We start from the raw sequence: 57,671 nt of genomic DNA, 5'->3' as shown, positions 1-57,671 counted from the left end.
TTACAAGAAAGGATCAACTTTGAGGGATATTTACAAGGAGATAATAGAATATATCCTGTTTACTCTCAAAATAAAATAACTCCAATAGGTGACACTCCAATGGTAACATGGGAAAAACAATTTCTTCCACAGATCAACTCTCTAATGCATAATCTTGGATATAAAGGTAAAGGTACTTATACCAATGGTAAATTGACAGTTGGAGATATTGATCCGTGGAATGTTGGTTATAACCAAAGTGGAGAATTAAGATTCTTTGATGCAGATGTTTACAAAGTCGGAGGAAGGATCATATTTAGAAATAAATAATAAGTCCTCTTCTAATATTTGAAATGTAATAGGATTTTCTGGATTTTTTATATATTCCTTTAAACAATCCAATGATATAAAAGTTAGATATAGATTTCTATGTTCGCCATAAGCATCAACAACAAGGGCTGCTACTATATTGGAAGTTTTTTTATGACAACAATAGCACATCCAGCGTACTTTAGAAACCTCTATTTCTTTTTGTTTGCAATAATATTCAAACAATTCTTTGGCATCATTAGGTAAACAAACTGGAACTTTAGTTAGTAATCGTACCCATCTCATAACACATAAGATTTAAAGTTTATAATTACAAATATAGAAGTAAATGAAGTTAATTCCAAAGTTACAAAATGGAAATACCTTCCAAAGAGATAACACCAGAGTATCTACACCTCCTAAACCTCTACTTAAAAAGAAAGAAGTAAGAGAAATTCCTCAAAGAGCTACTATATCATCTAAACCACAACAAAGTGAATACTTTGATAAGCAAGCTAGGATAAATGCCATTAAAAGAGAAGCATATGAGAACATGGAAAAAGGTAAGTATAATAACTTTTGGACACAACCGTATACTAATTTTAGTGGTAAAGATGCTTATGCATTAGCAAGTAACTTAATAAAGGAAAGTGCTTATGCTGGTGCAGGAGAAGCTTTAGGAACGTTACTTGCTGGATTAAAGTTATTTAAAAGAACTCCTAAGAAGTATAACATTGCAGAATCTGTTAAGTTAGATCCTAATACTACAGTAGGTGCTCAGAATATTGCTTTAATGGAAGCACAGAATAGTTATACTAGTACTATGTTTCCAGGTGGTAGAATGCATCCAGATATGGTAAATAGAGCTAAAGCGTTAGGATGGAATAATCCTAAAATGCCAAGAGAAGGTAAAACAGGATTAGTCAACAAGAACAACTTTAATGATTTCTTTGGAGGAAGATTTAGTAATTCTAAGAAAAGAGATATGTTTAAGAGAAAGGTAGTTGGAACTACTGATTCTAAAGGTAATGTAATGATCTCTAGAACAGATCCAACTAGTGGAATAACATTATCTCCACAAGATGTTAAAGATACTGCTTGGCATGAATTTTTACATAGAATTCAATTTAAGAATAAATGGACTTTAGATAAGAAAGTAAAAGGAGGATATTATAAAGCAGATACTAATAATAAAGTAGCTGAAATGTTAGAACCTTATCTTGGAGATGGTTGGGCAGGTTCTGCAGATGAAGTTTGGGCAGATACACATACCTTTAGAATGAAGAAAGGTATAGGAGCTAGAGACCTAACAGATTCAGAAGCTACTGAAGCTATGATGGAATTAATGCCACATTGGAATCCTACTAAGTTTACTCCTAAAGCATTTATAGATATACCTAAAGCTATAAAGGCACTTCCAAGTGTCTTAGGAGCAACATTAATGATTCCAAGAAATGAAAATTAAATATTCATCAATTATTCCGTTCAAAGGTTTCTTATGTATTAATTTATACGGAACTTTGTACGTGAGAAAAGAAGCTAAAGAGAGATGGGAATCTGATCGGTTCCAAAGAGAAGAAACTATCAATCATGAACTTATACATGAAGCTCAGGCAAGAGACTTTTGTAAAGTACTCTGGATAGGATATACAATTTTCTACCTTGTATATTTTATCTTATGGCTAGTAGAATTATTACGTCCACCCTATAATTCTGCATATAAAGACATTTGCTTTGAGCGAGAAGCCAACCAAATGAATTTAGATTATCTTGCAACTAGAACCAAGTTTGCCTGCTTTACAGAGCAATATTGGAAAAACAAAAAGGACTGATCCGTTTCTGGGTCAGTCCTTTTTTGTTATTATCCCCGCAGATAATTACACTAACTTCTAGCCATTGCAGAGAGTTTTAAAAAGAAACTCCCTCTTGAAAGTAAGAAGGAGTATATTTGTTATTTCTGAGGGAATAGATATTTAGCTACGATCACAAAGAGACCAATAACATTTATTGTTGTAGTTGTTATAAGTGCAATTATAACCTCTTTATCTAGAGAAAAATTGTTGTATTTATTACCCAATGCAACAATAATCAGTATGACAATAGTTAAATAGACGCATTCCAAATAAAATATCTTATCAACATATTTTTTACGCTGCTCTCGATCCTGTTTTTTACTCGATAACTCTTCCTCTTTAAGCCTTATTTCTAACCGTTTTAAGTTGAGCTTCTCTGCTTTTATTTGACGTTCAATATCATCCTCATTAATTGTCTCTTCATCTGTACGGTCATTAGCTAAATCATCTAGTTCTTCATTCATTGTTCGTTAGCTTTTCTTGCACGAAGGTTTTCTACTATTTTAAGATAATAAGTCTTGGTATACAAGTCTGGAATTGTAGCATTAGCTCCTTTTCTATAACATAAAGACCACGGAGTTCCTTCTCTATGCAATAAATCAACTAGTTGTTGATCAGTATAGCCTGTATATCTTTTCCATACCATATCTGCTACAGCCTTAACAGAATTATCTGTCAACTCTGGTGTTTCATCTCCAATAGAGGCTTTTCCAGTAATATCTCCTTTATAATATTTAAATTGCTCTTGTACAGTAGTTATAACAGGTCCTTTATCCCATGCTTCTACTCTATCTACTGTTGGATCAAGTATTGATTTATCATATAAAGCTAAGTAAAAGCCATATGTAATATATACACGCTTCATTAATCCCCATTGCCTTAATGGTTTATTATCTCTTTTTGCTAAATCAACAAAGTAATTTGCAAGTGCTATTGCTTCTGATTTCATAACCATTCTAATTAACTTTAACAAAGTTACTAATAATCTATTTAATAGACAATATCTAACTAAATAGTTTCTATTATATCCATGTAATATTGTCTTCTCCCCACACTTCTTTACTTTCAGCTTTCTCTTCTTCTGTTAATTCCTTATTGATTATTATAAAATTAGGATTATCCTCTGGCTTCAATTTAGGTAATGGAGGTAATTTTGCTCTTTCTTCTTCTGTTAGAGGTTTTTCATTTCTTGGTATCTTGGACATATTATTTTTTGTTTAAATTATTAATTCCCACTCCTACACCACCAACTGCTGGTAATATTTTTAGTGCATTCTTCACTGCATCTAATTTATTAGTTAAAGCATCTTCACTAAAGTGTCTTGTTATAAGTGGATCTTGTAACATCATATCAATTTGTTCTGGAGTTAAATCTTTAAATCCTATATTCTTAACACCTCTCCAACCCCATACATCAGCTGCAAGTTCTTCTCCTGATCTAGTCCAATCTTTAGATTTGCTAAGCAAACCTCTTAAATGTTGACCTATAGGATGCTTTGGATTAAGCGCAGGATATCCTCCTTTAAAAGGAATTACATCTGGACTTATTCTTAATAACTGGTATAATTTATGTGCTGATTCATGGAATGAATTAAATCTAATAAGTTCACTACTATAATTAGGTTTCGTAAATCTGTTACTTAGTAATACTATATTTCCATTACTCAATAATCCTCCTACATCTGGTTCTGAATTAATCTTTTGTAACATATTATTAATTTCATCTATGTTAGTAATTGGTTTATTAGAGTAATTAGCCAATATATTTGCATTATCTTTACCATATCCAACTAACAATTCTAATTTATTATTTACCTGGTTGTCTATAGTAGTTTGAGAATGCTCTCTAGGTTTCAAACCTAATCTATCAATCCTAGCTTGAATATCTGGGTTAATTTTTACTCTAGATTTCTGTGCAGTTGGATCTACACGTGTTACTTTATCTCCTAAATATACTTGATCATATACATCATCCATTGCCTTAGTAAAAGCTGCTGTATTTTCAGCTGTAGTACTTGATCCAGTTATATCTATTTTGGAATAATTACCAAACCTCTTTTTAGGTATTACTTTACTAACACCTTTTCCAATTTTACCAACATAAGGTAATAATTCTAATCCAGCTTGTATACCTGCACCTTTCCAATCATTATTATATGCAGCAATTCCAGCATCAGCGGTTCCTAATACGAATCCAGCTTCTGGACGAGCTACTGATAATCCTAATTTAGCCCAATCTAAATAAGTATTACCCATATTATAAAAGAAATCTACTGCATTCTGTATTTTCTTATCTCTATTATATGTATCTTGTAACTCTTTGCTAGGTGCTTGTGATAAATATGTTCTATTATTAGGTAATGGCTCTTCTACTTTCAACTTAGGTGTAAGTTTAGATGCCATTCTAGTATTATCTCTTTGTACGATGTTCCCACCTTGGAACCTCTTTACTTTCCTATATTTACTATTTTTGTCAATTAATTGCATATTATCTATATTTGCAATTATGTATTACTTAAATCTTATATGTTTATGGATTTCCTAATTAAAGTTCACCACGCAGAGGATACTACAACGTCAGACAATATGCTTGATTTTTGGAAGAAGCATTCAAATAAATCTCTTCCTAAAGTTTGCCCTTGTTGTAAAGAGCCCCTACTTGATCCTGTAGGTGCTCATGTTATAGATAGAGCAGGCATAATGTATATTACTCCTATGCGCAGAGAATGTAATAGTGCACACAAACCAGAAGAATTTAGTGTTACCAAAGAAGATTTAGTTTCTCTACAACTACATTCTTAATAATAAAGAAAGGAATGCTTGTTAATATTTGCCATTGCAGTTCTTTTTCATCTGTTTTGGCAAATATACAAGTATCATCTTTCTCTACCCAGAATTGGTATATAATTTCATCTTCCTTTTGGAATTTACTCATCGGTATCATTTCTCCAAATTCTTCTAATCCTCCTACTATACCTATTACATTATTTATAATGGTCTTTTTCCAGTTTTCTTCCATATTATTTCATTTTATATGGTTTTACATACATTTCGTTAAATTCTTCCATATTTTCTGCTATTAATTCATCTAAATTTAATGGTATATTAGCTTCTTGTAATACTTTAAGAAGCATAGGATCAATTTCAGACAACTTTATCATATTATTTCATTATTGGATATAAGTTAGATAGTCTATTTACTACTATACCTAAGCGAGGTAAATCATTTAAGCTATCTTTTATTAAGTAAATAGTAATTCCAACTAATATGTATATTATTAACATGTACATTATTATTTGTGCTTTCTTTTTAATCTTATTCATTATCAAAATATTGCAAATTATCTCTTAATAATTTAGAACCTTTTGTTGGATCAAATGGAATTTTAGTTCTTATTTCCAAACTCTTTTCTCTAGCAGGCATACTACCAATTAATCTTTGCCACCAGTCGAAGTTATAAGAATCCCAACCATATATTTGCTTGTCCTTATCATCCCATTGCATTCCATAGTATCTTAATGCTCCTAATCCAGTATAGTTGCCTCCGTCTGCCCCTTTTTCCTTTTTAATAGATAAGTCTTCATGTGCTTGTTTTGGCACATTAGGATGATCTAGTAAATCTTTAGAAAATGCATATGATTTTTTTAGATCTTCCTGATCAACTAATCCTTCATGTTTTTCTTGTAGCTTTTTATAAAGTTCTGGGGACATTCTAGCTAATTTACCTAGATTAAGAGTATCAGCTAATGCTTGCATTCTTAAATCCATTCCTTTAGTAGTAGTTACAAATTCAGCATCTTTTAAATTATCATCTTTACCATTAGGACGTCTAATATTGGTACTTTTTATTAAGTCTTGTGGTAAGTAATGATATCTAGCATAAAATGCTTCTTCTGCAGGAGTGCCTGAGAGACTTTTAGGCCTTGGTTTATGAGCTCCCTCTAAATTTAAATAATCTACTATTGCAGTTGCTTCATTTCCAGAAGGGTTATGTCTATTATATAGCAAATTTCTTCTGTACTCTGGAGCATTTTCTGTTGTACATAAACCTAATGCACATAAAGCCCCAAAGAAAGGTGAATCCATCATTCTACCTTTAAAGAATTGCCAACCTGTCAGATTAGTTCCATAATTGCCATTAGTCATTGCTTTCTTAACAGGCTTCCCATCCTTAAATCTCTGAATCTTCCCACCTACTTCATATTTCTTTACTTCATTAAGTACTTTATTATACTTACTTATATAATTAGGATCAGTAGCGTATCCTTGCTTTATTATATAAGGCATAAATTCTTGTTCAGACATACTAAATGCTTTACCATACCTCTTGTTAGTAAGTAAATTAATATACTGGTTTGCCCAATCTTCATAGTTCTTGTAATCTTTAAATGAATCTTTAATGTTTATCATTTTACCATTTATGTATTCCTTAGTACTTCTTGTTGTACCCTTACCTTTAATACCTGATAAATTGAATTTACCTGATTCACTTTTTCCCCAACCAGATTCTAGTGCTGCTTGTGCTACTAGGTGATCTGTCCATTTAGTATCTATTCCTCTATTCTTTAAAGTATCTGATATAATAGGTCTTAGTCCATTTGTAAAGAATTTTCATCGTTATAAAGTAATTCCAATTCCTTGATTATTAAAGAATATATTTATAGTTCGATTACCTTTCTTCTCAATAGGCTTGTCCATTTTTACTGTAACTGGTACTGTTTTTTTGTAATATTCTTTACTTGTTGATTTAATGTCATACGGCCAACTTTGAAGATCAAGTTGTGTACATGGAAAACGATGTTTGCAGTTTTTCCCACTACAAACAAAATATTCGATAGTCCCCGTGTAAGTAAACCATTCTTTATTTCTTGTTTTTCTCTTTATCTCTTTTTTACTATATGGTTGATATGTAATAGCAACCTTCATCAGGTATTTTGAAGGATGAACATTATCCTTAAATATTACAAAGTCTTGCCAAGTTCCTGTTATTTTATAATAGTAGGAATTTTTCCACTCTCCCCAATATCCGTTAATGTAAGTTGTATATTGAAATTCTAGTGATTGCGAGTATGATTTTTCTGATATACCCCAAAAACTAATGCTTAATAATATAATAAATAATATCTTTCTCATATCAATACTTAATGATAAGACGTTAGAATTTCTTGATCAAAAAAACTTAAACTAAATTAGTAACAATGTTTTATTCTATGATATATCTGTCTAATTTGGATACAATTATAACAGTTGCACTCTCTTGTTTGTATTTGGTGGAACCGTAATGAGTAAACGTTCCGCTAAATTTAAATTCATTTGCGATTACCTCGTCTGGATGTTTAAGTGCGTACTCCTTTATATCACCAACATTCTGTGTTCTAATAAACCCAAATCCACTTTTAACAAGTTGTTCACTTAGTTTTTGGTTATTCCTGATTACATCATTACATTTTTTGATTACTTCTTTTCCTGTTAATGATTTAACATGTTCTCGTGTCGTTATTTGTGGAGCTTTATAGTAATCAATCTCCTTGGAAAGGGCTTCCTGTTCCGTCATGTAAGACTTTTGTTTAATAAACTCTTGTTCTGCAAGTTTCATCTCGTTGTTTATAGATGAAGAACAAGCTACTATAAGGAGAATTATACATGTAGTAAATGCTATTTTCATAATACGTTGTTTTTAATAGTTTCAATTCTAATAATCAAATAAATGCCTATATTCGCAACTTGTTGTGGTACATACTTCGTTAGCAAGAATGTACATTACCACGAATTATACTAAAGCGTCATTATTCATAACCACTTGGTTTTATGTACTTCCTAATCCCAAGAAGTCTATTAATGATTGAAAGCATAGGGATTACCAAAATGGTATGCTTCCTGCAAGTTACCCTCTCTTCACCAAACTTATTACGATTCCAAGGATCAGAATACACAACCACGTGTAGTGTCCGTCAACAAGTGTTATAATTGTCAATGGTAAACTAATAACTATTGATAATGCAAACACGGCTCCACTTGGGATAAATAACATGATAATGCCAGCCACAATAACGGCAGGCCAAACAATAGAATCCATATACTAGATCAATAAGTACCCAAGATAACATCAACGTAAGGACTGTAACCTCCATTGTCTATACTCACCTCTAAAACATCAATATCACAGAATTTCATGGATGCTTCAATCTTTCTTAAATGTTCCATTAATGAAGCACCATATATTGCAACGGATTCAATATTACCCGCTGGATCAGGACAAAACATGTACTTGTTATAGAAATTCCCATTGAGATACATGTCAAGTTGCACCGTTCCATTGCCAAAGTCATTGATCCTTTCTATTTGGCAATTACTAAATAGGGGATGCGATAGGAGATTATTGTAGATATTGTTTATCACTCGTAGGCTTTTTTCATTAAAACTGTTGTACATAAGGTCATATTTTACACCCCTAATCCCCCAAGAGGTATTAATACATAATAAAGAAAGCGTGGGAATTGTTAGAATTATCTGTTTTAGAGGTTCTGGTAAACCCTTGCTTCAAGATAAAACGACACCCCACGCTAAACCAGTATATATAACAGAATAGTATATATGGCAAGCATGAGCGTTTGTACCGTCTATCCCTAAAGCAATTGAAATGTACCAGATTTCTAAAACGGGATAAAGCCTAAACGCTTTCTATTTAACTATGTTCGTCATGGCGATCTCTCGCTACAACTCTACAAATGTAAATATAAATAACGTTCCGTACAAACACTCGGTGGGGTGTCTTGTCACAAATTTAGAGTAATCAATTGAATTAAAAGAATTAATTTCTAATGGTTTTACTCTATAAACCATTTATAGGTGTTATCACCATGTAACGCTCTATCTATTCCCTCCGTTAATTGCGTGGAGTTTAACGATCTATCTAGGAAGTTATCTATGTAACTACTTTTATTGGCACCAGTAAGCATGTTATAGAATTTCCACAAGTTGATCTCGTTCTCTCCATGCTCCCTTTTAAAGTTATCATCATGGTAATACGCCTTGGCAATAATATTTACCTGTGAATCCGTTAATTCCATGTTAGGGAGTAACTTCTTCTCTTTTGCTGGTAAGCACTGATACAACCTGCTTTTCCCCAAGAATTGAGCGAATTGATGTTCCGTGAGGTAAGAACTAGTGAAGCTCTTCATCAACCGTAAATGCTTTTCAGCATCGTACTGTTGAAATAACTTCATAACCTCTCTAAACAGGTCATGCTGGCTCGTGGCTCTAAGGTCTGTTTTAAAACCGTCAGTAAATGTACACAAGTTGCAACATACTTTATTCTGGAAGCCAATAGCGACACTAAACCTTTCTGCCACTTTCTTTGAATAAAGGTTCTCCCTGTTATAAGCTCTCACTCCTGTAATACATAAATTCACCCTGTTACCGTCTATCGTTTCATAAATGGTAGGTATTTCAAAAGCAAACGCCATTCTCTCGTAGTAGATCGTCTTGTCACTTTCTAGTAATTGAGCTACTGGTTTATGTATCGCTTCTGGTATCCTTCCCTTTATAACGTGACTTACCATTATATCTGGTTCATCTATGCTTTCCCCTCTAAACAGTTCACTCGCCACCTTGTGTACCGTTTCTATAAACGAGGGATGAGATATTGTCATCTCGTTATCCTTGCTGAACACTGGCACGATGCAATCACTTTTTAAACGGATCATGTCAATGGGTTCAGTGTTAGCTTCAATAAAATGTTTTCTCCTTTTGTCCTTTCTAACAGGTTCATTCACTACTTCATAAGGTGTAGGTTCTTCTTGCTTGATATTATTACTGCCAAGTAAAACTGGCAATAACCCTTCATTTTGACTTGGAATTAATGTTGACGTGTTCATAATCTAATCTATTTAACGGTGGTGGAAATATTTGAAATTTCAGTTTATATATACAATCCATAAATTTCCCACCAACCTTGGTTTCTAAAATTCATTATCACTTTTACTTGTTTTATTTGTTCCCTAGCTTCAAGCCAATAAAAAAATTAAACTGGAAATATACTTTTACACCATATATAATAATGGTGAAAATTACCTCCCTTACAAGCTATATATACCAATACAGCCAAAAATTCACCAATCTTGATTTTTAAAGCTTATCATTACTTCTTGTTATTCCTTTTCCTCTTTAACTTGGAATAAACTAAGAAATTCAACTGGCAACACACTTCTATACCGTATACATATAGTGGTGAGAATTATTTCCCCTCTTGGTCGTATATACCAATACTGGGAATTATTCACCAACTTCAATTTTTAAAGTTTACCGTTATCTGAATAACTGTAATAGTCATCCTCGCAATACAAGATGTAATCCAGTAAATCTATATCCACATATGAAAGTGCGATCTTCAACTGTTCCACCAGTTCATCATCCAGTTTAGCGGGTTCAAGATCACCAGAAGGTTGGTTTATACAAATGATCACTCCTTTACAATTAGAAAGTATAGCCAGTTGCAATATAAACCTTACATCCGTAATGTTGTAAGATAACGCACCTTCACTCACGGTAGATACTCCCAGTACCCTGTTACTACCATTTAATAGAATAATTCTTGTAGAGATATGATGCTCTATTGTATCTTTAAACGGGGATACCAGTAACTCGTAAGCGTCCCTTGCGGATTCAACCTTGTACTTTTTAGTTGGTTTTCTCCTGTACACCAGTTCTACCACTGGTAATTTCACTTGCTCGTTCATGATCTATTTACACTTTAATCACGTTGTCGTTTTCATGATTCAGGTTCACGTTAGCTTGTTGGGTTTGGCAAGGGAAGAGAAACTTCGTGTTCCTATATTACCTGCTTGGAAAGCCTGAATGACTTCCCCCGCTTTAATATCGAAACCTCGTTTCCCTCCCCGTGCGCTCGCTGTCCCTGTATCTTTTTAACTACTCTTCCACTAGAGCGAACTTCTTAACGAGTAATTTTGCCCTTTGACCACGGTAAACGGCTGGTGTTTCAACCTGACCGCATAACACGATCTTCTTGTCTTTAAGCGTGGTGATAAGGGCGTCTAGCATCATGTTCCTTGCAAAAGAATAGATGAATTGTAACTTTTTACCGTACTTCTTTTCAACGATAGGATCGCATGGAATATCGTTAGGCGTGACATCTCCCGCTTGGCTAGTTCGCACGAGTTGAGTGTATTTAATCTCCCTCACCTCTTCCTCTCCCAAGGCGCATACAACTTGTAACTGCTGCGGGTTCTCCCCCTTAAAGTCAATGACGGTCATTTCATCGCCTACTTTCATTGGGGGTGGTATTACTGCCACCTGATTTTTAAAATGTTCTAGCAAGGCTGGATTGATCTCGATAGAACTGGAAGGTCTTGTTTCCTCCCTGTTTTGAATGTAAGTTTTTAAGTCCATAATTGAATTGATTTTTAATTAATTAAATTGGTTTTTATCTGGCTTGGGGTAGGGGTATTACGAGGTTACACTACTCTTGTATAGAACACACCTGTATATATTGCCAACCTAAAATTAAAGGGGAGGGGGTGTTAAATAAAGGGAGGTGTACTTGTGATATTCTGGTTGGTGAGTTTTTAACGGATCGGGTATATAACAGTAAATACCTCGTGAATTTTCACCCAATAACTTTTAATGACATATCGTGATATTGATTAAATTTACGGCATTAACCGTAAGATTAAAAGCGATGGAACTTGACGATGAAAGAATGAAATACGTGAAAGAGTTTTGTTACAAGTATTATTCATACGAAGGTATGGTGTTAGGAGAGTTCACGTTTTATGAATCATTACTGCCAGATAAATTTGCATCATGGTATGATGATATTGTCAAGAGTTTACCAAAGCATTTCAACGAGAAAGAGTATTCTGAATTTAGAACGTTACAAGAATATATCACGTATTTTGATCTGGACAAAAATGCTTTCTGGGTATTCTTGGTTTTCATGTATCAAGCGATTGAAAGTTCCGTTACCAAAGAATGGGTTACAGTAGACGAGGAAGTGGAACGTATTTATAGATTCGTGGAAGAAAACTGGGAAAAATTGCAAGTTCAAATTTCCACGACAGATAACAAAAAGTTACCCGTTATAAAAGATAAGGAGGTTTTACATTGGATATTCGTGTTGCGAGATTCAAATCGAACCCGTGAATCCCAGCATGATTGGATTCCTATTCTTGAAAGGACTGACAATAAAATTACCACGAGGAAAAAAAGTTATATCATGGTAAAGACTATTGCAAACGAGTTCGTTGCGAATAGTAAAATAACAAAAGACAATCCCCCGAAAGGCGCATACACGAATAAAGAACGAGTATTTTACTTGTGTATCTTGTATCTTTGCGGTTATTTGGTTGGTGATTTAACGAAAAGATACGATCACAAGAATACCGCTCCTATCAACCAACTATTACGTGATTTTAAAGACACTGACGTGCATTTAAAGAATCTTGAAATGGTATTTGCCTTCAACAAGGAAAAGTAGAGTTTTTGCCGAGCAAATAATGCCATGTTGTCATGAATGTAAATATATGTAAACAAAACATGACATTCAAGAATATTCGTGTCATTCTGGCAGGAATTAATATCTTGCTTGTAAGCCTGCAAACAGAATTCATAACAATGTAACGTATTGAATATAAGTAATTTATTACAAAACAAATGGTTGCTCGGTAATAAATCATTCTTTCAAGTTTTCCCCTTTCATTATAGAATAATGGTATGCCAAAACCAATTTTGTTTTTCAATTTTCTCTAGTTTCTGCCATTATACCGAATAACCCCATTAAAAAAAATGTAACATCATCTTGCTGATTATCAGGGTAGGGTAAGTAATATATATCATTATATTACCTCACTTTTTGGCATGCCATCGCACGATACTTGTTGAAAACTAAGCATCAACGTTGATATTAAATTTTTAATAATAAAAGATGATGACAAAAAATAAAAGAAGCATGGATGCAAAAAAGGTGTCCACCACTCGGGGAGAGGGTAGAGATACCAGAAGTGAAGTAAACCCAGTTAATAACAATTCAAATTTAAATAAAATGGAAACAGAAAAGAGTATTAGTATGGCAAATAATGAATCTCAAGTGAACAACACCGTGGACAATACCACCCAGAAAAGTATGGAGAATTTGAAAAAAGATTTGAAAAAAGCAGAACGGAATTTAGATTCTTTGATAAAAAAGAAATTTCCCTTGGTAGTTATCGAGGCGCAAAGGAAAATCGTGGAGGAGCTAGAAACAGAAGTTGCCAATCATCCCGAAATGAAGGCAAGCGAGATAAAGGTTAAACCTGATTTTATCACCTTTGAAGTGGTGGATGGCGATACCTACCAGAAAACGGAGGTAAGCAAAAAATTGGCTTTTGTAGAAAACAATCGCCCCGTTGATCCCAAGAAGGTGAGTACATTTATTTCTACCATTTCAGATGGGAAGTACGAGAAGGCCTATCCCGTTATCGTGATTCCCGCTACTTCACTTGTAGAACAGGGATACACGGTAAAAGATATTGAAGGGAACGTGATCACCAAAGAAGAGGCGGAAGATTATTTCGTAATTCTGGACGGTCAGCACCGAAGTATCGCTTTCGCCAGAATAAATGCCACTGGTGAAACTTGTGTTATTCCTAATGTTAGGGTTAAGGAAAAAGAGAATATCGGGGAATACCTTGTTGAAATAAACAGGGTGGGTAACTGGGATACCAAGGATAAAATAACGGTTGCGGCTTTGGTGAACAAGGAGGACGAGTTGTTGAATGTTATGGCAATGCGCATGGGCGAGGGCTTTAATCCTTCCACCTTGGGGTTAATCTACGCCAAGAAAAAATTGTCTGACAAGGCAACGAACTCGGCTCTAAAGGGAGAAGAATATTCCTTACCGCAGGGAGCGGAAATCAATATCGAGAGAGGTAACAAGTTTATCACGCTCTGTCAAATGGCGGGAATAGAGGTAAAAGAACTTACCAAACGGTACTTTATAGAAGGTTTCGATGGGTACAGTACCTCAACTAGCGAGGACCAAGCTTTTGAAGCATTGAAAAAGCTAGGCGAATTGAAAGATAAAGAGAAAAAATTCAAGAATGTTAAATCTGGCAATGACTTTATCGCCTTACTAAAGAAAGTTAGCGCATAAAAAAAAGGAATTCTGGTTTTAGTTATCACGTGTAAAAGGCCTAAGGAAGGCTAAAACCAGAAACCTATATATATTGTTCAATTTTAAAATTTGTTCTTATGAAAGAATATAATGTCAACGAGCAAACTCTTGCCATAATTAGATTATCACTAGCGGCAATGGCAGGTGTGCAAGTAAAAGTTCGAAATTTTGTGAAGCAATTCAAGCAAGCGAGAATGGCAGGTAGAACTGTGGCCAATATTACTCTCGTGGAGAATATCGCAGCTGGGGAGGAATATGAAAGTCTGATTTATGAGGATTTTCCACGTGCGATGCAATTGATTTTGGATGAATTGTTACCATCCATTTTTCCAGATGTGGTATTTAAGAAACCCATGCTGTGTGTTTCCCCCGTCCATGATGAAGAGGACAACGAGATAGCGGGACATTATTCCATGAATCTTTTGGCAACGGTTTCGCTACAAGAAACGGGACAACAAACAAACGAAAAATGAGTTTGTTACAAAGACTAGTTACTCAAACGGGTGACTAGTCTCCCTCCTTTTTCATGGAAGCAAGAGTGTTAATCGGTAAGCAAGAAAAAAAGAGGTTAAAAACGAGAATTTTACCATCCCGTCCAAGAGCAACCATCAAGATCAGGGTATAGCTATCTCTTTGCCTCAAAATTTAAGGTCGGTGAGAAAATGTCTGGATGGGCATATAATAGTTAATCGGGGGTAAAATACCACCAAGTAAAAGATAATCAACATGAAAAGATTATTTCAAAAATTGAAGTTTGAAGTTATCCCAGCGATATTGAAAAAGGGACAACGTTTGATTGACGCTTTAAAAACGATAGGATATAAGGAAATTCCAAGTAACGTGATACTGGATAAAACGCTAACAGGTATCGGTGCCACTTATCAAGAATTACACGCTAAACGTCACTCCATTATTATTGAACCAACGTTGCCAGTGATACACGATAAAGCGTACGGTAAAGATGAAATATTGCCAGTTTATGAAAATTGCAAAGTTCCTGACGTGAAACGGTATTTACAAAGAGCAGAAGTGAAATACAAGAAAGTTCTTACCACGCCAGAAAGTTTCTGGAAGGTGAAGAATGCTTGTGAAGAGTTGAAATGGAACATTGTACAATACCTTTTTCTGCCTGTTCGATGAATGCGAGAGGTTGACGGAGGATAGCGATTTTCGCAGGAAAATTACCATGCCGATGAAAGATTTCTTCCAGTTTAACAGTAAAGCGTTTGTTTCTGCAACTCCATTACAAGTGAGCGATCCACGTTTTGAAGGTTTCCAGTGGATAAAGATCAAGCCAGATTTCGATTACAAGAAACCGCTAAACTTGATAGTTACCAACAGCTACGATTATTCAGTCCGCCAGTTATTACTGGGACACTTGGTAAATAGTTCTCGTGTGTTTATTTTTTTGAACACAACGAATGGAATTGACAAGATAGTGAACACTTTAGGTATTGAAGGACAATCGAGAATATTCTGTTCAGAAAAGAGTGTGAAGAAATTGAAAAAGAAAGGTTACACAAACGTTTCAAGCTTGTATTCTGAACCTATCGCCAAATATAACTTCCTAACTTGTCGCTTTTACTCCGCATTAGATATTATATTGAAGGTGAAACCAGATATAGTTATGCTTACCAACTTGTATGAGGCGGAACATTCAATGATTGATCCTTACACGGAAGCGGTGCAAATATGCGGTCGCTTTAGAAAAGAGATTGATGGTAGCACTTTCAATTCTATCACGCACCTTACTAACGTTCGCAACACCTTAAAAGTGAAAACGGATGAAGAGATTGATATTGAACTGGAAGAGAAGTTGAAAACTTACGAGAGCTTGCAAGCGAGATATAACGAAACAACGGATGCAACTCGCAAGAAGGCAATAATTGATGATATAAACAGGTTAGGTTTAGCGGAATTTGCCACGAAACTTGATGATGGATTGCTTGAAATAGATCACTTCGCCATTGATAACTATTACAACAACGAGAGGGTGAAACGGTACTATTTATCTGGCAATGCTTTAAGGGAAGCGTACGAAGGAACGAACCATTTTACAGTGAATTACAGGAACGTGTTTCTTGCGGTTGGAGATAGTGACAGGTTAGAATTAAAGGAGCTTCCAACATTTATGGAGCGCTGTAAATTGATGGTTGATAAGTTGAACAAGTTACAAGCTGATCCAGATCGTGATTTTTATATCAATATTCTTAAACAGGAAAAAGATGGCGAGTTGATAATTGAAGCGTACGAGAAGTTGGGTGTTGAGGTATTTGCAAACAAGAAGTACCAGAGGGCAGATATTAAAAAGGAACTGGATAAATACAATACAGAATTATTGCGTTTTAGCTCGATAGTTGTACAAGAAGTTAAAGAAGCCTTCCCTTTAAACGTACCAATGCCACAAGAAGATATTAAAAACCAGTTACAAGATATATACAAACGGTATGGCATTGATTATAAAGTGAAGAAAAACACTATTGAGGATTATTACGATGCAAGTCCCTCGTATCACAAGAAACCGTATACATACACTCTTAAAGCGATAAAAAAGTTTCCAACCAACTAAAAGCATAGTTAATGAACTAATAGAAGGTGTACCTGTTGATGACATTGATTTTTAATTGCTTGATAGGTATTTCTGATGGTAAAATTGCAGTTGGTGAATTATTTACGAGATGGGTATATAAAAGGAATTAGACGGTATTTTTTCACTTGCAAGATTAATTTTGAGAATTAATATCAAAGTTGAAATGCACTCTCTTTGCTCATTTATTTTTATTTTTGTAAAAAGATTTTTTTACGAGATGAAATATTTGATATTAGACACTAATATATATATATCCATTTTATTGATTTCGAACAAATTGACTGGATGAGGATTTTTAATGATAATATTTGTATCGTGATTCCTCCTAAAGTACAAAGAGAAATAGATAAACTTAAGGATCAAAGCACAAGCCCCAAAAAAAGGAAAAAAGCAAAGCAGGCATCAGCTAAAATTGCTGATTATTTATTAAATGACAAAAGTGGGAAATATCAGGTGAAAACTTGTAAAGATCCTAGAGCAAGTGAATTTGATGAAGACATTTTTAATAAAGATGTTGCAGATAATTGGATATTATTATCAGCCATTCGTTTAAAAAATGAAGAAAATATTGAGGTGATACTAGTTGCTGCTGATAATGGTATATTAGTCAAGGCCAAACAGGTTGGATTAAATTATTACCAAATGCCTGATAAATATAAATTGAAAGAAGAACTTTCTGATGAAGAAAAAGAAATAAATAATTTAAAAGCAGAACTCGATAAATATAAAAACAGGCTCCCAAAACCATGTATTACTTTTGCAAATGAGCAAGAACGAATTGTATTCAAGAAACCCTCAAAACGAATTGTAGAAGAAGAACTTAAGCTTTACATGGATAATTTGAAAATGGAAAATCCATTTCAAATATATAAAGAAATAGACACATATAACTTATCAGGAATTTTGTCGCTAAACTCTATGCTTTATACTGAAAAACAGGTAAAGAAATATAATATAGAATTAGAGGAATATTTCAAGGAATGTGAGAGATACCAGAGATTTGTTATACAAAAAAATATTTTAGATGAACGTTTTAAAGAAATAACTTTTGAACTTCATAACAAAGGTACAGCTCAGACTGGTGATATGAATATTTTTATAAGATTTCCTCACGATATAAAGATTTATGATGAACATTGTAAGATAAAAAAAGATAGGGAAGAGCCTATAAAACCAGAACTTAGATTTGGAGGATTAGATAGGGAGTTATTAAAATCTATGAGGTTTAACGAATGGGTTGATCCTTTTAGGGGTACAGGAATTCCTCAGATATACTGTTGGAACGTAGAAGATGCATTGGATATTAATGAATTCAAGTTCATCCAAGGTAAGTTAAATCATGGTATAGGTAAACCATTGACAATAGAAAATTCTCTTTACATTGACACTGGAGCTAATGCAAGTTTTAGTGTTGATTGGTTCATCGCTGATTCAAAATTAGTAAGTGGTGTTCAAGGTTCTTTGAATATTATTATACAGTAGAAAGTAATACAATTATTTATTAATCAATTGTTTGTATGAAACAAGGTGAATGATAGCCAGAAGATACATTATTATATACCATTCTGGCTAAAACTCACCTTACTTAATTTATCAATTTTAGATGCAACTAAAGTAAATTACTCATAGCTTCATCTATTTGCGTATTCTCAAAACTATCCAAATAAATTTGTGTTACTCTTTCAGAACTATGCCCCATAGCTTCTGATATAATAGAGGTGTTTACCCCCGATCGTTTTAGCACCGTGGCGAATGAATGCCTTGCAACATACGAGGTCAGTTTCAATGATATATCCAGATATTCCCCTATCTTCTTCAAATACTTGTTTACATACCTCGTTTGGTAATCTAACTTATAGTATTTCTCCTTCATCGTTTTCTGTTTGGTATCATCGAATATTGGAAAGACATAATCTGTTTGCTTGTGCTTTTTCTTACTATACTTCTTGATTATATCCTTCGCCATAGGTTGTAAACGAAATGAGATCATTTTCTTTGTCTTACTTCTCCGAAACTGTAACCTCTCGTTATCTATAACATTAGCATACTTTAGAAATGCAATATCTACAATATTAATCCCACATCCTAGATAGCTAAACACAAATATATCTCTTGCAAAGTCATAGAGAGGGAATGTATTCTCGTCTGAAATACTTTTCAAATCCAAGTTTATAATCCTTTCAATGTCTTGTTTAAGAATTGCCCTTTTAGATGTTTCCTCCTTGTACTTTGATACTTTAAACTCGTTAAAAGGATTCATGTCTGCTGGAATAGTTTTACTAACAACGGCTCTATTAATGACTGCTTTCAAACCTCTCAACCTATTCCCTATCGTATTCATCCGCAATCTCTTCTTTACCTTCATCCATGTTGCAAAGTCATTTAGAAATACCGTATCAATACTTTTAAGTTCAATATCCGTTCCTTTTGTAAATGCCATAAGACAATTAAGACAACACCTGTAATACCTCGCATTCTTGATATGATCTGTCGCCTCCAGCTCTTCAATATACCTGTCAAAATGTTGCTTTACATACTCTTTTTTCTCCTTCTCCACCTTTTGGGGTTTCTTCTCCCCAAACTCATCAAGAGATAATACCCTTCCTTCCAAATTGGCCGCCATTATCTTCTTGTTGATTTCTTGTTTCTTCTCTTCAATCACTAAATCATAATAATTTCTATTGACACACTTATCAAGAAATACATTATTTTCAAAATCCCAATACATAATAGGGATCTGTAACTTTAGTGAAAGTAACTTCTTCTGTTGCCCTTTATTTATTCTCAAATACAATGGAGCTTCGTTAGCTGCATTAACTCTATCTTTACGACATATAATACTAATCGTAATTTCATTGTTTTCCATTGTTGCAAAAGCTTCAAATTAAACAATAGAATTATTGATTAATACAACAACAATACCGCTACCAATACCGCTACCAGTTTACTTCCACATCATGAAAACTCAACAGGGTCGGTTGGCCGAGCGGTTAGGCAGCGGTCTGCAAAACCGTGTACAGCAGTTCAAATCTGCTACCGACCTCAGAAAATCAGCCACTTACAAAGTGGCTGATTTTGTTTATGGAGTGTTTTTGACCAAAATAGTCTAAAACCTTTACCAAAAATATTCTCAAATAAACAAACAAAAACATATCAATTCACGTTCATGTCTACAATGAATCACTCAAAGACATAAAGAACATGAAGAAGAAAAGAACTAATCCTTGGAAGATTGTCGGAATTATTATCGCCATCCTTTTACTAATATATTGGCTATTAGCAGCAACAATTTTAGGAGAAGATGAAAACGTAGTTCCTATTCTGGATGGAACAGAGCAGGTAATCCCATAGGATTCCTGCTTTTTTTCTCTTTATTTTCGAATATTTACATCCATTTTTTTGAAATTATTGCATCCAGAGATATTCTTCCCGCACCTGTGAAAAATAATAAGATGTAGATACCTAAATATAATAAAGGCAATTCTTTCATCTGGAATGGATCACTGGCATGAACGATAAATATAACCACCAACATAGAAAATATCAATGGAATCGTAGCCAACCGAGTAAAAGCACCTACAATAACAAACAAGGAACACCCAATTTCAGCCCCAATAATCAAAATTAAAGACAAAGTACTTCCTAAACCTATAGGATCCGAGAAAGTAGCAGACAATTCGGAGAATGACGTCAATTTAGCCACACCATGCGTCAACATTGTTATCCCGACAAGTACACGCAATATTAGCAAGCCCAAACTCAAGAATTTCCGATTCGGGACTACTATAGATGAAATCACTTTTTTCATAACAACATTTTTAAAGATTTAAACTCTATAGGTTAACGTAATACATTTTATTAATGTTGCGTTTTTAAGTACGAATTTATAAATATAGTAGTTTTATAAAATAAATCGTAGTTTCGCGGAAAGAAATCTAAGATCATGATTATAGTTATTAGTTTGATGGTTTGCGGCATCATTTTAGGATATGCCTTTAAAGAGAGAAATTTGAAGTTCGTGCAAAAACTCATTAATTATGCCATATTTCTCCTTTTATTTCTTTTAGGGATCACAGTTGGTGCTAACGGGGAGGTAATGAACAATCTTGATTCTATCGGATTGGAAGCTTTACTTATTACCTTAGCGGCAATTACAGGAAGTGTATTGTGCGCATGGGGTGTCTATCACTTTTTCTTCATGACCACCAAATAAATTCCATCACATGAAAGGTAGTATAATCATAGTCTCTTTTTTTGTTGCCGGAGTATTACTCGGACGACTCGTTGATGTTCCCGCCCTGCTAGCTGCAGAAGAACCCACTCTCTACGCCCTATATGTACTTATGTTTCTCGTAGGCATCAGCATTGGAAGTGACAAAAAAGCTCTAGAAGCATTGAAACACCAGAACTTTAAAATCATTCTGGTGCCATTGGCAACGATTATCGGCACTCTGGTAGGCTCGGCTTTAATCAGCCTCGTTCTAAGCGGCAAAAGCCTCACCGATTGTCTCGCAGTAGGCTCCGGATTCGGATATTATTCCCTTTCGACTATTTTTATCACTCAATACAAAGGTGCCGAACTCGGCACAATTGCCTTAGTATCTAATATCCTCCGTGAATTAATAGCCTTATTAGCCGCCCCTCTACTCGTGCGCTATTTTGGTAAACTAGCCCCTATTTCCGTGGGAGGAGCAACCACCGCTGATACCACACTTCCGATTATCACAAGATTCTGCGGAAAAGAGTTTGTAATCATATCAATCGTTCACGGGATAACCGTGGATTTAAGTGTACCATTTCTAGTGACATTTTTTTGCACGATATAAATTCTCTAATTCATTTTTATTACCTTTGTTACATTCTAAGGGAGAAACTAAATACTATGGCAGACACCATTTCTTTCGAATCAATAAGAAACGGGGATATAAAAGCGTTTGAAACCTTGTTTAAGGAATTTTATCCCTCAATGTGTGCTATTGCCATACGTTTCGTGTCAGATAAAGATGTTGCACAAGACATTGTACAAGAAGTCTTTATAAAACTTTGGGAAAAGAGGACCTCATACGAAGAGATTCCCAACCTGAAAACCTTTTTGTATGTTTCAATAAAAAATCTCTGTTTCAATTATCTTCGAGATAAAAAAGAAACCATTGATTATACAAATCAAGAAGTTATTAACCGCGAATACCATTTTAAAAATCGTTTAATCGAAGAAGAAACCTATCGTATCGTTTCTCATGCGATTGATTCTCTTCCTCCACAGAGTTCTAAAATTATCAAAATGTGCTTAGAAGGAAAACAAAATAAAGAAATTGCAGAAATACTAGGAATCTCTGTAAACTCCGTCAAAACTCTAAAATATAATGCCCTAAGCACTTTAAAAGAAGTGTTAAAAGATCATTTTTACATCTTAATCATCCTTTTGCTAGGAGAAAAAATATAAAAAACAAACGTCCCATTCATCCTTTTCAATTCTTCGTGTGTTCTGAAAACAGACATGTAAATCAGTAACACAATTCGAATTTATGGAAGAAACAATCGTGAGAGTTGAACATCTTTCCCATCGTTATAGCATACAATGGGCAATAAAAGACATCAACTTTGAAATTAAAAAAAAGGGAGTTCTCGGTTTATTAGGTTCCAATGGAGCTGGCAAATCCACCACAATGAATATTATTTGTGGAGTACTAAGTCAAACAGCAGGAGAAGTATATATCAATGGAATCAATACTAGAGAAAATCCTGTTGAAGCTAAAAAACAAATCGGCTTTTTGCCTCAAAAACCTCCACTATATCCAGATCTAACTGTTGACGAATATCTCACTCACTGCGCACTCATGCGCCTAGTAAACAAACATCAGGTTAAAAAGGTTGTAGAAGAAGCCAAAGAACGCTGCCAAATAGCCCATTTTAGTAAAAGATTGATTCGAAGCCTTTCAGGTGGTTATCAACAACGAGTTGGTATTGCACAAGCCATCGTGCATAAACCTCAATTCGTTGTTCTTGACGAACCGACCAATGGATTAGATCCCAATCAAATAATCGAGATCCGTCATCTTATAAAGGATATTGCAAAAGAACGTGCCATCATGTTATCTACCCATATTCTCTCTGAGGTTCAAGCAACCTGCAACGATATACAAATGATAGAGCATGGGAATGTCGTTTTTGCCGGAACTATTAATGACTTGAATAACTATATTGACCCTTGTACATTCCTTGTATCACTTGAAGCAGCACCACCATTGGAAGAACTAAAAAAAATCCCCGGAATAACTCAGGTTGAGCACATTACCAACACTCGATTCAGAATGCACTTCTCATCTGACCAAGAAATCACTAAACAAATAATAAACCTGAGTGTCGCTAATAATTGGCGTCTCAGTGAAATTACACTTGAACGGGACTCTCTTGATACCGCTTTTGCCCAATTGTCCGGCAAAACATTTATAAATAAAAGATAATTGACAAAGATGAAAACAATATTTAGATTAGCAAAAACAGAACTTCGTATATTATTCTGTTCTCCAGTATCCTGGCTTATCCTTGTCATATTTGCCTTCCAAGCAGGTATGGCATTTTCCAATATATTTGACATTCAGCTAAAACGTATGGCTCTAGGCTACGGATTATATGGAGTTACGCAAGAAACCTACGCTCGGTATTCCGGTTTACTCGTCTCCATGTTAAAATCTTTATATCTCTATATTCCATTAATCACGATGGGACTTATGAGCCGAGAATATAGTAGTGGATCGATAAAATTTCTTTACTCTTCTCCTATCACAAATACGCAGATCATTCTTGGCAAGTATTCAGCTATGATCATTTATGCAATTGTATTAATGGCAATCCTGTCCCTATATATCATATTTGGAATATTCACTATTCACAATATGAACGTAGCTTTTGTATTATCCGGTCTTCTCGGACTATTTTTATTAACATGCGCTTATGCCGCAATTGGACTATTCATGTCCAGCATCACTTCTTACCAAGTCGTTGCCGCAATGGGAACTCTTGCCATTCTTGCTGTTTTAAACTTTATCGGAGACATTGGGCAAGACATCGCATTTGTTCGCGACATCACCTATTGGCTATCCATGTCCGGAAGATCCTACGTTTTTTTGCGAGGTATGATCTGTAGTGAAGATGTTCTTTATTTCGTCATTATCATCACGTTGTTCATTATTCTTTCCATCACTCGTTTACAATCAACACGAAAAAAGCGGACTCGTTTAGCTAGCTATTCTCGTTACTCTTGCACAATATGTATTGCACTATTATTAGGATGTTTTAGCACCTTACCCACATTCAAACTGTATTATGATGCCACCGAAACTAAAGCAAACACATTGACTCCTGGAAGTCAAGAAATCGTAAAACAATTAAAAGGAGGACTCACGATAACCACGTATATGAATATTTTAGATAAAAATTATGGAGTAGCCCTACCTAGTCAGCTAAAACACGACTTTGAACGCTTTGAACAATATATGCGCTTTAAACCGGAAATCAAAATGAAATACGTGTATTATTACGATACACCTTCCGAACCTTCTTATGCAGGAAATTTCCCGGAATTGGAAGGCAAAGAACGTGCGGAGAAAATTTGCAAAACTTTGAACGTCGATTTTAATATGTTCCTTTCTCCAGAACAAATTCAAAAAATCATAGACCTCAAACCGGAAGGTAATCGCTTCATTCGAGTTATCGAAAGAGAAAACGGGCAAAAAACTTTTCTACGGTTATTCAATGACATCCCCAAACATCCATCCGAAACGGAAATCACAACAGCATTAAAACGTTTTCTTGTAAAATCACCCAAAGTAGGATTCTTAATCGGACACGGGGAACGTAGTCTTCATAGCACGGGAGACCGTTATTATTACAATTTTGCCAAAAGTATTTTTTTTAGGCATTCACTTATCAATCAAGGATTTGATGTAATTGATTTATCAATCAAGGATACGGAAATTCCCGCAGACATAGATATCATTGTCATTTCGGATATGCGCACTGCTCTAAATGCAGAAGAAAATGAGAAAATTAAAAATTACATCCAACACGGAGGCAATTTATTCATTCTAGGCGAACCAGGACGTCTCGAAACGATGAATCCACTTCTCTCCCATTTGGGCGTAGAATTAATGCCCGGAACACTCGTACAATTAAGCGAAGGATTTTCTCCCTCGTTAATCACAGCAACTTTAACAGAAGAAGCTGCTCTACAATCCTTACGCTATAATCGAATTCGGGGTTGGGACTTCAAGCTTATCATGCCTACCGCAACCGGAATAAAACTGATGGACAATAAAGGATATAAAATATCGCCACTTGTAGTATCTACTTCGCAAAAAAGCTGGAACGAATTAGAAACCACAGATTTCGTGGATGGAGAATTTTCTGTAAATACTCAAATAGGAGAAAAAGAACAATCTTATCCTGTCGTACTTGCCTTGACCAAGAAGGTTGGAGAAAAAGAACAACGTATCATCGTTACAGGAGATGCCGATTGTATCAGCAATGGAGAGTTGTCAACCAAACGTAACGGTATTGGATCAGCTAATTTCGATTTCATTACAGAGTCATTTAAATGGCTTTCGTACGGAGAATTTCCCATTGAAACTTTCCGTCCCGAACCTACAGACAATTCTATTAATATTTCCCGCAAAGCTTCTCCATGGATAAAAACAACCGCCATGGGCATTATCCCATGCATATTACTTTTTACAGGCTTGATGATATGGAGTAAAAGGAAGAAACATTAATCTTACCCTGTCTAACCAATAATTTCAACAAGAACAATTTGAAAAAACATGGAAAATTCTATCGTAAAAGTCGAACATCTTTCGCATCGCTATAATGTTCAATGGGCAATACAAGATATCAACTTCGAAATTAAAGAAAAAGGTGTTTTAGGCCTTCTTGGTTCAAATGGCGCAGGAAAATCAACCACGATGAACATTATATGTGGTGTTCTGAATCAAACAGCCGGAGAGGTTTACCTTAATGGATATAATCTTCGAACCAATCCGGTTGAAGCCAAACGCCATATTGGCTTTCTACCACAAAAAGCCCCGCTTTATCCAGACATCACTGTTGAAGAATATCTAACCTATTGCGCTTTTTTACGCCAGATGCCTCAAAAAGAGGTATCCATCGCCGTAGAACGAGCAATGAAACGTTGCGACATATCCCATTTCCGTCATAGAGTAATCAGTAATCTCTCCGGTGGGTATCAACAACGTGTCGGAATCGCACAAGCAATTGTTCATAACCCAAAATTCGTTATTCTTGACGAACCAACAAATGGATTAGATCCAAATCAAATTGTAGAGATTCGATATTTAATAAAAGAAATTGCTGCAGATCATGCCGTACTTTTATCCACGCATATCCTTCCCGAAGTGCAGGCTACTTGCAACAACATTCAAATGATTGAACACGGGAAACTGGTTTTTGCTGGTACGATAGATGATTTTAATAACTACGTGGCTCCAAGCAGTGTTATTCTTACCATGGATACCCCACCATCCATGTCTATGCTACAAACCATTGAAGATGTATCCGCAGTAGAAAAAATAGACGATTATCACTACCGAGTTCATTTCAACGCCTCTAATAATATTTCAGAAAAAATCGTGCAATTAAGTGTTTCCAATAATTGGGGATTAAAAGAGATTACATTAGAAAGACAGTCCCTTGACAATATTTTTGCCCAATTATCTGGGAAAATCAAAACATTAAAATGAATTTTTATTATATGAAAACCATCATAAAAATCATGAAGAACGAGCTTTACACCTTGTTCTACTCTCCAATCGCATGGCTTGTTTTAATCATTTTTGCATTTCAAGCCGGCATGGCATTTAGTGACGCATATCTTGATCAGCTTCGCCAACAGGCACTTGATTACAGCCTTTACGGAGTTACTCGTTCGCTTTTATTCGGTTGGGACGGAGTTATCTCTAGTATGCAACGACAACTCTATCTCTACATCCCGTTACTTACGATGGGGCTTATGAGTCAAGAATATAACCGAGGCTCTATTAAATTACTTTATTCATCTCCCATCACCAATAAACAAATCATTTTTGGGAAATATCTCGCAATTATCGTGTATATCCTTGTCCTTATTGCATTCCTATTCATTTACATTCTATTTTCCCTATTTACAATTAAAAACATGGATATTCCCTATGCTTTAGCAGGAGTACTCGGAATTTTCCTACTTCTTTCCGCTTATGCAGCTATCGGACTTTTCATGTCCACCTTAACTTCCTATCAAGTTGTGGCTGCAGTCGGGACTCTTGCATTATTGTCTGTATTAAACTTTATCAATAATGTAGGTCAAGAAATCCCATTTATCAGGGACATCACATACTGGTTATCCATGTCCGGACGTTCCGATACATTCCTGGAAGGGCTAATTTGTAGCGAAGATGTTCTCTACTTTATACTTGTCATAGTTTTATTTATTTCTCTATCAATCATCAAATTACAAGCTGAACGGACGAAAAAAAACCTTATTCAAAATATCGCACATTATGGCTGTGTTATTATCTTGGCACTAGGAATCGGGTATGCCAGCTCTCGCCCCCAGCTAATGTGTTATTACGATGCGACCGAGACAAAAGACAATACCTTAACTCAAAGCAGTATTGACGTCATGAAAAAACTTGACGGTCCATTAACATTAACCACATATGTAAATTTACTTTCCGAGCACTACTATTACGGTCTTCCCAAAAGCTATAACGAAGATATCGATCGTTTCGAAAGATATATTCGCTTTAAACCGGAAATCGAGATGAAATATGTCTATTACTATCACAAAACTTATTTTCCACTTCTAGATACACGCTATCCCAACCTAAATGATGAAGAACGAGCTCGTAGAATCAGTGACATCTCCAACATTAATTTTTCTAAAGTCCTAACTCCCGAGCAAATCAATCAACAAGTTGATCTTTCAGGAGAAGATTATCGCTTTGTTAGAATTTTCGAAAGAGGAAACGGTCAAAAATCATTTTTACGTCTTTTCGGGGATAATGTCATTTTTCCCGGTGAAACAGAAATCACGGCATCTCTAAAGCGAATGGTTGTTCCCTCTCCTCATGTCGCATTTCTCTCTGGCCACGGAGAACGTAACATTTATAGTGCCGGGGAACAAGAATATGCCGCTTTTGCAGAAAATAAAACATTTCGCTATTCTCTACTCAATCAAGGATTCAATATTTCCACTTTATCTCTTGAAAATATACAAAGTATTCCTAAAGAGATCGACATTCTCGTTATTTCTGATATAAAAAAATCTCTTTCACCCTCAGAATTAACGGCAATTTCAAACTATATTAGTATCGGTGGTAATTTAATCATCGCCGGCGAAAGCCGACGTCAAAACAATATGAATCCAATACTTGAACAACTCGGCTTACGTTTCATGCCAGGCATTCTCGTTCAACAAAACAAAGATTATCCCCAAGATCTTATTTTAGGAAACATTGCCACACAAGCAATAAACCTTACTCCTAAACTTCGTTATTTAAAATATAATGGAAGTAAAGTTTCAATGCCTGGTGCAATCGGTATTGAACAAATTTCGAACAAAGGATTTGAGATTATTCCTCTCATTGAAACAGATTCCACGGGTTCATGGAATGAACTTGAAACCACTAATTTTATCGAGACAACAGCAACTCTCAATCCTACTATCGGGGAAGTTGAAAAATCCATTCCCATCGCATTATATTTATCTCGGGAGATCAACGGAAAAACTCAACGAATCATCGTTACCGGAGATTCCGATTGTTTCAGCAATTCAGAATTATCCCGTACTAGAGAAGGAATCCCTTCTGTCAATTTTACAATGATAACTGAATCCTTTCGTCTGCTTTCAAACGGAGAGTTCCCTGTTGATACTAGACGTCCACGCCCGTCTGATGATCAAATTTATCTTACGGAAAACGCATCTCTATGGATCAAATTACTATTTATAGGATTATTACCTTGTTCTATCATCATTCTTAGTCTTGGACTATGGTGGAAACGTAGAGGAAAATAACTTCCTAAAAAGAAGCGTGAACGAACTATCCCTAGAAGTTGAACAAAAACTTCTGTAGGAGTTCATTCACGCTCCTCCTTTCTCATTAATATCCAGAATTCCCTCAAAAGACATTTCATTCCTAATTCTTTCGAAAAAGGATTAATTTTCAACGCCAATACTATTATTTTAAATATACTTGTATCCGAAAAAATGGCGTACGAAGAATTCATTCTGATAAAATACTCAATTTTTACAAAAAAAAGGAAGATCCATTCATCCTTTTCGCATGATTACGTGTTCTACAGATAAAGATGACAATATACTAGGGGTGCAAAGTTACTACAAAAAAGTGAAATGCGGAAAGATATAGTGATAGAATTGAGTTACAAGGGTTTTGGTTGAAGTGGCGATAATCCGTGAAGCCATTACAATCCCTGCCGAAGCCAAATCCTGACGCCGCTACGTTACTTGTTCGTAACCATGCCCGAAAATGCGACAAACGGGTACGAATAGCGAAACAAGGCTCTAAGGAATAGTGAGTTATCCATAACTCATGCGAAAAATCAGGTTACGGAAAAAGATTGCGCCGTTCCTCCCCGTTTTGCGTACCAACACCGGACTCTTCACCAACTAATTTTGAAACCCAAAAATTAAGGACAATGAAGAGTACATTTTCAGTAATCTACTACCTCAAGCGTCAGGTAGTGAAAAAGGACGGGACAGTTCCCGTCATGGGACGCATCACGGTGGACGGCAGCCAGACACAGTTCAGCTGCAAACTGACTGTCGATCCGAAACTGTGGGACACCAAAGGTGGACGTGTCACGGGCAGAAGCACGGCGGCACTCGAAACGAACCGTATGCTTGACAAGATGCGGGTACGCATCAACAGGCATTATCAGGAAATCATGGAGCGTGACAACTTCGTCACGGCGGAGAAGGTGAAGAACGCCTTTCTCGGACTGGAACACCGCTACCACACGCTGATGCAGGTGTTCCGCCAGCACAACGAGGACTACGAGAAGCAGGTGGAGGCAGGCATGAAAGCCAAAGGCACGCTGCTGAAGTACCGCACCGTTTACAAGCACATGGAAGAGTTCCTCGACATCCGCTACCATGTGAAGGACATCGCCCTAAAAGAGCTTACCCCGGCTTTCATCTCCGACTTCGAGATGTTCCTGCGCACGGACAAGCACTGCTGCACCAATACCGTGTGGCTGTACGTCTGCCCGTTACGGACGATGGTATTCATCGCCATCAACAACGAGTGGCTGACGCGCGACCCGTTCCGCGAGTATGAAATCAAGAAGGAGGAAACAACACGCAGTTTCCTGACCAAAGATGAGATCCGCCTGCTGATGGAGGGGAAACTGAAAAACGCCAAACAGGAATTGTACCGCGACCTCTACCTGTTCTGCGCCTTCACGGGGCTGTCGTTCGCGGATATGCGCAACCTTACGGAAGAGAATATCCGCACCTACTTCGACGAACACGAGTGGATAAACATCAACCGCCAGAAAACGGGCGTGGTGTCCAACATCCGCCTGCTCGACATCGCCAACCGCATAATCGGCAAATACCGGGGACTGTGCGGGGACGGCAGGATATTTCCCGTTCCGCATTATAACACGTGCCTTGCCGGTATCCGTGCCGTCGCCAAGCGTTGCGGCATCACCAAGCATATCACGTGGCATCAGAGCCGCCACACGGCAGCCACGACGATATTCCTCTCCAACGGTGTTCCCATCGAAACGGTCAGCTCCATGCTCGGACACAAGAGCATAAAGACGACGCAGATTTACGCAAAGATAACCAAAGAGAAGCTCAATCAGGACATGGAGAACCTTGCCGCAAGATTGAACGGCGTCGAGGAATTTGCAGGTTGCACCATCTAAAAAGAAAAGCCATGAAACGTGACACAATCATCATCGAGGACAAGGCAGTCAGCGTAACCGGTAACGACGTGTGGATGACCGCCACCGAAATAGCCGGATTGTTCCATACGACCGTCCCGGCAGTGAACGCCGCCATCAGAGCCGTCCGCAAGTCGGACGTGCTGAACGACTACGAGGTGTGCCGCTACATGCAGCTTGAAAACGGGCTGCACGCGGACGTGTACGCCCTTGAAATCATCATCCCGGTCGCTTTCAGGGTGAATACCTACAACACCCACCTGTTCCGCACATGGCTGGTGGGAAAGGCACTCTCACAAGAGAAACGGCAGACATACGTGATGTTCATACAGAACGGAAAAGCCGGGTATTGCTGATTGCACATACCCCATAAGACAAGTAAACGGGTAGCACCACAAAAGGTGTCACCCGTTTACTTTTTCATGAAACCGCCTCACTCCAGCGGCTTGCGGTAGTTCGCTTCCAGTACCCCGCGCAGCCCCGTTTCCGGGTAAAGCACCTTCCCTCCCAAAAGTATGAAGGGCAACACGCGGTTGTTGCGGTATTCCTGCAAGGTGCGCCGGCTCACACGGAGCAGTTCCGACACCTCGCCGTCCGTCAGGTAACGTTCCCCGTCCAGCGGAGGACGGTAGCTTTCCAGAAATGCGGACAGCCATTTCGAGCCTTTGCGCATATCCTGCACCACAGAGGCTATCGGCTCGTCTTCCATCGTAAAAACATCGTTGTTCTCGTTCATCATAACTTCGGATTCAGTGGGTGAATAAATCAAATCATCTGCCGTGCGGATAGAGCGTGCCGACAAGCGGTATCAGCCGCTTCACCTCCTCTGGCTTGTAATAGAACCTGCGGTTTATCTGCGAGTAGCCGATAAGCCGCCTGTCACGCAGCGTCTGCAACGTGCGCGGGCTTATTCTCAACTGCCCGCAGACCTCCTCGCCCGTGAGCCATCTTTCCATGCGCCCCGTGTCGCTTTTGCGCCTCAGGGCGGCGACCTTCTCCGAGAGTGCGCCGAATGCCGCCACCATCATCTCGAAAGTCTTTTTCTCGATAGATACTATTTCCATATTCATGTCATTTAGAGTTTGCCGCAAAGGTAACGAAACGGCATACAAGACGTATCGTTTTCCGCTGAAAGGCTGCCTGTTGCGCCGTTTGACCGGGTTACGGAGCCATCTTCCGCAAAAATCTTACGTGAGTCACGTAGTGAGTTGTTAAAGCCCCTTTTGTTTATTGCCGAATTTTGTCGCAGAAACAAAAAGAAAGGACTGAACATGAAAGTGATAACAATGGAAAGTTCCGCCTACAAGGAGATGATGGCGCAGATTGCGAACATCGCAGGGTACATCCGCGAGGCAAGGGACGAGAAGAAACGGAAGCGGGAAACCGAAGACAAGCTGCTTGACACGGCACAGGCGGCGAAGATGCTCAACGTGAGCAAGCGCACCATGCAGCGTATGCGCACCGACCACCGTATCGAGTATGTGGTGGTACGCGGAAGCTGCCGCTACCGCCTTTCCGAGATACTGCGGCTATTGGAGGACAACACAGTAAGGAACGAGGAAGGGACAATAGACACCCTGTTCCACAACCACACGCTGCGCACGGGCGGCAAACCAAAAGGAAGGAGGACATAGGTCATGGAACTGCTCACACGAAACAACTTCGAGGGCTGGATGCAGAAGCTGATGGAACGGCTCGACCGTCAGGACGAACTGCTGCTGGCGATGAAGGCTGAGGGGAAACAGCCCACTATCACGGAAAGCATCCGCCTTTTCGACAATCAGGATTTGTGCATGTTGCTCCAGATAAGCAAACGCACCCTCCAACGCTACCGCAGCGTAGGCGCATTGCCCTACAAGACGCTGGGCAAGAAGACCTATTACAGCGAGGAGGACGTGCTGACATTCCTTTCCAACCATATCAAGGACTTCAAAAAGGAAGATATAGCCTTCTACAAGGCTCGTATCCATAATTTCTTTCATAAATAACCCATTAAAACATTTTTCAGATGGCAAAGAAAAAAGACGAAAAGGACGTGCTGGTAGTCCGTGACGAGAAGACAGGCGAGATCAGCGTGGTAGCCGGGCTGAACGCGGACGGCACACCCAAGCGCACCCCCGCAAAAGCGGAGAACGCGCAGAGTTTCCTGCAATTCGACCGACATGGCGACGTGCTGGACAACTTCTTCAAGAACTTCTTCCGGCAGTGCAAGGAACCCAGCCGCTTCGGTTTCTACCGCATTGCGGCAGACCAAGCTGAAAATCTCTTAGAGGTGATGAAGCAACTGCTGAAAGACCCCGAAGCGAACAAGGAGCTGCTCGCCCCTCACAAGGTGGACACCTCCGACTATGAGAAGAAGGTGCAGGAAGAGATGGCAGCACAACAGACAGAGAAACAAGAACCTCAAAAACAGGAGAACATGGAACAACGGAAAGAACAGCAACAGGACAAATCCGAACAGATGCAGGGCAAACGTGGCTACCAGCCCATCGACGAGAGTAAAATCAACTGGCAGGAGCTGGAGGACAGATGGGGCGTAAAGCGGGACAACCTTGAAAAGTCCGGCGACCTTACGAAGATGCTCAACTATGGCAAGTCCGACTTGGTAAAGGTCAAACCGACCTTCGGCGGCGAATCATTCGAGCTGGACGCCCGCCTCTCCTTCAAGAAGGACGGTGAGGGAAACATCAGCCTCGTGCCGCACTTCATCCGCAAGGAGCAGAAGCTGGATGAGTACAAGGAACACAAATTCTCCGACAATGACCGGAAGAACCTCCGCGAAACGGGCAATCTCGGTAGGGTCGTGGACATTGTGGACAGGGAAACGGGCGAGATCATCCCCTCCTACATCAGCATCGACCGCAAGACGAATGAAATCACGGACATTCCGGCAAGCAGGGTGCGCATCCCGGAGCGCATCGGCAAGACGGAAATCACCACGCAGGAGCGGGACATGCTCCGCGCCGGACTGCCCGTACGCGACAAGCTCATCGAGCGCAACGACGGCAGAAAGTTCGTCACCACCCTGCAAGTGAACGTGGAGCAGCGCGGCGTGGAGTTCGTGCCGGGAACCGGCAAGTCGCCCCGTACCGCACAGACACAGGAAACCAAAGGCGACACATCGAAAAGTCAGGCGCAGGGCGGGGAAAATGCCGCACAGACCAAGAAGGAGCAACGCCGCAACACGTGGACGAACGAGGACGGCAGCATCCGCCCCATCAGCAAATGGAGCGGCGTGAGCTTCACCGACCAGCAGAAAGCCGACTATGTGGCGGGTAAAGCCGTGAAGCTGGAGAACGTGACCGACAAGCAGGGCTTCCATGCCACGATGTATATCAAGTTCAACCCGGAGAAGGGACGCCCGTACCGCTACGACACGAACCCTGACAATGCACAGCAGGTTGCTCCGTCCAACGAGAGCCGCACGCAGGTGGCGGTGAACAACGATGGCAAGACCAACGAGGCTACAAAGAATCTGAGAGAGCCGTTGCAGAAAGGTCAGACCAACCCGAAGGACGCCCGCCAGCAACAGCAGCAGGAGAAGCCGCAGAAGAAAACGGGCAAGGGCATGAAAATGTAATCCCGTGTCCGCCACTGAATCCAAAATAAAATCCAAAGTATCAACAAAAAAGAAGAAGACATGAAGACAATCATTGCAGAAAAGCCCTCCGTGGCACGTGAAATCGCCCGCATCGTGGGCGCGACAAAGAGAGAGGAAGGATATTTCGAGGGAGGCGGTTATGCCGTGACATGGGCATTCGGACACCTCGTTCAGCTTGCCATGCCCGACGGCTACGGCGTGCGCGGATTTGTCCGTGACAACCTCCCGATTATTCCCGACACATTCACGCTCGTCCCCCGTCAGGTCAGGACGGAGAAAGGTTACAAGCCCGACAGCGGCGTGGTGTCGCAGATAAAAGTCATCAAAAGACTGTTCGACACAAGCGAACATATCATCGTGGCGACCGATGCCGGACGCGAGGGAGAGCTTATCTTCCGCTACCTCTACCACTATACGGGTTGCACCACTCCTTTCGTGCGCCTGTGGATCAGCTCTCTCACCGACAAAGCTATCCGCGAGGGACTGCGGAAACTCGAAGACGGCAGCAAATACGACAACCTCTACCTCGCCGCCAAAGCGCGGAGCGAATCCGACTGGCTCGTGGGCATCAACGGCACACAGGCGTTATCCATCGCCGCCGGACACGGCACGTATTCCGTGGGGCGGGTGCAGACACCAACGTTGGCTATGGTATGTGAACGCTACTGGGAGAACCGCCGCTTTACGTCCGAAGCATTCTGGCAGCTCCATATCGCAACGGACGGTTGCGACGGCGAAGTCGTGAAATTCTCATCCTCCGAGAAATGGAAAGAGAAAGAACCGGCGATGGAACTATATAATAAGGTAAAGGCGGCAGGTTGCGCCACTGTCACGAAAGCCGAGCGCAAGGAGAAGACGGAGGAAACTCCCTTGCTCTACGACCTGACCACGCTCCAGAAAGAAGCCAACGCCAAGCACGGCTTCACGGCGGAACAGACGCTTGAAATCGCGCAGAAACTCTACGAAAAGAAGTTGATAACCTATCCGAGAACGGGAAGCCGCTACATCCCCGAAGACGTGTTTGCCGAAATTCCCAAACTGCTCGCTTTCATCGGCACACAGCCCGAATGGAAAGACAAGGTGCGGGCAAAAGCCGCCCCGACACGCCGCAGCGTGGACGACGGCAAGGTGACAGACCACCATGCCCTGCTCGTCACGGGTGAGAAACCGCTCTTCCTCTCCAAAGAGGACAATACCATCTATCAGATGATTGCCGGGCGCATGGTCGAGGCATTCTCTGAGAAATGCGTCAAGGATGTGACCACTGTCACGGCGGAATGTGCCGGAGTGGAGTTTACCGTAAAAGGCAGCGTCGTGAAGCAAACCGGATGGCGTGCCGTCTATGGCGAGGAAAAAGAGGAAATTACCATCCCCGGCTGGCAGGAAGGCGACACGCTGACACCGAAAGGCTCGTCCATTACCGAAGGAAAGACCAAACCCAAGCCGCTGCATACCGAAGCCACCCTGCTCTCGGCAATGGAAACGGCGGGCAAGGAAATTGAGGACGACGCACTGCGGCAGGCGATGAAGGACTGTGGCATCGGTACTCCCGCCACACGCGCCTCCATCATCGAAACGCTTTTCAAGCGCGGTTACATGGAACGCTGCAAGAAGTCGCTTGTTCCCACCGAAAAAGGACTTGCCCTCAATTCCGTCGTCAAGACGATGCGCATCGCCGATGTTGCCATGACGGGCGAATGGGAAAAGGAGCTGGCGCGTATCGAGCGCGGGGAACTGTCCGACGACACCTTCCGCAAGGAGATAGAGGCGTACACACGTGAGATAACCTCCGAACTGATCTCGTGCGACAAGCTCTTCGGCAGCCGTGACTCCGGCTGCGCGTGTCCCAAGTGTGGCACGGGCAGGATGCGGTTCTACGGCAAGGTGGTACGCTGCGACAACACGGAGTGCGGACTGCCCGTGTTCCGGCTGAAAGCGGGACGCACCCTGTCCGACGATGAAATCAAAGACCTGCTCACCGAAGGGCATACCAAGCTGCTCAAAGGGTTCAAGAGCAAACAGGGCAAGAGTTTCGATGCTGTTGTCGCCTTTGACGGGGAATATAACACGACTTTTGTGTTCCCGGAGGCTAAAAAGGACAAGAAATTTTCAGGACGGAAGAAATAGTATTAACTTTGCCACTTGTTCAGAGTAATGAATTGTTCTTCGATACCGGATTACACTCATACTTTGGATTTAGTGGTGGCACTCGGAGGGATACCGAGTGCCTTTTTCTTCCTTTTTCCAACCGATTATCCCGTTAATTATCAATCCGCTAAATCCAAAGTAATGAACAACAAGAAGAAAAACGAGGGTCAGACCGACTTTTCCTATTACGGTCTGTACCTGCTGGACTATCTCCGCACGAACAAGTTTGAACAGGCTGACGACACCGCTTTCATACGGGAACGGGCCGACCGTGCCGCCGAAACGTATGAGAGGGCACGGCTTGAAGGCTATCCCGCCGATGGTGCGCAGGAACTGGCGATGGACACGCTGCTGCGCGGGCTGCATTATTCCCGTTACGCCATCCTCCGCGAAGTCGTGGAAAACGAGTTTGCCGATGAAGTGCCGGAAGAGAAGCGTGAAGCCTTTGTCCTGAAACTGCTGCCGCTTGTCGGCAACGTGTTCTCCGTCTATGACCTCTCGGATGACAATTTCGCCCTGTCTTCCGATTACGACCTGCTCTACACGGAGCTGACGGGAGCAACCGTCCTTTACTTAGACGAATATGGCGTTTAACCGCAAACAGAAACTGCGGGACAACATCGAGGCGATACGGACGGCATTCATCCTTGACAGGGAAAATAGGACAGCGACAACCGAAGAGCGTGCCATACTTCAAAGGTACTGCGGTTTCGGCGGTCTGAAATGTATCCTCAACCCTGCAAAGGAACTGACGGATGCCGTCCGGTGGGCGAAATCCGACCTCGAACTGTTCGCCCCGACGGTGGAGCTGCACAGGCTTATCCGTGAGAACAGCAAGGACGAAACAGAGTACAAGCGGTTTGTGGATTCGCTGAAAGCGTCCGTGCTGACCGCTTTCTACACCCCCAAAGAGATAACCGACACCATCGCGGACGTGCTGGCAGATTACAGCGTCCGCCCCGCCCGTATGCTCGAACCGTCGGCAGGTGTCGGCGTGTTCGTGGATTCCATGCTGCGGCACAGCCCCAATGCGGATGTGATGGCTTTCGAGAAGGATCTGCTCACGGGTACAATCTTGAGGCATCTCTATCCCGACCAGAAAATGCGCACCTGCGGTTTTGAGAAAATCGAAAGACCGTTCAACAATTATTTCGACTTGGCGGTGTCCAACATTCCGTTCGGTGACATTGCCGTGTTCGACGCGGAGTTTCAGCGGAGCGACTCTTTCGGCAGACGCTCCGCCCAGAAAACCATCCACAACTATTTCTTTCTCAAAGGACTGGATGCCGTGCGTGACGGCGGTATCGTGGCGTTCATCACCTCGCAAGGGGTATTGAATAGCACCAAGACCTCCGTGCGTAACGAGCTGTTCAGTCAGGCCAATCTGGTATCCGCGATACGCCTGCCCAACAACCTGTTCACGGACAACGCGGGCACGGAGGTGGGCAGTGACCTGATTGTCCTGCAAAAGAACCTCAGCAAGAAGGAAATGTCGCAGGACGAGCGGCTGATGACCGTGATACAGACGGACACGAAAACCGCCCTGACCGACAACGCCTATTTCATCCACCACCCGGAACGCATCGTGCATACGATGGCGAAACTTGACACAGACCCCTACGGGAAGCCCGCTATGGTTTATCTGCACGAGGGCAAGGCAGCAGGCATCGCCGGGGATTTGCGCCGTATGCTCGACGAGGATTTCCATTACAGGCTTGCCATGCGCTTGTATTCGGGTTCAATCCGGCAGGCAGGAACGGAAGAAAAAGTTGCCGTTCAAAATAAAGTAGAGCGTCCTGCCATAAAATTGGAAACAGTATCCTCGGCGCAGACGGTGGAAACTCCGACAGAAAAGCCGCAACCCGCAGATGAAAAGCCGGAGATAGAACCGCGCCCGCAATATTCCGCAGGCGTGCAGCTCACCCTGCTTGACCTCTGGGGGATGACGGAAGAGGTCAGCCAACCGAAAACCTCCAAAAAGAAAAAGACGGTGAAAAAGGCAGTTACGGCAAAGTCCACTCCGCCCAAACCGAAAGTCACGGTTACACCGACAGCTCCAACTGCAAAACCCGCAATGGAGAATAAGGAGGTGAAAGCGGAGAACACCGCCAAGCCTGCCGACCCGGACGACATCTATGCCACACTGGACTGGGATACCAATCCTCCCATCAACGGTTTCTATGAAATGATGATGGGTTTGACGCCGGAGCGTAGGAAAGAACTTCGGGAACTGGCAAGGCAGCATAACGAGAAACAAGTGGCGGAAAAGACGGAAGTGAAAGCCGTGCCGGAAACTTCCCGTGAGCAGCCACGACAGGAGGAAACACAGCCGGAGGCAGTCGCCGCACCTGCCGTTACAGATACCCCATCGGAAGCGGTGGGGACTTTCCTTTTCCCCGACATCGAAGCGGAAAAGCCGAAGGAGGAAGTCGTGGACCTTTCTCCGCGTGCCTACCACCGCACGCCGGAGATGCACCTGCGCGAAGGGTCGCTGGTGGCTGACCGGGGGCGTCATAACATCGGCTACCTGAAAGACATCACGCCATACGGGGCGACATTCCAGCCGCTCGACCTGAAAGGATACCAGAAGGAAAAGGCGTTGTTGTATGTGTCGCTGCGTGACGCCTACGAGCGTCTGTACCGTTATGAATCGCTCCGGCGCGAGGCAAATGTTCCGTGGCGAGAGCATCTGAATACCTGTTACGATGAGTTTGTCATGCGCTACGGCAACCTCAACGCCAAGCAGAACGTGAAGTTAGTGATGATGGATGCGGGCGGGCGCGACATCCTTTCGCTGGAACGGATGGAAAACGGAAAGTTCGTCAAGGCGGACATCTTCGAGCATCCTGTTTCCTTCGCGGTGGAGAGCCATGCCAACGTAGGCTCTCCCGAAGAAGCCCTGTCTGCGTCGCTCAACAAATATGGTACGGTCAATCTCGACTATATGCGGGAGATAACCGACAGCACGGCGGAGGATTTGCTCACTGCCCTGCAAGGGCGCATCTACTACAATCCGCTCGTGACCGGTTACGAAATCAAAGACCGTTTCATCGCCGGAAATGTCATAGAGAAAGCGGAACGCATAGAGGCATGGATGGGTGACAATCCCGAAAATGAGCGTATGCCGGAGGTGAAGCAGGCGTTGGAGGCTCTGAAAGATGCCGAGCCGCAGCGCATCGCCTTCGAGGATCTGGACTTCAATTTCGGGGAACGCTGGATTCCGACGGGTGTCTATGCCGCCTACATGAGCCGGCTGTTCGACACGGAGGTGAAAATCGCCTATTCCGCAAGCATGGACGAGTTTTCGGTGGTGTGCGGCTACCGCACCATGAAAATCACGGACGAGTTTCTGGTGAAGGGGTATTACCGGAACTATGACGGTATGCACCTCCTAAAACACGCCCTGCACAACACCTGCCCTGACATGATGAAGTCCATCGGCAAGGACGAGCATGGCAACGACATCAAGATGCGCGACAGCGAGGGAATACAACTCGCCAACGCCAAGATTGACGAGATACGAAACGGCTTCTCCGAATGGCTCGAAGAGCAGTCGCCGCAGTTCAAGGAGCGGCTTGTGACGATGTATAACCGCAAGTTCAACTGTTTCGTGCGCCCGCGCTACGACGGCTCCCATCAGACCTTTCCCGACCTCAACCTGAAAGGGCTGGCAAGCCGGGGTATCAAGAGCGTCTATCCCTCACAGATGGATTGCGTCTGGATGTTGAAACAGAACGGCGGCGGAATTTGCGACCACGAGGTGGGAACCGGTAAGACGCTGATAATGTGCATCGCCGCGCATGAGATGAAGCGTCTGAATTTGGCACACAAGCCGATGATTATCGGGCTGAAAGCCAACGTTGCGGAGATTGCAGCCACCTATCAGGCGGCATATCCCAACGCACGTATTCTGTACGCTTCGGAGAAGGACTTTTCGACCGCCAACCGTGTGCGCTTCTTCAATAATATAAAGAACAACGACTACGATTGCGTCATCATGTCGCACGACCAGTTCGGCAAGATACCGCAGTCGCCGGAATTGCAGCAGCGCATCCTGCAAGCAGAGCTTGACACGGTGGAGGAAAACCTCGAAGTGCTACGGCAGCAGGGAAAGAACGTGTCGCGGGCGATGCTGAAAGGATTGGAGAAGCGCAAGCACAACCTTGAAGCGAAGCTGGAGAAGGTGGAACACGCCATAAAGTCACGCACGGACGACGTGGTGGATTTCAAGCAGATGGGCATCGACCACATCTTCATAGATGAGAGCCACCAGTTCAAGAATCTGACTTTCAACACGCGCCACGACCGTGTGGCGGGATTGGGAAACAGCGAGGGAAGCCAGAAGGCACTTAACATGCTCTTTGCCATACGCACCATACAGGAGCGCACAGGAAAAGACTTGGGTGCGACCTTCCTCTCCGGCACGACTATCAGCAACTCACTGACTGAATTGTACCTGCTGTTCAAGTACCTGCGCCCGAAGGAGCTGGAACGGCAGGACATAAGGTGTTTCGACGCTTGGGCGGCGATATTTGCCAAGAAGACGACGGATTTTGAATTTAACGTGACGAACAATGTGGTCCAGAAGGAGCGTTTCCGCTACTTCATCAAAGTGCCGGAGCTTGCCGCCTTCTATAATGAAATCACGGACTACCGCACGGCGGAGGATGTGGGCGTTGACCGTCCTGCCAAGAACGAGATACTGCACCATATACCGCCCACGCCGGAACAGGAGGACTTCATACAGAAACTGATGCAGTTCGCCAAGACGGGCGATGCCACCTTGTTGGGCAGGCTGCCGCTTTCGGAAACGGAAGAAAAGGCGAAGATGCTCATCGCCACGGACTATGCCCGGAAAATGGCACTCGACATGCGCATGATAGACCCGAATTACGAAGATCATCCCGACAACAAAGCGAGTCACTGTGCCAAGATGATCGCGGAGTATTATCAAAAATACGACGCCCAGAAAGGCACGCAGTTCGTTTTCTCTGATTTGGGGACATACCAGCCGGGCGACGGGTGGAACGTCTATTCGGAAATCAAGCGCAAACTGACGGAGGACTACGGTATACCGCCAAGCGAGGTGCGCTTCATTCAGGAGTGCAAGACCGACAAGGCGCGGAAGGCGGTGATAGACGCCATGAACGCCGGGACGGTGCGTGTGCTGTTCGGCTCTACCTCTATGCTCGGAACGGGTGTGAACGCCCAGAAACGGTGTGTGGCTATCCATCATCTCGATACGCCGTGGCGACCGTCCGACTTGCAACAGCGTGACGGACGCGGAGTTAGGGCAGGTAATGAGATTGCCAAACATTTCGCCGGGAACAACGTGGATGTAATCATCTACGCGGTGGAGAAGTCACTGGACAGCTACAAGTTCAACCTCCTGCACTGCAAGCAGACTTTCATAAGCCAGCTCAAAAGCGGTGCGATGGGTGCGCGTACCATCGACGAGGGGGCAATGGACGAAAAATCGGGCATGAATTTCTCGGAATACATGGCGTTGCTCTCCGGCAATACCGACCTGTTGGACAAGGCGAAACTGGAAAAGCGGATCGCATCGCTCGAAGGGGAACGCAAGTCGTTCAACAAGGGCAAGCGTGATTCGGAGTTCAAGCTGGAGTCAAAGACCGGCGAGTTGCGCAACAACACGGCTTTCATAGATGCCATGACGGAGGACTGGAACCGCTTCCTGTCGGTGGTGCAGACCGACAAGGAGGGCAACCGCCTTAATATAATAAAGGTGGACGGAGTGGATTCCGCCGATGAGAAGGTCATCGGAAAGCGTTTGCAGGAGATAGCCAAGAATGCCACGACCGGAGGGTTGTACACGCAGGTCGGTGAACTTTACGGTTTTCCGATAAAGGTGGTGAGCGAAAGGATACTCAAAGAGGGATTGGAGTTCACCGACAACCGCTTCGTGGTCGAGGGGAACTACAAGTACACCTACAACAACGGGCATCTGGCGATGGCTGACCCGTTGGCCGCCGCCCGCAACTTCCTCAACGCGATGGAGAGGATACCCTCCATCATCGACCAGTACAAGGCGAAGAACGAGGTGCTGGAGATGGAGATACCGCAGTTACAGGAGATAGCGGGTAAGGTGTGGAAGAAGGAGGACGAGCTGAAGCAGTTGAAGTCCGAACTTGCCGCCCTTGACCGAAAAATTCAGCTGGAGCTTGCGCCACCCACGCCCGAAGTCGCAGAAAAGGAGAATGAAGGGCAACAGCTCAAGCCGGAAGCGGAAGATGTGAGGAACAGGCAGGCGCAATATCCCGAAAATGCACCGCCGCAGATACGCAGTCCGGCGGATAGTATCGTTGCCAACCATGTCATAATCGGGCGTCCGGGACTGTATGCCAAGGAGGAAACCCGGTCCAAAGGATTGAAAATATAACCTAAGGAATTTTATCTGAAGTATTAATAAGGGCTATCCCAAAAGGTCTAAAAGTAAATTTTATCCTTTCTGCAAGTATCTATAGGATGGCAACTGCATTTTTTTCTTTTTGGGCAGCCCTTATTAAAATTTATTCTTATTTTAGGTTATATACATTCATGTCCATTTATGTAAAAAATTCCTGCTGACCTTGTTTATGTCTTGTCAGTCACCATTTGCAAAACCATATTTGACCCTCAAAGAGGCTGAATTTGATAAGTAACTTGCTACATACTCATAATAAGGAGCTAAATAGAACACGAATGGGAAATACACAAATGCTAAACTAAAGAAGATATTGGCCAAAATAAACGCTATACCGAGAGAGAAACTTGATTTTTCAACTTCCTAAAACGGTGTTGTTCAAACATTTCTACTTATTTGTACTTGCCAGTTGAACCTACGCTTCCCTAATAAAATGTCTATGGTAAAAAGTTAAAAAATCCTCCCACTTTTGTTAGATATATTTTTTTGTGTAATTTTGTAATCGTTATGCGGCAGTAATAATATACATATTAATACGAGTTAGTAATCCTGTAGTTCTCATATGCTACGAGGAGGTATTAAAAGGTGCGTTTCGACAATGCATCTACTGTAGTATATTATTGCTTAATCCAAATGAATATTATAAATTTAGGAATTCTTGCTCACATTGATGCAGGAAAAACTTCCGTAACCGAGAATCTGCTGTTTGCCAGTGGAGCAACGGAAAAGTGCGGCCGTGTGGATAATGGTGACACCATAACGGACTCTATGGATATAGAGAAACGTAGAGGAATTACTGTCCGGGCTTCTACGACATCTATTATCTGGAATGGAGTGAAATGCAATATCATTGACACTCCGGGACACATGGATTTTATTGCGGAAGTGGAGCGGACATTCAAAATGCTTGATGGAGCAGTCCTCATCTTATCCGCAAAGGAAGGCATACAAGCGCAGACAAAGTTGCTGTTCAGTACTTTACAAAAGCTGCAAATCCCGACAATTATATTTATCAATAAGATTGACCGTGCCGGTGTGAATTTGGAGCGTTTGTATATGGATATAAAAACAAATCTGTCGCAAGATGTCCTGTTTATGCAAACTGTTGTCGATGGATCGGTTTATCCGGTTTGCTCCCAAACATATATAAAGGAAGAATACAAAGAATTTGTATGCAACCATGACGACGATATATTAGAACGATATTTGGCGGATAGCGAAATTTCACCGGCTGATTATTGGAATACGATAATCGCTCTTGTGGCAAAAGCCAAAGTCTATCCGGTGCTACATGGATCAGCAATGTTCAATATCGGTATCAATGAGTTGTTGGACGCCATTTCTTCTTTTATACTTCCTCCGGCATCAGTCTCAAACAGACTTTCAGCTTATCTCTATAAGATAGAGCATGACCCCAAAGGGCATAAAAGAAGTTTTCTTAAAATAATTGACGGAAGTCTGAGACTTCGAGACGTTGTAAGAATCAACGATTCGGAAAAATTCATCAAGATTAAAAATCTAAAGACTATTTATCAGGGCAGAGAGATAAATGTTGATGAAGTGGGTGCCAATGATATCGCGATTGTAGAAGATATAGAAGATTTTCGAATCGGAGATTATTTAGGTGCTAAACCTTGTTTGATTCAAGGATTATCTCATCAGCATCCCGCTCTCAAATCCTCCGTCCGGCCAAATAAGCCCGAAGAGAGAAGCAAGGTGATATCCGCTCTGAATACATTGTGGATTGAAGACCCGTCTTTGTCCTTTTCCATAAACTCATATAGTGATGAATTGGAAATCTCGTTATATGGTTTGACCCAAAAGGAAATCATACAGACATTGCTGGAAGAACGATTTTCCGTAAAGGTCCATTTTGATGAGATCAAGACTATCTACAAAGAACGACCTATAAAAAAGGTCAATAAGATTATTCAGATCGAAGTACCACCCAACCCTTACTGGGCCACAATAGGGCTGACTCTTGAACCCTTACCGTTAGGGGCAGGGTTGCAAATCGAAAGTGACATCTCCTATGGTTATCTGAACCATTCTTTTCAAAATGCCGTTTTTGAAGGGATTCGTATGTCTTGCCAATCTGGTTTACATGGATGGGAAGTGACAGATCTGAAAGTAACTTTTACTCAAGCCGAGTATTATAGCCCGGTAAGTACACCTGCTGATTTCAGACAGCTGACCCCTTATGTCTTCAGGCTGGCTTTGCAACAGTCAGGTGTGGACATTCTCGAACCGATGCTCTGTTTTGAGTTGCAGATACCCCAAGTAGCGAGTTCCAAAGCTATTACAGATTTGCAAAAACTGATGTCTGAGATTGAAGACATCAGTTGTAATAATGAGTGGTGTCATATTAAAGGGAAAGTTCCATTAAATACAAGTAAAGACTATGCCTCAGAAGTAAGTTCGTACACTAAGGGCTTAGGCATTTTTATGGTTAAGCCATGTGGGTATCAAATAACAAAAGACGGTTATTCTGATAATATCCGCATGAACGAAAAAGATAAACTTTTATTCATGTTCCAAAAATCAATGTCATTAAAATAATGGAGCGGTCAGGAAATTTCTATAAGGCAATACGGTTGGGATATATACTTATCTCCATTCTTATCGGATGTATGGCATATAATAGCCTCTATGAATGGCAGGAGATAGAAGCATTAGAACTTGGCAATAAAAAAATAGACGAGCTCCGAAAAGAAATAAACAATATCAATATTCAAATGATAAAATTTTCTCTATTGGGTGAAACAATACTGGAATGGAACGATAAAGATATCGAGCATTACCATGCACGGCGTATGGCAATGGACAGTATGCTCTGCCGTTTCAAGGCCACCTATCCAGCAGAGCGCATCGATAGTGTGCGCAGTCTTTTAGAGGATAAGGAACGACAGATGTTCCAGATAGTCCGGTTAATGGATGAACAACAATCTATTAACAAGAAGATAGCCAATCAAATTCCGGTTATTGTACAGAAAAGTGTGCAGGAACAGTCCAAAAAGCCAAAACGAAAAGGTTTCTTAGGCATATTCGGCAAAAAAAAGGAAGTAACTCCAGCAGTATCAACCACTATCCTTCATTCGGTCAATAGAAACGTAATCAGCGAACAGAAAGTGCAGGATCGCCAATTGTCGGAACAAGCCGACAGCCTTGCAGCTCGTAATGCAGAACTTAACAGACAACTGCAAGAATTGATTTGCCAAATAGAAGAAAAGGTACAAACCGAACTGCAAAGCCGGGAAAACGAAATAGTTGCCATGCGTGAAAAGTCATTTATGCAAGTAGGCGGTTTAATGGGATTCGTTCTTCTATTGTTGTTAATTTCCTACATCATCATACATCGTGATGCAAAAAGCATTAAACAATACAAGCACAAGACAACTGATTTGATAAGGCAACTGGAACAATCCGTACAACGGAACGAGGCACTGATAACGTCAAGGAAGAAGGCGGTACATACTATCACCCATGAACTGCGCACACCGCTGACAGCAATAACAGGCTATGCCGGACTGATACGGAAAGAACAGTGTGAGGATAAGTCCGGGCAGTATATCCAAAACATACTGCAATCCTCCGACCGTATGCGGGATATGCTTAACACTTTGCTTGACTTCTTCCGCCTGGACAACGGCAAGGAACAGCCCCGTCTGTCACCCTGCCGGATTTCAGCAATCACGCACACACTTGAAACGGAGTTCATGCCTGTTGCCGTGAACAAAGGGCTGTCCTTGTCCGTGAAGACTGGACACGATGCCATTGTATTGACCGACAAAGAGCGAATAATACAAATCGGGAATAACCTGCTGTCAAACGCTGTCAAGTTCACAGAAGAAGGCGGTGTTTCTTTGATTACTGAATATGATAATGGAGTTCTGACACTGGTCGTTGAAGATACAGGTACAGGCATGACAGAAGAGGAACAGAAACAAGCGTTCGGTGCGTTTGAACGTCTATCAAATGCCGCCGCAAAGGAGGGTTTCGGGCTTGGGCTTGCCATAATGCGTAATATTGTGTCGATGCTTGGCGGAACAATCCGTTTAGACAGCAAGAAAGGGAAAGGCAGTCGTTTCACAGTTGAAATTTCTATGCAGGAAGCTGAAGAACAGCTTGGATATACAAGCAATACACCTGTTTATCATAACAATAAATTCCATGATGTTGTCGCCATTGACAATGATGAGGTATTACTTCTGATGCTGAAAGAGATGTATTCCCAAGAAGGAATACACTGCGACACTTGCACCGATGCTGCGGCACTGATGGAAATGATACGCCAGAAAGAATACAGCCTGTTGCTGACAGACTTGAATATGCCCGATATAAACGGTTTCGAATTGCTGGAACTGTTGCGTTCGTCCAACGTGGGCAATTCACCAACAATCCCGGTGGTTGTGGCAACCGCTTCGGGCAGTTGTAACAAAGGGGAACTATTGGCAAAAGGCTTTGCCGGATGCCTGTTCAAACCGTTCTCCATATCGGAACTGATGGAGGTTTCCGACAGGTGTGCCATAAAAGCGACACCGGACGGGAAACCGGACTTTTCCGCCTTATTGTCCTATGGCAATGAAGCCGTCATGCTGGAAAAGTTGATAACTGAAACAGAAAAGGAAATGCAGGCGGTACGGGATGCAGCAAAAGAAAAAGACCTGCAAAAGCTGGATTCCCTGATCCACCACCTGCGCAGTTCGTGGGAGGTGCTCCGTGCCGACCAACCGCTGAATGTACTTTACGGATTGCTTCGTGGCGATGCTCTCCCGGATGGTGAAGCGTTAAGCCATGCCGTGACTGCCGTGCTGGATAAGGGAGTGGAAATAATACGGTTGGCAGAAGAGGAAAGGAGAAAATACGAAGATGAATAAGACAAAAATAATTGTGGTGGAAGACAACATCGTGTATTGCGAATATGTCTGCAATATGCTGTCACGGGAGGGCTACCGCAATATGAAGGCTTACCACCTCTCAACCGCGAAGAAACATCTGCAACAGGCAACAGATAATGATATCGTGGTTGCCGACCTGCGTCTGCCTGACGGCAGTGGCATAGACCTTTTGTGCTGGATGCGAAAGGAGGGAAAGATGCAGCCCTTCATCATTATGACCGACTACGCCGAAGTTAATACCGCCGTGGAAAGCATGAAACTCGGCTCGATAGACTATATTCCCAAACAGCTTGTGGAGGATAAACTTGTCCCCCTGATCCGTTCCATACTGAAAGAACGTCAGGCAGGACAACGCCGTATGCCTATATTCGCCCGTGAAGGTTCCGCCTTTCAGAAAATCATGCACCGCATAAGGCTGGTAGCCGCCACCGATATGAGCGTGATGATATTTGGTGAGAACGGCACGGGCAAGGAGCATATTGCCCACCTGTTGCATGACAAGAGCAAACGTGCAGGCAAGCCATTTGTGGCGGTGGACTGCGGTTCACTCTCCAAAGAGCTTGCACCGTCGGCTTTCTTCGGACACGTCAAAGGTGCATTTACAGGTGCGGACAATGCCAAGAAAGGATATTTCCATGAGGCGGAAGGCGGCACGTTGTTTCTGGACGAGGTAGGAAACCTCGCGTTGGAAACCCAACAGATGTTGCTCCGTGCCATACAGGAGAGGCGGTATCGCCCGGTCGGAGACAAGGCAGACCGGAATTTCAATGTCCGCATCATCGCTGCTACCAATGAAGATTTGGAGGTATCGGTGAATGAAAAGCGTTTTCGGCAGGATCTTCTGTACCGCCTGCACGACTTCGGGATAACCGTTCCTCCGTTGCGTGACTGTCAAGAAGACATTATGCCGCTGGCAGAGTTCTTCCGTGATATGGCAAACAGAGAGCTGGAGTGTAGCGTGAGCGGGTTCAGTTCCGAAGCACGTAAAGCGTTGCTGACACACGCATGGCCGGGCAACGTGCGGGAACTTCGGCAGAAAGTTATGGGTGCTGTATTGCAGGCGCAGGAAGGTGTTGTCATGAAAGAGCATCTGGAACTTGCCGTGACGAAACCGACCTCTACTGTCAGCTTCGCCTTGCGCAATGACGCGGAGGATAAGGAGCGGATATTGCGTGCGTTGAAACAGGCAAACGGCAACCGGAGTGTCGCCGCAGAACTGCTCGGCATAGGCAGGACAACACTATACAGCAAACTTGAAGAGTATGGACTTAAATATAAATTCAAGCAATCATAGCCCGTAATTCACTGAATTTGGCTATCTTTGCATAACATTTGAGAAAAACGGCGATTGGCAGGAGCTTTTCGCCGCCAACATATAGGATAAGACCGCAAGGCGTTTCAAGCGAAAATCTGGTAAATTGGAACTACGGAGACGATTGCGTGATGCTTATGCTATGCTTACGCATAGCGTGCATTCACGTACTCTCCGTAAAGGCTTTACCAGAGCCATCGCTTGAAGGTAGTGTGAATTGCACGCTACTTTTTTACCCTTGCCTAACGAAAGGAAACGATTATGGGTAAAGTTCAGATTCTCGCCGTACTGACGATGGACGGATGTCTTTCTTCAGAGTTATATGATAAAGCACATCAGGATTTGTGCCTTGACCGTTGCGGTCTTGATGAAATCAGGAAGAAAGCCTTTTACCGTGTGACACCGGACTATTCCATTTCAATGCTGCACGAATGGAGAAAAGACTGCACAAACATCCGTTACCTCGCGGAAGCCACACCGGACACGGCAGACTATATAAACGGACTGCTGCGGATGCACGCTGTGGATGAAATCATACTATACACCGTTCCTTTCATATCCGGAAGCGGACGACATTTTTTTAAGTCGGCTCTGCCAGAGCAACACTGGACGCTTTCCTCTTTGAAAAGCTATCCCAACGGTGTATGTCGCATTATCTATATCCTTGATAAAAAAGCAAGATAGCCAAAATGTGCGGCAAGCATACATTTCTATTTTCAGGAATAGAATAAATGTTCCGATTACAAACAATTTAAGTCGGAGATAATTTGTCCTTGTGAAAAAATACTGAATTTTATACCTCTGAAATCCAGCACTTTGTAAAATTGAGTGTTGGATTTTTTATTTTCTGCCGCGTTTTTTGCCAATTATATTCATGTGCGCACGCAGAAAACAAAGTGTAATTTTCAAAATTGACAGAACCATGAATTATTTCTTGCTGGCGGAAACCGACTTTTTCCGCCTGATAAACGAAGCCGGCGACTGCAATATGGAAACGGCATACACGGCTTTCGCCACCCAAGTGATCGAACTGTGCAACGGCGGCATGGACATGAACCTTACCGTCATCGCGCTTGCCTACATCGAAATCGAGTTGCAGCACCATCCCGTACGTAATCTGTCAGAAGAAAAAAGAGAGATTGCCGCCTACGTCAGCAAGGCTCTGTCTTTCGTAAGAAAGATGCAGAAATTCCTTGCCACGCCCCAAGTGCCACCACTAATATCCGCCAACAACGCAACAGAAACCACCGCCAGCCTTCTTCAATGGACGGGCAATGCCATCGACCTCGTGGAACTTATCTACGGCATAGACGTGATGGGCTGCATCAACAACGGCAATATGCCGCTCAAACAGCTCGCCCCACTTCTCTATAAGATATTCGGGGTTGATTCTAAAGACTGCTACCGCTTCTACACTGATATCAAACGCCGGAAGAACGAAAGCCGCACCTATTTCATTGACAGGATGCAGGAAAAACTGAACGAGAGAATGTTGCGTGATGAGGAGTTGGAGCGGATGAGAAAATAAAAAAATATCCATTACATATGAGAAGACAGGAATACTCGTATCCTGTCTTTTTATTTTCATTTAATTATATATTAATTAGCACAATATATGTGAGTTTTTCATTCCTATAAGGACAAATTTCAGAAACGTATGTCTGGTAAATTATTGAGTCATCATAGTATGAACATATATCATTACTAAAAACAATGAAACAACTTCCATAAGATTGTGGTTGTAAAAATCGCCATTTAATAGCCCGTTTTTTTTGTAAAATTCGCCAATTAAAAAAATATGATTATCTTTGCATTATATTTTATAAGGTATGGAAACAGTAAATAGAATACTTCAAGAGAAGATTACAGCACGAATCGCGCCCAATAAAGCAGTACTGATTTTTGGTGCTCGCCGTGTTGGTAAAACGGTAATGATGCGTAAAATTGTGGACAACTATTCAGGTAGGACGATGATGCTCAACGGCGAAGACTACGACACATTAGCACTATTGGAGAATCGCTCAATAGCCAATTATCGGCATTTATTGGATGGTATTGATTTGCTGGCTATTGATGAGGCACAGAACATACCACAAATCGGTAGTATTCTGAAGTTGATAGTTGATGAAATACCGGGAATAAGTGTCTTGGCAAGTGGTTCTTCGTCATTCGATTTGCTGAATAAGACTGGTGAACCGTTGGTCGGCCGCAGTACGCAATTTCTCCTTACACCATTCTCGCAACGGGAAATCGCACAGACGGAAACGGCACTTGAAACCCGCCAGAACCTCGAAGCGCGCTTGATTTACGGTTCCTATCCCGAAGTAGTAATGATGGAGAACTATGAACGTAAAACAGACTACCTACGTGATATTGTCGGTGCATACCTGCTTAAAGATATCTTAGCAATTGACGGCTTAAAAAATTCGAGCAAGATGCGCGATCTACTGCGATTGATAGCTTTTCAGTTGGGCAGCGAAGTTTCTTACGAAGAGTTAGGTAAACAACTCGGCATGAGCAAGACGACCGTTGAAAAATACCTCGACCTATTGGAAAAGGTCTTCGTTATCTATCGTCTGGGGGCTTATTCGCGTAACCTACGCAAGGAGGTTACAAAAGCTGGCAAGTGGTACTTCTACGACAACGGCATTCGCAATGCCATTATCGGGGCTTTCTCACCGCTGGCCATTCGGCAGGATGTCGGTGCGCTGTGGGAGAACTACATCATCGGAGAGCGGCGCAAAGCGAACTTCAATGAGGGACTGCACAGGGAGTTCTATTTCTGGCGCACCTACGACAAACAGGAAATCGACCTGATTGAGGAGAGTGCCGACAGTCTTACCGCCTTGGAGTTCAAGTGGGGAAATAAAATGCCGGCCGCACCGAAAGCCTTCCAAGAAGCCTATCCCTATGCCGAGTTTCATGTGGTAAATCGGGAGAATTATTTGGAGTTCGTATAATCAATAAATTACGTATATGGAAACAAAACTACAATCCAAACAGCAATATCCGCGGTTTATCCAAAATAAACCGTGTGGTATTGACAAATTCGATGGAGGTTCGCAAGAAAGGTTGGCAAAAACTATTGCTCGCCATTTTTGTCAGAATGATTCATTGGATGAGGAATGTACTTTACCTCGAATTATCGGCATCGAAGGTATTTGGGGATCTGGAAAATCCAACGTGGTTAAAATGTTGGAACGTGAATTATCAGACGACTATTACTTTTTTGAGTATGACGCATGGGGACATCAAGAGGACTTGCAACGCCGCTCTATATTGGAATTGCTTACAAGCAAACTTATTGATGATGGTATCCTATCTGGAAATGCAACAATAAAAGTCAAAGGTGGAGGTACGAAAACCGTATCATGGTCTGAAAAGCTGAAATATTTATTAGCCCGTAAAACGGAGACCGTAACCGAAAAATATCCCCTTATCAGTAATGGTATGGTTGCGGCATTTTTGGTTGCAGTTTTAACTCCGATATTTACATTTATTGCGTATGCAGTAAAACCTACACCCACAACATGGTGGTTTTCTTTATTGTCTATTATCATAGCTGCACTGCCAGTTCTTATTGCATTGTGCGTTTGGAAATGGGCATATAGCAAAGATCATAAATATGGATGGAGTTATATGTTAGCTATTTATCAAGATAAAGTCGAAAAGGACGTTTGCTATGAGACTTTGAGCGAAGACGAACCAACGGTTTACGAGTTCAAAACATGGATGCAAGACATTTCTGATTTTATCAAGGAAAAAGGACAACGTAAATTAGTCCTTGTTTTTGACAACATGGATCGTCTCCCCGCTGAAAAAGTAAAAGAATTATGGTCTTCTATCCATACGTTCTTCGCCGATAGCGGTTTTGAAAATGTTTGGGCTGTTATTCCTTTCGATGAAACACATTTAGCTTGTGCATTCGGAGATGAGACCGACGAACAAACGAAACAACTGACCAAGTATTTTATCAATAAAACTTTCCCTATTGTTTATCGTGTTGCTCCTCCTGTTATTACCGACTATCGAAGTATATTCAACAAACTGTTTGTTGAAGCATTTGGAGAAACAGAAAATGAAGCGAAAGAAACTATAAATCGGATATTCAGATTGGTAAATCCTAATGCCAATGTTAGGGAAATTATATCATATATCAATGAGATGGTCGCTCTTAAACAAGAGTGGTGTAACGAAATTTTGATGATAAACATAGCATTGTTCTGTTTGAAGAAGACGGATATTCTGGCAAATCCAGTAGAACAAATATTGTCCGGCGACTATCTGAATGGCATTCAAACAATAATTAACAATGATCTGCAAACACAACGCGAAATTGCAGCTTTGGTATATGGTGTCGATGTTGAAGATGCTCGACAAATTCCATTGAAAAAATATATTGAAGGCTGCATCAACGGAGAAGAAGACCACGACATAAATCAATATGCAGAGACTAATAAACAATTTGACACTGTATTAGAAGAAGTTATACAATGTATGGACAATGCGCTTATCGATAAGATTATACATTGTTTGCATAAATTAACTCGAAAGAGCGATGTTATTCTGCGTGTATGGCAAAGAATAGCACAATTGAAATTAAAAGAATCCATAGAGAAGCAGGTGTTCCCTGTCGAATACCAAGAACTGCTGTTGCATTTAGACACGGAAAGCCAAAACCATGTGATTGCTCAATTATATAAGAAGATAGTTCGGTTCAATGACTTCAATGGCGGCGACTATTTCAAAACGTTAGATGCAATAGACAGGTTTATTGCGCAAAATAAGTTGGCGTGCGATTTTACGTCATTGATTGAAGCAAAAACAGTCAAGCCAAATACATTTATCGATTATATTCAAGCTGCAAATGCAACAGATGCTGCCTATCGGGATAACGCGACAACTAAAGCATATAAATATTATCAAGTAGCAACAAATTCGGAGGCGCTCGATAATTATTTGGCAAACTTACTACCCGATAATTTCGACCATGCAGATATTGTAAAAACGTTAAAAGATAATTCTACCTATACGTTTCCAACGCTTTTGCAAGCGATCACGAATTGCATTGATGAACAGAATGTAAATAAAGATAATATAGGGGCTATATTTACAACCTATCGTTTATTGGCATCTGACGAAGAAAGACCTTTACCTGTAACGTTAGATTCAACCTACATAAATCAGTTGCATTCTGAATTAGAAACTGATGGCCGAAACATTAAAGAGTCTGGATATTACGATTTAGTCGCCATGCAATTGGCACATGGTCATTCCGTTTCCTTAATAGAGGGTGGAGATATAAAATATGTTGCAGAACTCATGGACTATTATGTGGATCATGGAGACTTATTAGTAAATAGTGTGGGATGGAATATACCGCTATTAAATGAAACACTACAATACATGGTAAATCATAAACTTGGCTATAAATTATTGCTCTCAGACATATTGCCCCAATTTGAAGATATTAAGAACAGAATAGGTGTAACGGATGAGGTATTTATCGAGCATTTAGCAGAGTGGAATACCGATTTGGATAAGTATATCACTAAGAACAATATTAAAGATGTAATTCCTGACGCATCTTTTTACGATTTGACCACTAAAATAAGCAATGTCCTGACCGATCATATCAATAAAATAGCGTTCGAAGCGTTGTCTGAAATAAGTGTTGATACATTATACGCCCAAAGAACAGCACATACATCATATTATTGGTTTGTCGCAATAAAACATTTACTGGCTAAAATCAAATCCTTGCCAGATAACTTGACTGAATTTGGCAAAAAGATTCTGATGGATATTGCTTCTGGAACTCAAAGTTTGAATCCTTTCCCTAATTGTTTCAAGAATATAGTTGAAAGATTGGATAAACGAAAAATTAAATCGACAGTTACCGATATAAGAAATGATTTCTGCATCGGTAAAAAGACTATCAATGCAATAAAGTTTCAATTTTTCGAAACATGGCTTAGATCGCATGGTAATTTGAAAAGTCAAGCTGGAGACGTTATTGATAAAATAGTGAAACCTGTAATTTCCGATGGGGCATGCCGTTCATTGATTCTGCAAAACAAAGATTTTTATATGGATTTAATAAATACAGCAGGGGATGATGCTTATGAATTGAAAAAGAGTCTCCGAAACCTCATACAAAAAGATTCAGATCCGCAATTGGTTAAATTTGTCAATTCGATAGATTCAGTACCTGAGGTTGAAACCGCGTAAGTATTTGTCTAACAAGTCCGAATTTTACGATTTTACCCGTCAGAACTGAAGTGCCCCCCAAAAAAATTGTATCCAACTTTTGGGGGTCACTTCAAACTTCGATAGGGATAATTTTCAATTTTGGGGACTTGTTAGACAGTCTCATTATCTGGTAGCAGTTTACACAGCACCGGATCGTTTTTGATACGCTCCAGTTCCTCCTGCACAATCTGCTTCACCTCTTCCTTGATGCGCCGGTAGTTCGCCTGCACCGTTTCCTTCATGCGGTCGTTGCCGTCCTCGTCCGTGAAGTTTGTAATGACGGGAATTTTCTTGTAGGCACTTTCTTCCCGTTTCACCTTTTCGGCATCCACCACAATCTCGCAATGAAAAATCTTCTGCTCGATACGCTCGTTGAAGTTGTCGGATACAGAACCGACAAACATTCCCTGCGTAAGCCCGGAAATCTTACTCGGTGGAATGAGCGCGTCCATCTGCGTGTTGATGGAGGTGGAAACATCCTGCCGGTTGATGGAGATGGACTGCCGTTTCTGCAACACCTTACCGAACCGCTCGGAGAGCGTCTTGGCTGTTTCCCCCACCACCTGACCGGAGAAAATATTGCCGACAGTGTTCATCACCACTTTCGCCTCTTTGTCCCCGTAGTCACGCACTAACTGGCTGAAATCCTGAAAGCCCAGACACACGGCAACCTTGTTGCTTCGGGCGGTAGCTATAAGATTGTCCAACCCTTTGAAGTATATTGTGGGCAACTCGTCGATGATGACCGATGACTTCAGCATCCCCTTCTTGTTGATGAGCTTCACGATACGGGAATTATACAGACCGAGTGCCGCACCGTAGATATTCTGACGGTCGGGATTGTTACCCACGCAGAGGATTTTCGGCTCTTCGGGATTGTTGATGTCCAGCGTAAACTCGCTGTCTGACATCACCCAGTAGAGCTGCGGTGAAATCATCCTCGAAAGCGGGATTTTTGCCGACGCTATCTGACCCATGAGCTGCTCCGCAGCCCCTCCAAGCCACGCATCCATGAACGGCGAAAGGTAGTTCTCCAGCTCCGGATAAGAGGTCAGTATCGGAAATATATCCTCGTAACGGCGGTTCAGAAACTCGATAGCATGGGGAAACGTGCAAAACTTCCCGTTCTGATAGATTTTGAGATACCAGATAATACTGGCAAACAGAATGATAGGTGACTCCACGAAGAAGTCGCCCTGCTTTTGCACCCACGTTTTATTGAGGTTGAGCATTATTGTGTAGGCACTCTCATAGGCATCCGTAATATCTTCCATAAAATCCGGGTGAATGGGATTGCACCGATGAGAGCGTCGCGGGTCGTCGAAGTTGATCACATAGAACTTCGGCTTTACCTTGTAGCCGTCCGGGTGGTTCAGCAAATGGTTGTAGGCAATAGTAGATAGGTCGGGATACTTGAAATCGTAGATGTATTGACTAAAGCCCTTTTCAATCTGTTGCTTGATAAAATTGTTTACCACGGCATAGGACTTGCCGCTGCCCGGCGTACCCAACACGATGGACGCACGGAAGGGATTAACTACATTGATCCAACCGTTGTTCCAGCGTTTCCTGTAATAGAAACGTGTCGGCAGATTGACCGAATACTCGCTTTCGATAAGCCTCGTTTCCTGCATGAAACTCTCGTTCTCGTTGTTGAAAACATCCTCCATCAAATTGTGTTTCAACAGGCGGCTCATCCACAGACCACCCATCAACAGGCAGACATAGCCCGTTCCAATGGTAAGGACATACAGTCCCGTCACCGCTTCAAGCGGCAGGGGCAGCAACCACCAGTTCAGGAAAAACAGCACGAACCCGACGGCAAATGCTGTCCAGATTCTCCCCCAAGTGATTTTCTCACCCTTGACACCCTTCGTACCCAGACAGGACAAGGCAAGCAAAAGGACGGAAAACAGCTTCGTGTAGAGAATGGAATGGAACAGCCCCGCCGTGCGGTCGAAGTTCAGAAGGATTTTGTCCACCACGCCGATGTTCACGCCCCACAGCCGGATGGCTTCGTAGCAGAACCAGTACACGTTCATGACCACTAAAATGATACTCACGGCACGCAGAAAATCCATGATTTTCGCCAATGCCCTCAAATCGTCTTCTTGTTGTGACATACATTGATTTTTTAATTGTTGATACTCTGATTACATACCCAAGCCCTTGC

General features: G+C 41.6%; 53 protein-coding genes and 1 tRNA gene (2 of these 54 only partly in view). 33 read left to right on the top strand and 21 right to left on the bottom strand.

The window, feature by feature from the left end:
• A protein-coding gene (locus R8806_RS18050) for a hypothetical protein (protein WP_124318028.1) crosses the window boundary here: on the top strand, nucleotides 1–309 show its end. Its footprint begins 675 nt before the window's first position; only the last 309 of its 984 coding nucleotides appear in the window; its start codon lies off the left edge, out of view; it ends in the stop codon at nucleotides 307–309.
• Here the strand turns inward: R8806_RS18050 and R8806_RS18045 are convergent.
• Nucleotides 247–594: a hypothetical protein gene (locus R8806_RS18045; RefSeq protein ID WP_124318029.1), complete on the bottom strand. Its 348-nt coding sequence runs from the start codon at nucleotides 592–594 to the stop codon at nucleotides 247–249. The two genes, R8806_RS18050 and R8806_RS18045, sit on opposite strands and share 63 nt — an antisense overlap.
• 43 nt (nucleotides 595–637) lie before the next feature.
• Here R8806_RS18045 and R8806_RS18040 point away from each other — a divergent pair, with 43 nt between their 5' ends.
• Together R8806_RS18040 and R8806_RS18035 are read left to right on the top strand one after the other, a co-directional pair.
• A complete protein-coding gene (locus tag R8806_RS18040) occupies nucleotides 638–1,753 on the top strand; it encodes a hypothetical protein (RefSeq protein WP_124318030.1) in 1,116 nt (371 codons plus the stop codon).
• The gene (locus R8806_RS18035; RefSeq protein WP_124318031.1) at nucleotides 1,743–2,120 is read left to right on the top strand and encodes a hypothetical protein; all 378 of its coding nucleotides are present in this window, start codon (nucleotides 1,743–1,745) and stop codon (nucleotides 2,118–2,120) included. Before R8806_RS18040 ends, R8806_RS18035 begins: the two co-directional genes overlap by 11 nt.
• A gap of 119 nt (nucleotides 2,121–2,239) precedes the next feature.
• Here the strand turns inward: R8806_RS18035 and R8806_RS18030 are convergent, their stop codons facing one another.
• The 14 genes from R8806_RS18030 to R8806_RS17965 all read right to left on the bottom strand — a co-directional run bounded on the left by R8806_RS18030 (nucleotide 2,240) and on the right by R8806_RS17965 (nucleotide 11,550).
• The gene (locus tag R8806_RS18030) at nucleotides 2,240–2,605 is read right to left on the bottom strand and encodes a hypothetical protein (protein ID WP_151411532.1); all 366 of its coding nucleotides are present in this window, start codon (nucleotides 2,603–2,605) and stop codon (nucleotides 2,240–2,242) included.
• A complete protein-coding gene (locus tag R8806_RS18025) occupies nucleotides 2,602–3,090 on the bottom strand; it encodes a Panacea domain-containing protein (RefSeq protein ID WP_164720129.1) in 489 nt (162 codons plus the stop codon). Before R8806_RS18025 ends, R8806_RS18030 begins: the two co-directional genes overlap by 4 nt.
• Before the next feature lie 73 nt (nucleotides 3,091–3,163).
• The gene (locus tag R8806_RS18020) at nucleotides 3,164–3,346 is read right to left on the bottom strand and encodes a hypothetical protein (protein WP_124318499.1); all 183 of its coding nucleotides are present in this window, start codon (nucleotides 3,344–3,346) and stop codon (nucleotides 3,164–3,166) included.
• 1 nt (nucleotide 3,347) lies between these two features.
• A complete protein-coding gene (locus tag R8806_RS18015) occupies nucleotides 3,348–4,628 on the bottom strand; it encodes a hypothetical protein (RefSeq protein WP_151411533.1) in 1,281 nt (426 codons plus the stop codon).
• Nucleotides 4,629–4,902: 274 nt separating this feature from the next.
• Nucleotides 4,903–5,160 (bottom strand): hypothetical protein, encoded by a 258-nt coding sequence (locus R8806_RS18010; protein ID WP_124318411.1) that lies wholly within the window; start codon nucleotides 5,158–5,160, stop codon nucleotides 4,903–4,905.
• Between the two features lies 1 nt (nucleotide 5,161).
• Nucleotides 5,162–5,302, bottom strand: coding sequence for a hypothetical protein (locus R8806_RS18005; protein WP_164720093.1), 141 nt, complete (start codon nucleotides 5,300–5,302; stop codon nucleotides 5,162–5,164).
• A gap of 155 nt (nucleotides 5,303–5,457) precedes the next feature.
• On the bottom strand, nucleotides 5,458–6,696 hold the full coding sequence (locus R8806_RS18000; RefSeq protein ID WP_229782961.1) for a glycoside hydrolase family 73 protein: 1,239 nt from the start codon (nucleotides 6,694–6,696) through the stop codon (nucleotides 5,458–5,460).
• Nucleotides 6,697–6,759: 63 nt separating this feature from the next.
• Nucleotides 6,760–7,275, bottom strand: coding sequence for a hypothetical protein (locus R8806_RS17995; protein WP_124318306.1), 516 nt, complete (start codon nucleotides 7,273–7,275; stop codon nucleotides 6,760–6,762).
• 70 nt (nucleotides 7,276–7,345) lie between these two features.
• A complete protein-coding gene (locus R8806_RS17990) occupies nucleotides 7,346–7,807 on the bottom strand; it encodes a hypothetical protein (RefSeq protein WP_151411534.1) in 462 nt (153 codons plus the stop codon).
• Between the two features lie 219 nt (nucleotides 7,808–8,026).
• Nucleotides 8,027–8,218: a hypothetical protein gene (locus R8806_RS17985; protein ID WP_124317321.1), complete on the bottom strand. Its 192-nt coding sequence runs from the start codon at nucleotides 8,216–8,218 to the stop codon at nucleotides 8,027–8,029.
• Between the two features lie 8 nt (nucleotides 8,219–8,226).
• Entirely contained in the window at nucleotides 8,227–8,574 is a 348-nt protein-coding gene (locus tag R8806_RS17980; protein WP_124317320.1) for a hypothetical protein, read from the bottom strand.
• 395 nt (nucleotides 8,575–8,969) lie between these two features.
• The gene (locus R8806_RS17975; RefSeq protein WP_124317319.1) at nucleotides 8,970–10,019 is read right to left on the bottom strand and encodes a DUF3871 family protein; all 1,050 of its coding nucleotides are present in this window, start codon (nucleotides 10,017–10,019) and stop codon (nucleotides 8,970–8,972) included.
• Between the two features lie 417 nt (nucleotides 10,020–10,436).
• Nucleotides 10,437–10,880 (bottom strand): JAB domain-containing protein, encoded by a 444-nt coding sequence (locus R8806_RS17970; RefSeq protein WP_124317318.1) that lies wholly within the window; start codon nucleotides 10,878–10,880, stop codon nucleotides 10,437–10,439.
• A 190-nt stretch (nucleotides 10,881–11,070) separates the two neighbouring features.
• The gene (locus tag R8806_RS17965) at nucleotides 11,071–11,550 is read right to left on the bottom strand and encodes a hypothetical protein (protein WP_151411495.1); all 480 of its coding nucleotides are present in this window, start codon (nucleotides 11,548–11,550) and stop codon (nucleotides 11,071–11,073) included.
• 244 nt (nucleotides 11,551–11,794) lie between these two features.
• Between R8806_RS17965 and R8806_RS17960 the strand changes: the two genes are divergently transcribed.
• From R8806_RS17960 to R8806_RS17935, 6 genes are all read left to right on the top strand, one after another.
• A complete protein-coding gene (locus R8806_RS17960; protein ID WP_124317317.1) occupies nucleotides 11,795–12,637 on the top strand; it encodes a hypothetical protein in 843 nt (280 codons plus the stop codon).
• A gap of 564 nt (nucleotides 12,638–13,201) precedes the next feature.
• Nucleotides 13,202–14,290, top strand: a complete 1,089-nt coding sequence (locus tag R8806_RS17955; RefSeq protein ID WP_183312869.1) for a hypothetical protein — start codon at nucleotides 13,202–13,204, stop codon at nucleotides 14,288–14,290.
• 98 nt (nucleotides 14,291–14,388) lie between these two features.
• Nucleotides 14,389–14,784 (top strand): hypothetical protein, encoded by a 396-nt coding sequence (locus R8806_RS17950; RefSeq protein WP_124317316.1) that lies wholly within the window; start codon nucleotides 14,389–14,391, stop codon nucleotides 14,782–14,784.
• A 253-nt stretch (nucleotides 14,785–15,037) separates the two neighbouring features.
• Nucleotides 15,038–15,451, top strand: coding sequence for a hypothetical protein (locus tag R8806_RS17945; RefSeq protein WP_317715729.1), 414 nt, complete (start codon nucleotides 15,038–15,040; stop codon nucleotides 15,449–15,451).
• On the top strand, nucleotides 15,420–16,880 hold the full coding sequence (locus R8806_RS17940; RefSeq protein WP_317715727.1) for a hypothetical protein: 1,461 nt from the start codon (nucleotides 15,420–15,422) through the stop codon (nucleotides 16,878–16,880). The genes R8806_RS17945 and R8806_RS17940 overlap by 32 nt, the downstream gene beginning before the upstream one ends.
• A gap of 306 nt (nucleotides 16,881–17,186) precedes the next feature.
• Entirely contained in the window at nucleotides 17,187–18,383 is a 1,197-nt protein-coding gene (locus R8806_RS17935; RefSeq protein WP_151411535.1) for a PIN domain-containing protein, read from the top strand.
• A 127-nt stretch (nucleotides 18,384–18,510) separates the two neighbouring features.
• On the opposite strand, the gene R8806_RS17930 is transcribed toward R8806_RS17935, so the two are convergent.
• Nucleotides 18,511–19,767 (bottom strand): site-specific integrase, encoded by a 1,257-nt coding sequence (locus R8806_RS17930; RefSeq protein ID WP_124315520.1) that lies wholly within the window; start codon nucleotides 19,765–19,767, stop codon nucleotides 18,511–18,513.
• 106 nt (nucleotides 19,768–19,873) lie between these two features.
• On the opposite strand from R8806_RS17930, the gene R8806_RS17925 reads away from it, so the two are divergent.
• Nucleotides 19,874–19,944 (top strand) — tRNA-Cys (locus R8806_RS17925).
• A gap of 158 nt (nucleotides 19,945–20,102) precedes the next feature.
• Nucleotides 20,103–20,252 (top strand): hypothetical protein, encoded by a 150-nt coding sequence (locus R8806_RS17920; protein WP_164719524.1) that lies wholly within the window; start codon nucleotides 20,103–20,105, stop codon nucleotides 20,250–20,252.
• Between the two features lie 34 nt (nucleotides 20,253–20,286).
• Here R8806_RS17920 and R8806_RS17915 read toward each other — a convergent pair whose 3' ends face one another.
• Nucleotides 20,287–20,709, bottom strand: coding sequence for a DoxX family protein (locus R8806_RS17915; RefSeq protein ID WP_124315521.1), 423 nt, complete (start codon nucleotides 20,707–20,709; stop codon nucleotides 20,287–20,289).
• Nucleotides 20,710–20,844: 135 nt separating this feature from the next.
• Between R8806_RS17915 and R8806_RS17910 the strand changes: the two genes are divergently transcribed.
• From R8806_RS17910 to R8806_RS17870, 9 genes are all read left to right on the top strand, one after another.
• Nucleotides 20,845–21,114 carry a LysO family transporter gene (locus R8806_RS17910; RefSeq protein ID WP_124315522.1) on the top strand — a complete coding sequence of 90 codons (270 nt, stop codon included), beginning with the start codon at nucleotides 20,845–20,847 and terminating at the stop codon, nucleotides 21,112–21,114.
• 10 nt (nucleotides 21,115–21,124) lie between these two features.
• The gene (locus tag R8806_RS17905; protein ID WP_124315523.1) at nucleotides 21,125–21,727 is read left to right on the top strand and encodes a LysO family transporter; all 603 of its coding nucleotides are present in this window, start codon (nucleotides 21,125–21,127) and stop codon (nucleotides 21,725–21,727) included.
• A 56-nt stretch (nucleotides 21,728–21,783) separates the two neighbouring features.
• Nucleotides 21,784–22,344: an RNA polymerase sigma factor gene (locus R8806_RS17900; RefSeq protein WP_151411536.1), complete on the top strand. Its 561-nt coding sequence runs from the start codon at nucleotides 21,784–21,786 to the stop codon at nucleotides 22,342–22,344.
• Nucleotides 22,345–22,426: 82 nt separating this feature from the next.
• Entirely contained in the window at nucleotides 22,427–23,365 is a 939-nt protein-coding gene (locus tag R8806_RS17895; protein WP_124315524.1) for an ABC transporter ATP-binding protein, read from the top strand.
• A gap of 9 nt (nucleotides 23,366–23,374) precedes the next feature.
• Entirely contained in the window at nucleotides 23,375–25,672 is a 2,298-nt protein-coding gene (locus tag R8806_RS17890; protein ID WP_124315525.1) for a Gldg family protein, read from the top strand.
• A gap of 48 nt (nucleotides 25,673–25,720) precedes the next feature.
• A complete protein-coding gene (locus R8806_RS17885) occupies nucleotides 25,721–26,656 on the top strand; it encodes an ABC transporter ATP-binding protein (RefSeq protein ID WP_124315526.1) in 936 nt (311 codons plus the stop codon).
• Nucleotides 26,657–26,667: 11 nt separating this feature from the next.
• Complete coding sequence (locus tag R8806_RS17880) at nucleotides 26,668–28,968, top strand: Gldg family protein (protein ID WP_124315527.1); 2,301 nt, start codon at nucleotides 26,668–26,670, stop codon at nucleotides 28,966–28,968.
• Nucleotides 28,969–29,609: 641 nt separating this feature from the next.
• Nucleotides 29,610–30,845: a site-specific integrase gene (locus R8806_RS17875; protein WP_317715725.1), complete on the top strand. Its 1,236-nt coding sequence runs from the start codon at nucleotides 29,610–29,612 to the stop codon at nucleotides 30,843–30,845.
• A gap of 11 nt (nucleotides 30,846–30,856) precedes the next feature.
• On the top strand, nucleotides 30,857–31,219 hold the full coding sequence (locus tag R8806_RS17870) for a hypothetical protein (RefSeq protein WP_004291423.1): 363 nt from the start codon (nucleotides 30,857–30,859) through the stop codon (nucleotides 31,217–31,219).
• Between the two features lie 77 nt (nucleotides 31,220–31,296).
• Here R8806_RS17870 and R8806_RS17865 read toward each other — a convergent pair whose 3' ends face one another.
• On the bottom strand, nucleotides 31,297–31,602 hold the full coding sequence (locus tag R8806_RS17865) for a helix-turn-helix domain-containing protein (protein WP_004291424.1): 306 nt from the start codon (nucleotides 31,600–31,602) through the stop codon (nucleotides 31,297–31,299).
• Nucleotides 31,603–31,633: 31 nt separating this feature from the next.
• Nucleotides 31,634–31,933: a helix-turn-helix domain-containing protein gene (locus tag R8806_RS17860; RefSeq protein ID WP_004291426.1), complete on the bottom strand. Its 300-nt coding sequence runs from the start codon at nucleotides 31,931–31,933 to the stop codon at nucleotides 31,634–31,636.
• A gap of 138 nt (nucleotides 31,934–32,071) precedes the next feature.
• Between R8806_RS17860 and R8806_RS17855 the strand changes: the two genes are divergently transcribed.
• From R8806_RS17855 to R8806_RS17795, 13 genes are all read left to right on the top strand, one after another.
• The gene (locus tag R8806_RS17855; protein ID WP_004291432.1) at nucleotides 32,072–32,497 is read left to right on the top strand and encodes a helix-turn-helix domain-containing protein; all 426 of its coding nucleotides are present in this window, start codon (nucleotides 32,072–32,074) and stop codon (nucleotides 32,495–32,497) included.
• Nucleotides 32,498–32,500: 3 nt separating this feature from the next.
• Complete coding sequence (locus tag R8806_RS17850; RefSeq protein ID WP_004291454.1) at nucleotides 32,501–32,851, top strand: helix-turn-helix domain-containing protein; 351 nt, start codon at nucleotides 32,501–32,503, stop codon at nucleotides 32,849–32,851.
• Between the two features lie 20 nt (nucleotides 32,852–32,871).
• Nucleotides 32,872–34,443: a DUF3945 domain-containing protein gene (locus tag R8806_RS17845; RefSeq protein ID WP_004291455.1), complete on the top strand. Its 1,572-nt coding sequence runs from the start codon at nucleotides 32,872–32,874 to the stop codon at nucleotides 34,441–34,443.
• A 60-nt stretch (nucleotides 34,444–34,503) separates the two neighbouring features.
• On the top strand, nucleotides 34,504–36,591 hold the full coding sequence (locus R8806_RS17840) for a type IA DNA topoisomerase (RefSeq protein ID WP_004291456.1): 2,088 nt from the start codon (nucleotides 34,504–34,506) through the stop codon (nucleotides 36,589–36,591).
• A gap of 162 nt (nucleotides 36,592–36,753) precedes the next feature.
• Nucleotides 36,754–37,206: a DUF1896 domain-containing protein gene (locus R8806_RS17835; protein WP_004304266.1), complete on the top strand. Its 453-nt coding sequence runs from the start codon at nucleotides 36,754–36,756 to the stop codon at nucleotides 37,204–37,206.
• On the top strand, nucleotides 37,196–43,012 hold the full coding sequence (locus tag R8806_RS17830; RefSeq protein WP_004291462.1) for an N-6 DNA methylase: 5,817 nt from the start codon (nucleotides 37,196–37,198) through the stop codon (nucleotides 43,010–43,012). Before R8806_RS17835 ends, R8806_RS17830 begins: the two co-directional genes overlap by 11 nt.
• 657 nt (nucleotides 43,013–43,669) lie before the next feature.
• On the top strand, nucleotides 43,670–45,595 hold the full coding sequence (gene tet(Q), locus R8806_RS17825) for a tetracycline resistance ribosomal protection protein Tet(Q) (RefSeq protein WP_004291466.1): 1,926 nt from the start codon (nucleotides 43,670–43,672) through the stop codon (nucleotides 45,593–45,595).
• A complete protein-coding gene (locus tag R8806_RS17820) occupies nucleotides 45,595–47,913 on the top strand; it encodes a hybrid sensor histidine kinase/response regulator (protein ID WP_004291467.1) in 2,319 nt (772 codons plus the stop codon). The genes tet(Q) and R8806_RS17820 overlap by 1 nt, the downstream gene beginning before the upstream one ends.
• A complete protein-coding gene (locus R8806_RS17815) occupies nucleotides 47,906–49,228 on the top strand; it encodes a sigma-54-dependent transcriptional regulator (RefSeq protein ID WP_004291471.1) in 1,323 nt (440 codons plus the stop codon). Before R8806_RS17820 ends, R8806_RS17815 begins: the two co-directional genes overlap by 8 nt.
• 279 nt (nucleotides 49,229–49,507) lie before the next feature.
• Complete coding sequence (locus R8806_RS17810) at nucleotides 49,508–49,930, top strand: dihydrofolate reductase family protein (RefSeq protein ID WP_004291474.1); 423 nt, start codon at nucleotides 49,508–49,510, stop codon at nucleotides 49,928–49,930.
• A gap of 238 nt (nucleotides 49,931–50,168) precedes the next feature.
• Nucleotides 50,169–50,774, top strand: a complete 606-nt coding sequence (locus R8806_RS17805) for an RteC domain-containing protein (protein ID WP_004304269.1) — start codon at nucleotides 50,169–50,171, stop codon at nucleotides 50,772–50,774.
• A gap of 301 nt (nucleotides 50,775–51,075) precedes the next feature.
• Complete coding sequence (locus R8806_RS17800; RefSeq protein WP_004291480.1) at nucleotides 51,076–52,206, top strand: ATP-binding protein; 1,131 nt, start codon at nucleotides 51,076–51,078, stop codon at nucleotides 52,204–52,206.
• A 16-nt stretch (nucleotides 52,207–52,222) separates the two neighbouring features.
• The gene (locus R8806_RS17795; RefSeq protein WP_004291481.1) at nucleotides 52,223–55,477 is read left to right on the top strand and encodes a P-loop NTPase fold protein; all 3,255 of its coding nucleotides are present in this window, start codon (nucleotides 52,223–52,225) and stop codon (nucleotides 55,475–55,477) included.
• A gap of 131 nt (nucleotides 55,478–55,608) precedes the next feature.
• On the opposite strand, the gene mobC is transcribed toward R8806_RS17795, so the two are convergent.
• Nucleotides 55,609–57,621, bottom strand: a complete 2,013-nt coding sequence (gene mobC, locus R8806_RS17790; RefSeq protein ID WP_124315529.1) for a conjugal transfer protein MobC — start codon at nucleotides 57,619–57,621, stop codon at nucleotides 55,609–55,611.
• 30 nt (nucleotides 57,622–57,651) lie between these two features.
• On the bottom strand, nucleotides 57,652–57,671 hold the 3' portion of the coding sequence (gene mobB / locus R8806_RS17785; protein ID WP_004291483.1) for a conjugal transfer protein MobB. The gene runs 1,228 nt beyond the window's last position; only the last 20 of its 1,248 coding nucleotides appear in the window; its start codon lies beyond the right edge, outside the window; its stop codon occupies nucleotides 57,652–57,654.

Origin of the sequence: Butyricimonas faecihominis, assembly GCF_033096445.1 — a bacterium.
GTDB lineage: Bacteria > Bacteroidota > Bacteroidia > Bacteroidales > Marinifilaceae > Butyricimonas > Butyricimonas faecihominis.
This window is presented reverse-complemented; position numbering and strand designations above follow the sequence as displayed.

Bases quoted from the DNA above. Each gene is read 5' to 3' on its own strand.
- R8806_RS18045 (WP_124318029.1), bottom strand. From the start codon at position 594: ATGAGATGGGTACGATTACTAACTAAAGTTCCAGTTTGTTTACCTAAT.
- R8806_RS18040 (WP_124318030.1), top strand. From the start codon at position 638: ATGAAGTTAATTCCAAAGTTACAAAATGGAAATACCTTCCAAAGAGAT.
- R8806_RS18035 (WP_124318031.1), top strand. From the start codon at position 1,743: ATGAAAATTAAATATTCATCAATTATTCCGTTCAAAGGTTTCTTATGT.
- R8806_RS18030 (WP_151411532.1), bottom strand. From the start codon at position 2,605: ATGAATGAAGAACTAGATGATTTAGCTAATGACCGTACAGATGAAGAG.
- R8806_RS18025 (WP_164720129.1), bottom strand. From the start codon at position 3,090: ATGAAATCAGAAGCAATAGCACTTGCAAATTACTTTGTTGATTTAGCA.
- R8806_RS18020 (WP_124318499.1), bottom strand. From the start codon at position 3,346: ATGTCCAAGATACCAAGAAATGAAAAACCTCTAACAGAAGAAGAAAGA.
- R8806_RS18015 (WP_151411533.1), bottom strand. From the start codon at position 4,628: ATGCAATTAATTGACAAAAATAGTAAATATAGGAAAGTAAAGAGGTTC.
- R8806_RS18010 (WP_124318411.1), bottom strand. From the start codon at position 5,160: ATGGAAGAAAACTGGAAAAAGACCATTATAAATAATGTAATAGGTATA.
- R8806_RS18005 (WP_164720093.1), bottom strand. From the start codon at position 5,302: ATGATAAAGTTGTCTGAAATTGATCCTATGCTTCTTAAAGTATTACAA.
- R8806_RS17995 (WP_124318306.1), bottom strand. From the start codon at position 7,275: ATGAGAAAGATATTATTTATTATATTATTAAGCATTAGTTTTTGGGGT.
- R8806_RS17990 (WP_151411534.1), bottom strand. From the start codon at position 7,807: ATGAAAATAGCATTTACTACATGTATAATTCTCCTTATAGTAGCTTGT.
- R8806_RS17985 (WP_124317321.1), bottom strand. From the start codon at position 8,218: ATGGATTCTATTGTTTGGCCTGCCGTTATTGTGGCTGGCATTATCATG.
- R8806_RS17980 (WP_124317320.1), bottom strand. From the start codon at position 8,574: ATGTACAACAGTTTTAATGAAAAAAGCCTACGAGTGATAAACAATATC.
- R8806_RS17975 (WP_124317319.1), bottom strand. From the start codon at position 10,019: ATGAACACGTCAACATTAATTCCAAGTCAAAATGAAGGGTTATTGCCA.
- R8806_RS17970 (WP_124317318.1), bottom strand. From the start codon at position 10,880: ATGAACGAGCAAGTGAAATTACCAGTGGTAGAACTGGTGTACAGGAGA.
- R8806_RS17965 (WP_151411495.1), bottom strand. From the start codon at position 11,550: ATGGACTTAAAAACTTACATTCAAAACAGGGAGGAAACAAGACCTTCC.
- R8806_RS17955 (WP_183312869.1), top strand. From the start codon at position 13,202: ATGGAAACAGAAAAGAGTATTAGTATGGCAAATAATGAATCTCAAGTG.
- R8806_RS17950 (WP_124317316.1), top strand. From the start codon at position 14,389: ATGAAAGAATATAATGTCAACGAGCAAACTCTTGCCATAATTAGATTA.
- R8806_RS17945 (WP_317715729.1), top strand. From the start codon at position 15,038: ATGAAAAGATTATTTCAAAAATTGAAGTTTGAAGTTATCCCAGCGATA.
- R8806_RS17935 (WP_151411535.1), top strand. From the start codon at position 17,187: ATGAGGATTTTTAATGATAATATTTGTATCGTGATTCCTCCTAAAGTA.
- R8806_RS17930 (WP_124315520.1), bottom strand. From the start codon at position 19,767: ATGGAAAACAATGAAATTACGATTAGTATTATATGTCGTAAAGATAGA.
- R8806_RS17920 (WP_164719524.1), top strand. From the start codon at position 20,103: ATGAAGAAGAAAAGAACTAATCCTTGGAAGATTGTCGGAATTATTATC.
- R8806_RS17915 (WP_124315521.1), bottom strand. From the start codon at position 20,709: ATGAAAAAAGTGATTTCATCTATAGTAGTCCCGAATCGGAAATTCTTG.
- R8806_RS17910 (WP_124315522.1), top strand. From the start codon at position 20,845: ATGATTATAGTTATTAGTTTGATGGTTTGCGGCATCATTTTAGGATAT.
- R8806_RS17905 (WP_124315523.1), top strand. From the start codon at position 21,125: ATGAAAGGTAGTATAATCATAGTCTCTTTTTTTGTTGCCGGAGTATTA.
- R8806_RS17900 (WP_151411536.1), top strand. From the start codon at position 21,784: ATGGCAGACACCATTTCTTTCGAATCAATAAGAAACGGGGATATAAAA.
- R8806_RS17895 (WP_124315524.1), top strand. From the start codon at position 22,427: ATGGAAGAAACAATCGTGAGAGTTGAACATCTTTCCCATCGTTATAGC.
- R8806_RS17890 (WP_124315525.1), top strand. From the start codon at position 23,375: ATGAAAACAATATTTAGATTAGCAAAAACAGAACTTCGTATATTATTC.
- R8806_RS17885 (WP_124315526.1), top strand. From the start codon at position 25,721: ATGGAAAATTCTATCGTAAAAGTCGAACATCTTTCGCATCGCTATAAT.
- R8806_RS17880 (WP_124315527.1), top strand. From the start codon at position 26,668: ATGAAAACCATCATAAAAATCATGAAGAACGAGCTTTACACCTTGTTC.
- R8806_RS17875 (WP_317715725.1), top strand. From the start codon at position 29,610: ATGAAGAGTACATTTTCAGTAATCTACTACCTCAAGCGTCAGGTAGTG.
- R8806_RS17870 (WP_004291423.1), top strand. From the start codon at position 30,857: ATGAAACGTGACACAATCATCATCGAGGACAAGGCAGTCAGCGTAACC.
- R8806_RS17865 (WP_004291424.1), bottom strand. From the start codon at position 31,602: ATGATGAACGAGAACAACGATGTTTTTACGATGGAAGACGAGCCGATA.
- R8806_RS17860 (WP_004291426.1), bottom strand. From the start codon at position 31,933: ATGAATATGGAAATAGTATCTATCGAGAAAAAGACTTTCGAGATGATG.
- R8806_RS17850 (WP_004291454.1), top strand. From the start codon at position 32,501: ATGGAACTGCTCACACGAAACAACTTCGAGGGCTGGATGCAGAAGCTG.
- R8806_RS17845 (WP_004291455.1), top strand. From the start codon at position 32,872: ATGGCAAAGAAAAAAGACGAAAAGGACGTGCTGGTAGTCCGTGACGAG.
- R8806_RS17840 (WP_004291456.1), top strand. From the start codon at position 34,504: ATGAAGACAATCATTGCAGAAAAGCCCTCCGTGGCACGTGAAATCGCC.
- R8806_RS17835 (WP_004304266.1), top strand. From the start codon at position 36,754: ATGAACAACAAGAAGAAAAACGAGGGTCAGACCGACTTTTCCTATTAC.
- R8806_RS17830 (WP_004291462.1), top strand. From the start codon at position 37,196: ATGGCGTTTAACCGCAAACAGAAACTGCGGGACAACATCGAGGCGATA.
- R8806_RS17820 (WP_004291467.1), top strand. From the start codon at position 45,595: ATGGAGCGGTCAGGAAATTTCTATAAGGCAATACGGTTGGGATATATA.
- R8806_RS17815 (WP_004291471.1), top strand. From the start codon at position 47,906: ATGAATAAGACAAAAATAATTGTGGTGGAAGACAACATCGTGTATTGC.
- R8806_RS17810 (WP_004291474.1), top strand. From the start codon at position 49,508: ATGGGTAAAGTTCAGATTCTCGCCGTACTGACGATGGACGGATGTCTT.
- R8806_RS17805 (WP_004304269.1), top strand. From the start codon at position 50,169: ATGAATTATTTCTTGCTGGCGGAAACCGACTTTTTCCGCCTGATAAAC.
- R8806_RS17800 (WP_004291480.1), top strand. From the start codon at position 51,076: ATGGAAACAGTAAATAGAATACTTCAAGAGAAGATTACAGCACGAATC.
- R8806_RS17795 (WP_004291481.1), top strand. From the start codon at position 52,223: ATGGAAACAAAACTACAATCCAAACAGCAATATCCGCGGTTTATCCAA.
- mobC (WP_124315529.1), bottom strand. From the start codon at position 57,621: ATGTCACAACAAGAAGACGATTTGAGGGCATTGGCGAAAATCATGGAT.